Raw genomic sequence first — 55,263 nt, 5'->3', positions numbered from 1 at the left:
CTATACCTGTGCTAGCCAAAGAGGCGCTGGATCGATTGGGTGAGAAAGTCATTCCTACTCGTGCCGAGCTGGATTATGAAGCTGGTCGCTCCACCCAGGTTCCTACGGGGAGGTTGATTGGCGTAACGGGCAGGGTCAGCCGCAAAATTGGTTTCAAAGATGTGTCCATCCGATATGAACGGATTTCCAGATAAGGACATCATCGAAGAGGTCGCCGTCCTCATGGGGATCCGTCCGGCATTTGTCGAGAAAGACTGGTACGTTACGCAGATTATATCCCGGCTAGCATCCGTTGCCCATCGTGATTTCCAATTGATATTTTCTGGAGGTACGGCGCTCTCCAAAGCCCATCGGTTGCTCCAGCGGTTCAGTGAGGACGTTGACTACCGGGTTGTATCGCCAAGCCTTGCGGCAGAAAGCCCTACACGCCAACGCAAGCTACTTTCCGGTTTCAAGGCAACAGTCATCCAATGTGTGGATAAGTTTTTGAAAGTAGATCCGAAAAAAGTGACGGCGCGGAATGGCAATCGGTTTTTTGCTCTTGAGCTAACCTATCCGACACTTTTCAGTAAGCAGGAGGCGTTAAGACCTCACCTAAAGGTTGAGTTTACCGTAGCTGATCTGATTTTGCCAGCCTCGTACCATCCGGTGAGTTCATTGTTCCATGACGTTGCGAAGCGGGAGCCCGAAGTTGGCACCATAGCCTGTCTCGATCCGGTAGAAAACGCCTGCGACAAAATCAGTGCTTTGGTCTGGAGGATACCTGACAGGGTGCGTGGCGAGAACGATGACGATCCCGATATTGTACGCCATATCCATGATTTAGCTATATTGAGCGACCGCACCTTGGCACATCCATCATTCGAATCTTTACTAATCAAGACACTCGATGCGGATGATTATCGATCAGTCACCATCACCGGCCTATCCATCCGGGAAAAGTTCGACATTATGTTGGGCATTTTGGATAGCGATCAGGAATACCGGTCGGAATATAACCGTTTTGTCGGGGGCATGTCTTATGCACCGGACGGAACGACGCTTTCATTTGAGGACGCACTAGGACAAATCCGTAAACTCATCGCCTCTATAAACCGTCTTAGCCACTGATTAAACTTCAACCCCCAAGTTTAATGCTTCTTTCCCAATCTGCGTTCACCGATTGCATGGAAGCGAGGCAAAATAACCTCGCCGCCAAGTTCCTTCACGAACTCGGTAATGCGGGATTTAGCGTTTTGCGGAACTTTGATGGTTAATAAAGCCATGTTACAAAGTAATTGAATGTTGTCGAAATAACCAACGAATTACGCATTAGGATCATAATCCGGACTCCTTTATATATCCATAGGCCGAGTTTTTCCAATCGGTGTGCTGATTTAGGATTATTACGCATTTCCGGTTTCCCGTAATGCCATCACCATTCCCGCGGTTACCTTTGGGTAATCAAAATTTGTAATTCTCAATCCGATGTCTTACCTTGCATGTTATAACGACCATTATAAACCAATAGGCCTAAGTAAATACATTTAATTAATCAATAACATCATATAATCAATAGCCCAATTCACTAACCATTAACCGTCAATAGAGAACAAACACAAAACCATCATGCGTAAGCGTATCGTCTACCTTTTCCTCGTTTTGGGGTTCCTGCTGCCTGCGGCTTCGAATGTGCAGGGTAGGGAAGTGGCCTATACCACCGCCGAGCAAAAGGACGCCACGGTGTATATCACCAAAACAGGGGAGAAGTACCACAAGGCAGGATGCCAATACCTTAAGAAGAGCCAGATCAAGACCACGAAGAAAAAGAGGCCGTCAAGAATGGGTATGGGCGTGTAAGGTGTGTAAGCCCTAGCAATAGGATTTAAGAGGCGTTGTTTGTAATTACGAAAAATACTTGTAAGTTTACATCTGCAAAAAGGGACGAACTTTATCCCTTTTTGCAGATGTAAACTTAACATGAAGAATAGTTACGCATATTTAGAAGACTATCTCGTGGAGCTTCGTTCCCGTGGAAGGTATGCCTTTTCATTGCAAGAAGTGCGTAACAAGTTTGAGCAATCAGACGAAGCCATCAAGAAGGCATTGTACCGATTGAAAGAAAAACATGAAATCGCATTAGTTCGAAATGAGTTTTACGTCATCGTAACGCCCGAATATAGAAGTAAGGGGATACCGCCCCCTTCTTTTTTTGTTGCTGATTTAATGGCATTCCTTGACAGAGACTATTATGTAAGCCTTTTGAATGCAGCGGCGTATCATGGCGCAGCCCACCAACAGCCACAATCATTTGCCGTTATTACTGCCAAACCCAGTATCCGTGATATCAAAAAGGATAACCTAAATATCCGATTTTTCATCAAAAAAGAATGGGAGGCACAAGATATCGTACAGAAAAAGGTGGAGACCGGGTACATGAATATTTCATCGCCTGAGTTAACCGCCCTTGACTTGGTATATTACCACGACCGTGTAGGTGGATTGGGGCGGGTTGCTACCGTGATGGAAGAGCTATCAGAAATCATGAGTGCCGATAAGTTGCTCGAAACCGCCGAGCGTTATTCTCCTGTCACAGCTATACAGCGACTGGGTTTTTTGCTCGAAGAAGTACTTGGCTTGAGCGAATTGAGCGCCCCTTTAAAATCCTATTTGAAAACCGTTAGCCATTTTCCAGTACTGCTGAGGCCACAAATGGATACAACAGACATGGGTACTGGCAACGATTGGAAAGTAGTTCCTAATACAACAGTAGAGACAGATTAATGGTACCAAAGGCATACATCACCGCATGGCGTAAAAAGGTCCCTTGGCAAGAGGACAGAGGAAGGAGTACCACTGCGTCTGAAAATCGAGGTCAATTGCAGAGAGCACCACACCATTTATGGCATTCAGGAGACAGCTTATACAATGGAATCTCCATGGTATACCGGGCAAGTTTCCATTCCAACGTATGAGTTGACGGAACTGTTAGGCACTAAATTAAGAGCTCTCTATCAGCGACGCAAAGGACGGGACTTGTTTGATATGTGGCATGCGATGATCAAGACTGATGTTGATCCGGCCCGGATTATACGGGCCTGGCAGTTTTACATGGAGCGGGAGGGCAATACCATTTCCCGACAGGAGTTTCTTGACAATATGGAGAAGAAATTAATAGATACAGATTTCCGAAGTGACATGGAAGGCCTTCTCAGGCCAGGGGTATCTTATCCTATAGCTGATGCGTATGAATTTGTAAAGGGTGTGTTGCTAGAAAAAATATAGTTCTTTTTTGAAAATAGCTTATCATTTTCTCCCCAGACGATCAATGTTCAAGAAAATAATGGTTCCTAATATTTTGGATACGATTCCTGCAAACGGACAATTCTGTTATGAACTATTATACTCAATCTTGGTAAATATCTAATCTGGGCTTCCAAATTGCATGAAGGCCCGATTAGATACGATACGTAAACGCTTAAGATTTAATACTTCTTTGCCGTGGCTCCTGAGCTTCCAGCTATAGCTAACATTTCGATAGTAGGCTCAACTTCCAGATTTTGATCGCGTTGCTGTTGAAAGGACAGAAAGGAAGGAATATTGAGCAACTCTTTTTGAATAATCTCATCTTTATACTCAGAGATATGCACAAAGGTGTTTTTATTTTCCTTTTGGTAGATGGTATACCCGAAGCGCTCTGCGTCCAACCTGTTAAAATCTTCAAGGAACGCTGCTATGTTTTCTTTATTTTTTGAGACATAGCTTTCTTTTACTGTGTAAGTTACAATTACTGTGATCATGATTTTATTTTTTTTAAAAGTGTATATTTAATTTGCTTTATGCTTTATTAATAACATGGTTTGCCATTAAGACAAAAAGGCGCTATAAAACGTGACAAATACTTGATTTATTTAAACCAGTTGGCAAAGAGCTTATAATAAAATGGCGTAATTACATAGGCCATAACCGGAACAATAACTACTGTGAGCATTAAAGTTCGAACCGGTAATACAAACCGCATCAGATGTTCGTCGAACAGAAACAGGATCAATGTAATTAATGGATAAATAGCAAGCCATAGTATAAAAACCTGTTTATGCTTGGCCGTAGTCTTAGATTTGCTCATTTCGGACATTTATTTTGTTTTATAAAAATGATCGCTAATTGAGTATGCCATACCTTGCAGCTCTGAAAAAAATTCGGATTTATCGATGTCTCCGTTAAACTGCGATGGGTTGAAGTTGCCAATGGTCTGCTCTCCCAAAATTTCCGCACCCAACCTTCGTAATATATCCCCTGCATGTTTTAATGCGAAACTGCCCCCACCTACAGGAGAAACGGCTATTAAGAATATCTTTTTGTTTTGAAATACACGGTAATTCTTCCGCGCCCGTGAAATCCAGTCGAGTGTGTTTTTAAAGAAACCTGGTACCGAGCCGTTGTATTCGGGCACGGCAACAACAAACTTGTCGAATTGGTCAAGAAGATCTACTAATTCAGTTATCTTATCCGGAATACCGGTAGTTTGTTCATCTTCCAATGAGTAAACCGGTGATGGAAAACTTTTAAGATGAATCGTATTCGCCTGGTCTTGACCTATTGTTTTGGCCAGATGCGATACGACCAGTTGGTTTATCGATGCGCTGTGGTTGCTGCCGGAAAAGAACAGTATTCTGTCGTTTCCATTTTTGATGTCTTCGTACATAATTTCTTAATTTTTATATACACAAGACAATCAACGGTAGTCAAACGTGACGGGTATTTTAAGACGATTTTATATTTTTTAATTTATCCGTGTCAACTACTGAGTATATGCGTCTTATCTTCATGTTAGCTGCAGCAAATTCAAATACCTGGCAATTGATGAGGATTCCTTTATCGAAAAAGAGCAGTGCCGGTTGATGGTTGAAAAAAACCTGTTCAATAGAAAAATGTTGCTGATATTTTTCATAGACATATAGCATCAATTTTGAAGCATCCGCAATGCCCCAGGTCATCTCGCTGACCACATTAAATTTGCTTCCACCATCTGCAGTCACCAAAATGTCAGCTGAAAGCATATTTTCTAAAGAAGCGATGTCCCCACTTTTAATTACAGATATGTAATCATTCAAAACATTTGGGTCAAAAAATGCACTTCGCTTTTCATCGTGACGTATCCCGCCAAGCTTGCTGTTCGCTCTGCTGAACAATTTTCTTGAATTACCAACTGTAAAAGAAAAAACACCGGCTATTTCATCATGGGAGTAATCAAAAGCTTGCTTTAATATATAGACGGCACGCTCCTTCGGCGTTAAACGTTCCATGAGAACGAGAAGGGAATACGACAGAATTTCACGACTGTTTATGGAATGATCTGCTCCCCGGGTTTCGAGAGGTTCAGGAAGCCAATTTGCACCAACAGTTTTTGAGTTCCTTTTCTTTTTGTTAATGGAATGGTTGATCACACTCCTTATCAAATAAGCCTTTTCGTTCCTCAAATCAGTTGCGGTTCCTGTTAAGTGCTTAATGATGATGTCCTGTACCGCATCCTCAGCATCTTCGACGATTCCCAGAATATTGTAAGCATAAGGAAAAAGCAAAGGATAGTATGATTCTTTATTTTCAGACAGCATAATAATATATTTTAGTCACTACGAACAATCAACGTATATTAACGTGGCTTATGTAGCTATTAGAAATTAGAAAATTTTTAATATTATTTATTAACATTTAATATTTGATTTACAATAGATTATCAGGCGTCTCATTAGATTCCCAAAAAGTTTTTGCATAATCAACTAGTTTTTTAGCAGATATTATCTTGCCAACTCCGATCCCGATTGGAAATTCACCCATTAATTTTTCTTTTTTCATATGTTTACCTATGGTCAGAAAATGTCTGGAATCTATCAAAGGAAACTCTTCATAAACCTTCCATTTACGCTCATCGGCCTCTATTATTGGGGATGCTTGTTTCCTTTTTAGTCTATTGGGCCATGCCAATTGTTCTGCAAGATGCAGCATGGTACAAACATCAAAACCCACACCAAGCAACAAAACTTGGGCATTTTCTTTATATAATTCCCCTAATGGAGAAGTTTCTCCAAGTGGGTCTTCCAATGAATGGTTGGATAAAATTTTATCCGTAAGCTGGCCAATCGCCGAAAACGAACAAGTGGGGTGAAGACTACGTTTAGCTTCCGGCCAAGTGCGGAACATACAACCGATTGCGTCGAATTGGTAAAAGAAAGCCCTTTGTCAAAAGATGAATTCTATCGTATTTTCGATATGTATATTAAAGATTATAGCAATGAACTGGATAAGCGTTAACGAAAGATTGCCGGAAGAAGGCAAAGAAGTATTGACGTATCATGGCTCAAATCATGAGCTTGCTGAATATCGTCTATCCCCAAATTTAATAAACAATTGCGAGATGGTCAACCGATGGGCATGGTCCATTTCTTTGTTATATCACGGATGACCAAGTACAGCAGTTTCAGTAGCGCCTGCTCGGAGGTAAAGGCTTCCATGGGATTAGGTTTTACATTATTTGCCGGATTTCAACTTCCTCACCTCTTCCATCAAAACCAATGCCGCCTTGTACAACACGCAATGGATTTCGGCCCCGCCTTGGAGTATCCTGTCAATCGTGTCACTCTTTATTATTAGTCTCTGACTCTTCTGATTTTTCGTAATACTTTTGAGCATAAATAGTTCGACTATACCTGCCAATATTATAATTCACGCTTTCAGACACGCCCAGAAGATGTTTGGGATCTATGCCATAAAACTTCCCTAATTTGCCAGCCTGTTCGTAAGAAATCTTGGCCACACCAGATTCTATTAGTTCATACTCAGCAGTAGTTATGTCTAATTCAGCCGCAACTTGGTCAATGTCATAGTTGTTTTCTACACGCAGTCCTTTAAAGATTGTTTCAGCCATTTTATGTTATATAAGTTTGATTGGATAAAAGTAGTCAATTTTGTCCAATTAGATGTTTTGCGCCAATTTTACATTCAATAACTCGGACAGAATTTTCTTTTCTTTCTTACACACATTAAGCTCGTTGGTCAAGAAGTCAATCAATAGATCCTTCTCTTGTAAAAGCTTTTCATATAGCAATTTAATGTCTTTTAAATCGCTATTACTAATTTCAGAACGGTTTATTGTACGACTAAAGTCTCCTATATTGTAATTGGTAAAGGTGCAAGCATTATCAAAGAAAAAGCTAGCAGGGATACCATATATCTCAGCCAATTGAGCCGCTCTCTTTACCGAAAGTTTTGTATTGCCAGCCTCCAAGTTAAAATATGTCGATTGACTAATTCCAAGCTTACTTGCGACAAATTCTTGTGTGTAGGAATGTCGTTCTCTGAGAAGCTTTAATTTTGTGCTAACATCCATCGTAATTAAGGTTTATCTAAAAAACTGATAAGATTATTAGGTTTTTAGATTGGCACGTTATTTAATTGCCATTATCTTTGTAAAGATAAAAAAATTAGTAAACCGAATCAATTTTTTTAAAATTTATAGTAAAAATAACGACAAATAGAGAGTTAAATTAAAATCAGTATTTTTGACACCCATTAAAAGAATGTAAAGTGGGTGCTCACAAAAGCCTCGTTCTACACAAAGCTTAGGAACTTTAAGAACACAGAGGCGTAGGTGAGCACCCGGACACCCCATATCCTGGGGATCCGGGTCAACTTGCGGTTTGTGTTCTGGTGCTGCCCTCGGGTAGTGGCTGCTTCGGCAGCGCCGTCCTAAGCGGTCCGTTGTGTAGACAGCCAAGAGTGGCCCGGCTCCTTCGGGAGTTTTCGCTACAGTTGGTTAACGAGGTTTTGATAAACATCAAAACCTATGGTACCACTTAAACAACATCAACTAACCGGCTACAGGCCTCCAAAAGGAGGAATCGCAATAGCGGTTCGATCCCGGCCCTGGGTACAGCCAACCTCCAATCTTTACAAAAATATAGTCAAGGCGCCGGATTGATGTGAAAGAACACTTGGATTAACCGATTATTCTTTCACTCAATCTGATATTTAATGAAGCAAAATTTACGCTTAAGGGGCTTGTATTGCCTCAAGCAAATACGACCAACTCACCACATACACCTGCAATACGCACCGGATAAGTGGGATACTTATGCAGAAAGCTCGCGAACACGTCCTGCCTTTCTTCGGACTTTCTTCGGACTTTCTCCTGCCATCTCCCGAGAATTTATCGGGGCGTATGCGGGCTGTATGCGGGAAAACCACGGATGCGTGCCGCATACGCCCCGCGCACGGCACGGGAGATGGCAGAACACGGGCAGGAGAAAGTCGGGCGCTGGTGTGCTTGGTCTTCGGAAAGCTAAGCCAATCCCGTGTTTCAGCCCGCCTTCCCTTATCCCTCATTCGGGCCATATCCCTGTGATACCCGTGTATATCTCGGTAAAAAGGCCGAAAAGCGACACTTTACCGAAGGGTACACGGCACACCTACGGGAGAAAGGCACATTCGGATATGCAAGGGATGGGGCATGGATCGGGGTGGAGTGATGTTGGGGGCCGCTTGGGGTCGGCTTCGGAGCTGGATGCCACCTCCAAGCCAACTCGATGCGCACTCAATGCCCCGGAATGCGAACAAGGTGCGTTGAAGGTGGCATCAAGGTGGCTTCAAGTCCAGTCTGAGCTCCCAACCCAACTCGGAGAGAGCCTTGGGATCGTGCATCGCGTGCGTCACGGTGCTGTCCCTCGTTATCGCCGGATAATAGATAGGTTTTGCTCAGGGATTACTCGGGCATCATACACCCACCTCACACGATATAAAAGGTGGCTAATACGTGGCCTATACGTGGCTAATACGTGGCTCAAAGGTAGGGCAAGAATATCGCAATGGAGGATGGGGGCAGCTCGAAGCCCGTGGCAGCTTGGCCCATTTGTACGCACTTGTCGAAAGAACAGTGAAGAATCATGTGTTTGTACCCACGCGAAGGCCCCAGCCCGTAGCGGGCTGGGCCTCGCTTTGGGGGTGATGGTGATTGCTTTTCTGCTTTTCACTTCGGCTACCGGCCTGTATGCACAAACGGACGCGCAGCGGGAGGCAGGGGTGGTCGAACCGCAGACACTCCAAGTGGGCGCGCGGGTACCTGCTGAATTCTGGACAACGAAGCATTTGGTTTACCACAACGGTGACACCTCGTGGATGTCGCTGGAACAATACAAAGGCAAATTCCTCATCCTGGATTTTTGGGCCACATGGTGCGGCTATTGCCGTAATAATCTCCCTAAACTCGAAGCGCTGAAAGCCGAATTTTCGGATGAGCTTGCTGTGATGCTGGTAAATGTAAAGCGTAGGCGGGATACCTACGAAAAAGTAGCGTATACCTATCGAACTACCTTAACCGAACAGGGCGGGGCCTCACTGCCATCGATCGTTTATGATGAATACCTCATCAAGCGATTCCCGCATTCGGCCATACCGCACTACGTTTGGATAAGCCCCAAGGGCAAGATACTGGCCATCACAAACAACGAATTCGTACATAATGATCAATTGATCATTCTCCTGAAATCCAAAAACATCTAAATCTCATGAAAATCTATTTTCTTATAGTTAGCTGTATGCTGCTGGGCATACACAAAGGACGTACCCAGCATAAGATCAAAGGCTCGGTCGTAGATGTGGATGGACGGCCAATCGAAAAGGCCAGCATCAGCATCGGGACGGGAGGCCAGATCGTTTTCTCGGATGCGCGGGGGCTCTTCCAGTTCAATACCCCGCTGTCTGCGGGGGCGATCCATATCTCCCACGTCGGATACCACGGATATACCGCACATTTCAATGATAGCACTTCATTCCTGAAGGTCATACTCACCGGAGAGGCCCGGATATTGGAAGAGGTAGTCGTGAGCACAGGCTACCAACGCATACCGAAGGAGCGGGCAACCGGTTCATTCGTGCAGCTGGATAGTGCATTGCTGAACAACCGGATCACCACCAATATCCTCGAACGGCTGGATGGTATTGCCCCGGGGCTGCAATTCGACAACCGATCCGGGTCGGCTCCGCGGCTCAACATCCGCGGTATCAATACGCTTTCCGATGCGCTTACACAGCCACTCGTCGTCGTGGATAACTTCCCTTTCGAAGGTGACATCGGTAACATCAACCCAAACGATGTGGAATCGGTAACACTGCTCAGGGACGCCGCCGCTACGTCGATATGGGGTGCACGGGCCGGAAACGGTGTCATCGTTATCAATATGAAAAAACCGTTGGCCGACCAGCCAACGCAGATTTCTGCGACCGCTAACGCTACCGTCGGTGAAAAGCCAAACCTCTATTACTATCCGCACATGCGTGCCGCTGACTTCATCGATATGGAGCTGATGTTGTATGAAAATGGATTTTATGATACCCAGCTCAACGGTGTCAACGCCAGGCGGTATGTCTTTTCGCCTGTAGTGGATATCCTCCACAAGCGTGATAACGGGTTGCTAAACGAGGCTGATGCGATGGCGGCTATTGATGGTTACCGCGGCTATGATTACCGCGAGGAGATGATGCGCTATTTCTACCGCCCGTCCGTAAAACAGCAATACAACGTCTCCCTATCAGGAGGTGATTCCCGTAGTGCTTACCGCCTTTCCGTGGGTTATGACGACAATGCAGGCACGACCATAAACAACCACATGGGCAGGTTGACGCTGCGGGCCACCAATACGCTGAAGCCGGTGGAGCGGATGGAACTGCAGACCGTGGTCGCATACACGCAATCGAACACAGCCAACGGCGTGGGTGCGGCGACATCATATCCCATCGTTGTGGGTGGCGGAAAATCTAATTTATACCCTTACGCCAGATTGGTCGGGGATGGCGGCGAGGCACTGGCAATACCGTATCAATACAACTATAATTTCGTTGATACCGCGGGGAACGGCAAGTTGCTGGATTGGAAGATGCGGCCGTATGATGAACGGCACAACGCTGGCATGAACCGCCGGACGCAGCATCTGATAGCGAATCTGAATGTGAACTACGGCATTACGGACTGGCTGAAGATTGAGGGTCTGTACGCTTTTGAAAAACAGATGGGCGAGATGCAAACGGTATATAGCGAGCGTTCGTTCTACGCCCGAAACGAAATTAACCGGTTTACGCAGGTCGCGGGTGAATCCGTGACCCATATCATTCCGCCGGGCGGTATCCTCAACAGCGCTAATTCGGGGATGGAAAGCCACCGAGTTCGCTTACAGCTCAATATGGACCGCACATTCCGCGGGATACAAAATGTGACGGTATTTGTAGGGTCGGAAGTCTCCCACCGACCGGATAAATCCAGTGGGTTCCGTGCTTACGGTTACAACGAGCACCTGCTCACTACACAGCAGGTGGATTATGTGAATACCTACCCGGTATACGGGGGGCTGGCAGGCGATAGCAGGGTCGACTGGTATGGCGGTCTGGATGCCGGCCTGCGTAGATTCGTGTCGTTTTACGGGAATGGCGCATATTCTTACGACAGGAAGTATATCGTATCGCTTTCAGCCCGCCGCGATGCGTCCAACCTGTTTGGCGTGGCCACCAATGACCGGTGGAATCCGCTGTGGTCGGCTGGCGCAGCATGGGTTGCCACAAGAGAGCGATTCCTTACGGGTGTCCAGTGGCTGGACTTATTGAAGGTCCGCGCGACCTACGGGCACAGTGGCAATTCCGGGGGCATGGCGAGCACGTTGCCGGTAATTACCTACCTTTCGCCGTCGAGTTCGTGGCGGACCAACCTTGGCCGGGCTATGATAACCACGTTGCCCAACCCGCAGCTCAAATGGGAAGACGTGCGCATGATCAACTATGCCATCGACTTCTCGGTGTTTGGCGGCAGGGTAAGCGGCACGTTTGAATACTACACCAAGAAATCCACAGACCTCATAACAGACGATGCGCTTGACCCAACGACCGGTTTTTCGAGCATCCGCCGCAACGTGGGCGAGGTAAAGGGACGTGGATTTGATATCCAAGTCACTACCCGCAATTTGAACGGTGCATTCGAGTGGAACTCCACGGTACTGTTATCAAATAATACCAGCCGGGTCACGAAATATTACGGTGCCCAACATGCTTCCCTTACCTATGCTTCCTACGCCGGTACATCTTTGCTTCCCACCTTGGATAAGCCATTGTACCCGATATTCTCCTACCGGTTTGCCGGTCTTGATCCGCAGACCGGCGATCCGCAAGGGTTCCTGGCCGGCGAAGTATCCAAGAACTATTCCGGTTTGCTGGCGGATTCCATGCAGTACCTCCGTTACCACGGTACAGCCCTGCCGCCTTATTATGGCTCGCTGCAGAATAGTTTCCGGTGGAAAGGGGTGGAGCTCTTTATCAACATTACGTATAAATTCGGGCATTATTTCCAGCGCCAAACGATCAATTACGCTGCGCTGTTCAATTCCTGGGCAACACACCGTGATTTTGACCGACGCTGGCAGGCGCCCGGCGATGAGCGGATCACCACGGTGCCTTCATTGGTTTATCCGGCAAATTCCGCCCGCGATAATTTTTATGCCTATTCCGACGCCAATATCGACAAAGGCGACGTAATACGGTTGCAGGATATCCGGCTTGCTTATACGTTTAAACCGAAATGGCTGGGAAAAACCAATCAGTTACAGGTGAATTGCAATGTAAACAATGCAGCGCTGCTTTGGAGCGCCAATCAATCGGGCCTGGACCCTGATTATTACGAATTGCCTCCTGCAAGGGCTTATACGATTGGTCTGTCTGCAACCTTTTAACCCATATACTTAAGAGAATGAAAAACGTGAAGAAATGTTTTTTTGCCGTGCTTGCCGGAGCTGTCCTCGGTAATCTGTTTGCATGCAGTGAATTCCTCGACGCCAAGCCGGACGTATCTGTTTCCACACCGGAAACACTGGCAGATCTGAGGGCATTGCTGGATGACGAAGATAAAATCAATAGACACGCGCCCGGCCTGCTGGAAATGGGAACGGATGATTATTTTCTGGATTATAGCGTCTTTTCCAGCCGGCCAGCGTTCGATCAGGCGATCTATCTGTGGGATGCAGCGCCGTTTTTCCTGCCGACAAATACAGGGCAGCAGTGGACAAACAGTTACAGGGCCATCACGACGGCCAATGTTGTATTGGAAGCATTGGACCGAATCGAGGAAGCCAACCCAGCCCTCAGGGATATATTGAAGGGCGAAGCGCTTTTTATCCGTGGATATGCTTTCTATTTTTTGGCCCAGCTTTACAGCGCTCCGTATGAAGTCAACGGAAGCAACGACGGGTTGGGTATTCCGCTGCGTCTCACGTCCGACTTTAATGTAAAATCCACGAGGGCTACCGTGAAAGAAACATACGACCGGATTATAGATGATCTGCAGCAGGCTGTTGTTCTTCTGCCGGAACATACCGATTACAAAACGAGGCCAAACAAGACGGCGGCTTACGCCGCTTTGGCGCGGATCTACCTTTCCATGGAAGAATACGAACTGGCAGACGAAATGGCGGATGCTGCCCTTACCCGGCAGGCAGCTCTCCTGGATTTCAACCAACTTGATTTCAGCCTCAACTATCCATTCACCCCCTTTCATGAAGAAACCCTTTATTTCGCTTTCTGTACAAACGGAAGCCAGCTGTTGTTGAATACCCGGGCAAATATTCCGGATGAATTATATCATGCCTACGCCGAGGACGATTTGCGGAAATCGGCTTATTACTTCGACAAAGGCAACGGTTATATTGGATTCCGGGGTAGCTATACCGGAAGTAACTCCACATATTTTGCCGGATTGGCAACAGACGAGTTATACCTGATACGGGCGGAATGCAGGGCAAGGGCGGGGCGCATTGCGGAGGCAATTTCGGCCCTGAATCAATTGCTGGAAACGAGGTGGAAAACCGGAACCTATGAACCTTACACCGCTACGACAGAATCTGGGGCATTGGCAATCATTGTAGGTGAACGCCGTAAGGAGTTGGCATTTAGGGGTGTAAGGTGGTCTGATCTGCGGCGGCTGAACAAGGATGAACGTTTTGCGAAAACGTTAATGAGGGAAGTCGATGATGGGTCAACCAAACAGGTTTATACGCTGCCGCCAAACGATCCCAAATATATTTATCTACTGCCTCAGGACGTCATACTGGCTACAGGTATGCCACAAAATAGGTGACTTGATGAAAATCTGAAGGAACCCGGGTTCCTTCAGATTTAATTACCCATGTGACCGGCCGGATTACTGCGACCGGAAGGACTGGACGGTTGCATTGGTGCTCAACCCTCCCGTCAATGCCTCGGTGATCTGGTCGGCCACCGTTACACCCGGAGACACCTCGTGGTTCATATCGGGCTGATTCGCGCTGGTGGCCGGCGCAAGAATTTCGCAGATGATCTCTTCAAAATCATCACAATCGGCGACCTCCTCTTCCGAATAGCTTTGGGCTTGGGTGGGAGTGCCTTTGCTTGGATCATAATACCAAGGTTGGTTCTGCCGGTTATGGCTGGTTGTAAATGCGCTGAACCCGAGCGCAAATGCAGCCACCAACATCCCGAGGGTGGCTTTTTTTGCTTTAGCTGTAATAGCTGACATAGCTTTACGTATTAATTGTTTAAGATTTACCCTGTAATCGTACAGCAGCAACCCTGCGGCCAGGGCAATAAAACCGCAGTTGAATAAGAGGTGTTGCTGCCAGGTAAGCTTTTCGATCGCACCACCGCATTGGCAGGGCAGGGATTCCGCGAAAAGTAACATGGAGCCAATGTATGCCGTGAATACCACCATTAGCGAAAGCGCTCCCCAAAGTCCCAGCCGATTGGTATCGGGCCAGATGATCAGGAGGGATACCAACACTTCGGCGGCCAACACACCCGACGCGACGGCTCCGGCTTGGCTGCCGAAATAAGGAATGCGAGCGATACCCTTCTCGAAGGCTTCCATACCTACCGCCTTGTGGTAAACAGTATAGAGGAAGAGGCAAACGAAAAGCAGTGACAATCCGTATGCGACGGTTGATCCCCATCCGTTAGTCTGACTCTTGTTTTGCACTATCTGCGTACCCATATTGCCTAAATTTAAGTGATGTTACCAAGCTTTATTTTCCCTAGTTCACCGTTACAGTGCCTTGCTGCCTCGGTACCTCGCCCACAGAAGGTAATCGCCCGCTTGGCGATGAAGGGATAGGGGCTAGGTGATTGGTTGTTACGTCACGGCCCCGCGCCGGAACAACGCATGCCTGCGATCATGCACGAATCGGGTTACGGCTACGGAGGGAAAGGTTTTCGCGTGGAACACCTGTGCCCGGCTGATGTTGATCTGCCAAATCACAAACCGCAGGTAGCGGAATATGAAGCAATGCATCAGCGCCAACAATTCCATTTCCAGGTACTTCCTGTAAAGTTGCGCTTGCAATCGCGCCAGCCCGCTGGTGATCCACGAAAACCTGTTGCGACGCATCCTCGATGGCGTCGTTCCCGTGTGGATTAGATTAGCACTTATCGCCGTGCCTGGCGTCCCTTGCGACGGATCCGGATAAAAAGTTACCAGCACCGCCGGTTTGCGCAGGGGCGGGGTGTTATCATTAAGGGGCACCCGGCCCGAGCCTCCATCGCTTGCTGACCGCGGGGGAACCGCGGCATGACATACGGTGCTCCCCATCGAAAATACCGTGTTGGCGGCCGTATTATTCAGGTGCGCTTCCATAGCCCTTGTTTTTTCTTGATTGTACGCATCCGTTCGGCCACGAGCCGTTGCATATCGGCTAGCCTACCGCTATTCTGTTGCGCTTCAGGGGCGGTGTACCACCAGAACAGGCTGTCCAGCCATTCAATCAGTCTCGGATCGGTCACCACCGGACACTGGTTGAAGCCTGCTGCCTTGATGCCGAAGCGCCATTCTACGCATCCATCCGTTACCGACAGGTAGGCCACCCGTTTGTCTTTGGGGTCGTTGTGGTACAGCCGGATGATGAACGGCGAGGCGTAGGTATCCGCATAAACCATATTGCCGAAGCCGTGCAGCCAATCCAGCTCCGCCTGCGTAGTCCGCTCGTGGAAGAGGCGTTGCCAAAAGGCTTGGATCATCGCCGGTGTGGTGGCTGGGGTGGGCGGTGTTGCCCAGGGTTTCGTTGTTATGTATTGTTTTGTTTTCATTCGAAAATAATTTGTTCTTGATGGCCTCATGGAACCTGCATTTTCATCGCCTTTTTCTTTAGGCGATGAAAATGCAGGTTTCATCTTGCTATGCGTTAGTTATGAAAACAAAGGTATATTCAAAATCAGCCTATTAAGTTGTCTGGTATAGACAAACGGTTTAGTATGTGGTGTCGGTTTTGGACAACTTGATCGTTGCCCGGTAGGCTTGGGGCGAAAGGCCGTGATGCTTGGTAAAGGCCTTGCTGAAAGCGGCGGTATGGGTATAGCGAAAGACCTCGGCGATTTCGTAGATGGGCAGATCGGGGTGGTCTGTGAGGTAGGTGCCTGCAGCTTCCATATGCTGTTGTTGGATGTAGGCAGTTGGTGAGAGCTGCATGCTGTTTTGGAAAAGGCGCTCCAGTTTTTTAGGGGTAATATGGAATTCGCCGGCTATCGCTTTCGGTTGGGGCGCGCGATGGGTTTCGGCGACGATTAAGGAAATGCGGGTCAGGATGGCATCGAGCGTGTCACGGTCATAATGCGCTTGCCCCTTGCCGTGGAGCAATCCCTTGAATGCGGAGAAAACATCTGGTAGGTGGATTTGCAAGTGCTGGTTGAAGTCTTTACGCCGCTGGATGCCCAGCGGGCTGATGAGCTTAATGAGGTGGCGGATGAATAGCGCATCGGCTTGGATGGAGGGGCTGTAATGATGATCTGACTTCGGGTCGCCCGTCAAAAGCGTGGCGAGCTCGGCAAAGTCTTCGCCGATAACGGCCAATTGGGCGGTATGGATGCCGATACTGATCAACCGCCCAAGGTGAGCCGGCGCTTGGATGGGGTACTGCTGCCCACCAATACGGGCGAGGTAAGCGGTGCCGGGAGCGGATACTGCGCAAAGGGATTGGGTAGAAGATCCGAAGCGGAAGTGCCCCTCCAATACGATAGAAAGCGCGTATAGGGGTTGTCGCTTGGGAAGGGCAGCTAGTAGGAGCGGTTTTGCACTTTGGGTTTCCATAAGATCGATGGTAAGCAGGCTATTTGCATAATATTGCCGGATGCCAGTGAATGCCGCTGGCCGCGGGTGGTGGTAAACCACCGTGTTGGCAAAAGGTATGGGATGGGCGCATAGCGGGGCGTGCTCGCCGGCCCGGTAATGGGTTTCGGCGACTTGGAAGGGAAAGTCGATATGGAATAAAACAGACACGCCTCGTAGCTTACCTTACAAAGGTAGCCGCAAGAGCAACAGGCCGTATTAACCCGGGTTAGGCGATTCGCCTAACCTGGTTAACTAAATACCGCTTTTCTTTTTTAAAAGGCAAACAGCATACTCAACGGATGACGCGGCGGTGTCGAATTGTTTCGGTTCAATTCGCGGAGAATGCGGCTGAGCGATTCAGGAGCGATACCCACGTGTGCGGCCTGGTATTTCTTGAGGATGCTATCAAGCAAATCGCCAAAGTCTTCGACCATATGCGCGTATCGTTCCTTGGCGTCATATTGATGCAGGTTGTGGTCGTAACTATTCAGGTATGTATTTTGATCTTTCATGAGCGTTCTTAGGGCTGTTTTTATCTCCGGGACGCGGTCGATGAGCAATTTGATATCGGCCAGGCTTAACGAGTATACATCGGTATGTTGTTCAACGGAGATGTCAAACCTTGCGGGTTTTTTCTTAAGCAATGCCCGCCAATCGGTCATCAACGCAGGATCCAGCCATAGGTAAGGGGCTACCGGAAACAGGTTTCGGAAGCTCTCACGCGAGCCCAAGGCAAAACCCGATAGCTTGATGTATAATTTGCGCGGAATATGATCCTTGAGCATCAATTGGCGCGCGGCCGTGCTGTGTTCTTTGCGCACCAGCGGGGTGAGCAGCACGACGAGTTCGGAATTGAATGACTTGAGTGTGTCGCAGTTGGTTATCAGTTGCTCAATAAAAAAGTCAAGTACTTGTGTAGTCATCTGATGGAATTTTTGTGTGTTTGTAAAATGGGATTTGTTCGTTCAAGATGCTCCTTCAATTGGAGCCATTGCGCAGCGCATAGTATGACGGTGCCGCGCGTTTCGAGGAAGGCTTCGTAATCGGTTTCCCGTTGGTGCTGCAGGGCGGCTACCCATTCGGGATCGAGCTGCTCCTCGCAGGTGCAGGGTTCGCCTTTGGGCAGGATAAACGCCATCACCACGGCCAACAGGAAGACAAAGACCCCCACGGGGCTGACCCCAAGGTCGCGTAACCAACAGTATAGCCAGATGGTGATGTTCTTTAAGCCTTGTGCCAAGCGTCTCATACCTATTACGGATTGCTATTCAAGCTTAAAATTAGGTAGTGTAAGGCAGAAAAAAGAAGCTTTTTGCTTTGGGTTTCCGCGGATGGTACAGCTTTGTGATCGAATGGTAGCGGATGGTACACGGTAGGTAGCGTTTGGTACGGACGGGTGTTGGGTCACCCGGGCTTGGTGAAAAAAAGAATACAACGTTTTACCACCTGGTAACTGGCGTTTCACACGTGCTAACGGCCGCTTCGTCAGCGGTATGGCCGAACTACCTAAATTGGGGGTTGCAAGCATAAACCAAGATGCTTAACTTTGGGTTAAGAAGTATGACTAACATGAGTATATGGATTGATGACGGCCCGGTGACGGGTGCCTAAGCCTTCTATGGTGTTGCACGCGTATCCGGCATTTAATGAAACGGATATGCAGAAACACAGTACCTATTTTTCGTTCTTTTCGCTGAAACATGCTTGGGTGATGCTGGCGCTGGCTTCCGTGGGTGCCTTGCTGCTATATGGCAACGGCATGGGCCTCCGTTGGGCATTGATCTTTACTAACCGCCACTACCTTATCGTCTTTTCGGTGGTTTTTGCCGTTTCACTCACCGCGGTAACGCTGGTTGACTTCGTGACTTCTGCGCTGAATGGATTTGGATGGGCTAACCGGCGGGTGGCCCGCCGCGGCTGGATGCAGGTTGCCGTTGGTGTAGTAGGAGTAGGGGTATTGACCTACGGGCTGCAGTGGTTGCTGTTTGAGTGGTTGCTGGATGGTGTTTTCAGGTTTTCGCCGAACGCCTTTTTCTTAATGGTGTATTTGCTGCACATGGCGTTGGTCAACCTCGTGGTGCTATTCATCCATGGTATACTGCGGCTCAAACCTACTGGGGCCACACCGAAAAGCAGTTATTTGACCCACCTGCTTACGCTCGAAGGCAACATCCCGGCAACGGCCATCCAGTTTTGCTATCACCACAGGCACAAAATGAATCGCGTATGCCTGCGTGGCTCGGCGAAACGGTCTGATCCGGTATTGGAAAACACGCTCGACGAGCTGGAGAAGGGATTGGATGCCCGTGAATTCATGCGCATCGCGCCCGACATGATCATCCATCAATCCGCTATCACGGATGACGGCGTGCGACTTCCCAATCGCAACCGCCAAGTACGGCTGGTGGTGCCGTATACGAAAGTAGGCAGCGATGGGGTAGAACGCGAAATCGCGGAGGTATCCATCAGCCGGCGGCGGGTAAGCCGGTTCGACCAGTGGCGTAAGGCTTATCGCTTGCAAGATTAGAAATTGGAAGGCTGTAAATGAAGCGTATGTATAGGGTAAAGCGTAGCGAAACAGCGCTACGTCTCGTCTTACACGGAAACTGACCAACGATGAAAAGAATAAACATCTTATGCGCGCTGCTGATTGCCGTCACGCTATCCTGCAGCAAAAGGGAACTGGGAAGTGAAGAAGTACAGGATTGCAGCACGGTTTATTGCACTGAGGAGCTGCGGTGGATTGCCGTGAAGCTTGTAGACCAATCGGGTGAACCGGTAATACTCGACCGAATAAAAGTGACCCGCGTGGCAGACGGTAAGGACTTGACAAAGACGTATCACAGCGACGAATGGTATACCCACAGAAGACTGGGTAGCTATCCGATAGCCAGCGACATCGACCACGAGCATATCCCACAATTCAAACATACTAAACTGCGTTTCCAGGGGTATATCGGCAACCGTGAGGTGGTCAAGGCAGACTATGTGGTTACCTTTGATTGTTGCCACATCGCCTTGGTATCCGGCGAGCTGGAACTGGTGGTGAGCCGTTGATAGTCATTCCGGCCGCATTGGGCAACAAGGAAATAACTTTTTCCGCAGACTTGCTAAAGAAATCCGGCTCCATCTCTTCCATGCCGTCTCCCAGATTGGCGCCCTCTCCGGTCAGCACCAGGACGTGCTGCATGATTTTCGAAAGGTCGCCCGGCTGTAATGCATCCAAGCATGCTGCATCGTACGCTAATGTATGTGCAAGGCGGGTGAGCGGCTGCCAGAATTCGGATTGCCTGGCTTCTTGAATGGTTTCATCCCCCGACCCGCAGAAAACCATCAGCGAAGTTGCTTATAATCTCGGATTCAAGTACCCCCAGCATTTCACGCGGCTTTTCAAGCAGCGGGTGGGATGTACGCCCAACGACTATAGGCTCAATTAAAAACGGTAAAAAGAGAAAGGAAAGTATACACGTTCAGTAGTCCCAGACTAGCCTGCTCCATGCTTTCAGCTACCGGCTGAAGCTGCTCCACAAGCACCTGTATTTTTACGGCTGCGCCATTGGTTGACATTCGCTTACTTATTTCCTTGCTCACGCTAATATCCAGATATTTACGTATATTCGAATAAAATAACCCATTACCAAATAAATACTTAAGCAATGAAAGCTTTATATTTCGTTTTCTTCATGCTCCCGATTACCGTCTTAGGGCAGCAATTGGATTCAGTGGGTGCAAAGCGGCAGCCCGATACCACATTCAAAGTCATCCACGTTCCACAGAGCCAGAAGAAAGATGGTCCGGCATTTTTCATCAATGGCATACATGTAAGCGCATCAGTTTTCAAAACGCTAGACCGGCACATGATTGAGCATCTGGAAATAATCAAGGATACGATCGAGATCGCTAATTTGTCTTACCACGGTCAAATCTATATAACCACCAAAGAGCAATATTTCCCAAAACTTATTTCCTTATCGGATCTGAAATCGAAATACGCACCCGAAGCCAATGGGTTTGTCATTTTCATGATCGATGGTCAGGTCATTAAAGAAGATTACGATTTATATAGTGTGGATGAATCCAACCTGCTGACCATTTTCATCGACAAGATTTCAAACCCATCCGAAGGCATCGATATCCCATTGATCAAGGTACTCACCAAGTCCAAGAAAAACATCGATGACCGCAATACAATCCGAATCCGGGGTACGGCCTATCATAGACCGTCGAACATGCCGGAGGTTTCGGATTATGAATAATGAAGCATAGCTGGAAATACCCATCTCCATAGTTCGTGCAGTCGATTTTTGCTCGACATCGAATCCTTATGCGTACTAAAATAGCGCTGCCACCTTAGTTATCCAAATTCTTGAATAGATGTAATTTGATTCTTATAAAAGTCGATTTTTTGATAAGCCCTATTAAAAAACATTTTTTTGTCACGTGTACCTGCTGTATTTAGTAGTTTGGAGTTTTTTAGTTGATGTTGAAAGAAATCCGCAGCATTTTTGCACGTATCCATGTCTTTTGTAATGAAATAACCTAACATGGTGTAAGGCACGAACAGCGATTTCTGATGGGCATCCGATACGAGTACATTGTTATTTAAAATAAGTAAATCATGATAATAGAGTTGATACTGGTCATTATTCGGAACACATTTTTCGGCTAACGAGTATATCAGCTCTTTCAAGCTATCACATAATAATTTTCCGTTTTCGATGGTCAATAGCCCTGATTGAAAGAAGTACATAATCTGTTGTAATGTGCTATTGATAGTGGTATCATTCCATATTTCACGTGTATTTACAGCATTATAAAAATCTTTTAATTTTTTGCTGTTTTCTACCGTTGGAGCTTGTAATTGAAAGGATTCAAAAGACATATCTCCATGATCAAAATCCAATAAATTTAACCAAACATATAATTTGAATTTAGACAATAGATTGGTCTCTATGGTATAAAACAGTGGAATATCCTTTGCTGAATAATATAGGGTTGTCTGATTATTGGCTTGGTATTCTGTCAAGGATTTGAGTGAATTTTCTAAATAAAGAGCCAGATCGTGGAAACTTCGTATCTCTTTGGTCTTTTTAACCAATACGTTTTCTCCCCCCTGAAATGTTCTGTCCATAGAAATACCAAAATGTTGTGCTAGCAACACGGCTTCTTCAATGGAAAACTTGCTTTTCATGGAAATCCGACGATGAGCAGCATCATAGCTGATGTCTAACACATGCGATACCTCATCGATAACAGATTGATGTTTTCCTATTTTTTTCGTAATCGCGCTAATCAGTCGCTCTTGATACATATCCTGTTGATTTGTGATTATCGCAAATATACAGCATATTATTATTGTTTTACACAAATTTATAAGTGAAAATCACAATATGTTTGTGCTGTAAAATCAAAAAATATAGGATATGAAACCGAGATGTAAATAATAATATTGACGCACAGGGCAACAATTATTTACATCGAGCTCTCATCAACCGATAAAAGAAAAATAATTAGATGAAATCAATTATTATCGGTATCTGCTTTCTGCTAAATGCAGGGACAATACAAGCACAACGCACCAAAATGTTCAGCCTCTCACCGATGACAAAAGAGACTGTAAAAGTTAATGGAATGGTACTGGGAGTGGGACATTTCCAAGAGAGTCCATATACCCAGGTAGTGAACGGATTGAATGTAGACCTGTTCATATTATCACCTTTCGCCGTTCTTCATGGTCTTAATGGTGATGGGCCTCGGGAAACGCAAATGTTGGACAATTATAGTCGTGAAGAGCCGACGAAGTTAGTTTCCAATGGTGTAAACCTAGCTTTAGGCGGATATTATGGCGGCACCGTTCATAATGGCCTTAGCATCGCCATGTACAATCTCGGTAAATCTGTAAACGGGGTTAGTATCAACGTGGCCTATAATTCGGTCAAACAGTTGAATGGTCTGCACATTTCCGGCATAGGAAATTTCTCCTACCAATCGCAAGGGGCAAACATTGGGCTGTATAATAATAATATCGCGATGAGCGGACTCCAACTAGGAATAGTCAACAAATCAGAGAAATTCACAGGGGTTCAACTAGGAATCTACAACAAAACTAATGCGTTGAGCGGATTACAGCTTGGTTTTTTTAATAAGAATGCCAAAAGAACATTACCCTTTATTAATTTTTAAGAAAAATGAGAACTTTACTATTCATACTAACTTGTTGTTTTACATCTGTATCACTTCAAGCACAAGAGATTGACTCCGCATATCAAAAAGGAGGATATTCAAACGTTTTTGAACCATTGGTTATAGAAGCGGGTATCACTATTCCTATTGGGAACCTTAAACGTATGATGAATGCGGCACCTAATCTCGGATTCTGGTATAGAACCCAACAAGAACATCATAGCATATTGAGTTATGGATTTAGTGTAAATTTTCCGAATCGCAAAGACTTTGCCTATACGAATGAAGAGTATCAAAGCCATACCAAATCATTTTCAGGGATGGTAGGGCTCAAATTAGACAAAGTATATCCCATCAGTCAAAAACGATATATGGATCTGGAGTGGACATCAGTGTTGGGATATGGATTTTACCTATATGATGATGTAAGAGAAAGAGAGCAATACAATCAATGGCCACAATGGAAAAAGGATAAAGAAGAGGAGCCGGCTTTTGTCAAGCCGTTCAGCACGTTTCACATCAGCCAAGGCGCCAAACTACGAATGCGGGATTTTGGAATACTGGCACGCTATAATTATGCACCTTATGCTATTTTTAGTGATATCATTGATGAAAAATTTGGTGCTCATAGTATTACCGTGGGGATATTTTATAGACAGTAGAAGTATTTGGCGAACAACACCGGCGAGGCATGGGGATAATATCCAATTCGGTTGCTTCTTCTAAACTTAAAATACACCAAATCAGGTATTGTCGGAAATCATTGGGCTTCAGATATTTGATATAAATCAGATTAAATAATCCTAATTGAATTCGTCATGAGAATTTGTACAGAAATCCAAACTTGGATAACGGAGACCATCTCTCGGCCCATTGAGAGTTGGGTAAACCGAGAAGAGCGGCGTTGCCGCGAGCAACCCTGCAACTGGTGGTGCTTGTGCTGCAACAAATGGTTTTGTTGGATAGTCGTCATTGTGGTAAAGGTAGTCACTTGGGTAATCGAAACGGTAACGCGGCTGGTGACCGAAGTCGTTTGCACTGTCGTAGGGTTCGTATTGGACCTTGTTAGTTTTTTGGTCAACATTATTTTGAGCATACCGATTCTGGGTGGAATCATAAGGACCATATTAAACTGGGTTACGGAAATTATATGGCGAATCATCAGTCTGCCAGATTTTATCCTATCACTTGCGGGGGTTCGGATACGTAAGAAAATGTATGTCAAACTCATCATCCTTAATAACAATGGCGTGCCCCATACCACCGAAGCCGTAGCGATTAGAGGCATTCAAACCGCACAGGAGGTATTCAATACCCAATGCAATGTTGAATTAATCTATACTGGGGTCTGCGTACCCCAATTGGTGACCAATGATATGGCGAATAACGTGGAGTGCGGCGCAGGCGGATTTTTCAGCGACTGGTGGATAGGAGGCTCCTATTATGAATTGGTTTCGGCGGATTGCGCTTTTGAGGATGGTTGGAAACGAGTGGTAGGTTATGGAGCGGAATTGATCGTATTCGTCATTAATGACATTACTCCCCGCACAACTGTCGGATGCAGTTTTTCCGCCACACACAACTATGTCGTTGTTGAACCCATTATCCAGGGAATCCAATCAATCGCCCACGAGATCGGGCACGCCTGCCTCCTGCCACATCTGGAGGATGCGGCCGATGTCGATAACCTTATGTTTCCAAGGATTCGGGTAGATGGGGCAGGGGAGCTCATAAACCGGGGCATGAACAATTTCCAGATTGCATCCCTCCGGGGGAGCAGACATTGTACATTTATTTAAAATACAGCTTATTATGAAAACACCTACAGATAACGAAAAACCGAAGTATCAGAATGATGCTAACTGTAATGCCAAGATTTCCACTGGTTTATATGTGTTTCTTGTAGTAGCCGCAATTCTTGCGGCCATTGCTTGGTTGATTTTTTAGTTAACGCTATGAGAGCGAAAAAGCATGTCATGACCATTACCGATCAGAAGCAATTGGAATCACTACTGAACGCCGGTATATTTGACCGGCCCATGCTTACAGTCGATGTGCAGTTGCCCGGCCGGAATGAAATCGAAAACCAACTACTGGCGTCAAAATTGAACCGTTACTATAACGCTTGCGGTTGCGGGGACGGGAAATTTTTCATTGTTCTTGCACTCATCGTATTTTTCGCGCAAGGGTTGGGCCGAGGAGATTTAACATGGAGTTGGTATTACGCCGGTGTTGCTTTTCTCTATTGCCTTGCCGGCGCATTTATCGGGAAAACATGGGGCCAATTGCGCGCCTATCACAAGCTCCGCAAAACCATCAGGGAAGAACTGGCGAAAACGCCCTCAGACGAAGTAGTCGGCTCGCTTAGTCCAGATCCCTCGGGATAAAAAAGTCTTTGATACAGTGTTGATTTCGGGTGGCTCGCCACTTGCGGCAAACGACTGTTAGCGGTTCGCTGTTATCTTTCAGTCGTTATCACTTTCTCTATTTCAGCCATTTTTTCGTTCCAATACAATTTCATTTCTTCTCTTTGGTTATTGTCTAAAAGTTCTTCCTGGTGAAAGCTAATCGTTGCTTTTTCTTGATTGCCAATAACACGAACCTGAACTGTTGATATGTTCTCCCAATTTTTCTTTTTCCAATTCATTCGGATATGGGAATAGGGTGTGAAAACGTTGACAAGCCCTTCTATTCCTTCTTTGGTTTTATAAGCTCTTTTGATTGCTAATTCTTCATTGAGCTCTCCAAGCCAAACCTTTAATCCTTTATCTGAAAACATAAAGTCCCATAAGTATTCCTTTGAGTAAGGAAACGTTTTTCTCAGCCCAAACTGCCAACCAACGTCTTTGGTCAGTCCAACAGATTTTTCTTGCGTTTTCATACGTTATTCTTTTTATGCTTCTGGAACAAATGCAATTGCGTCTACGGATTGGGGTATCCTTCAAAGACTGTTAACTCACAAATATACGCAATAATCTTATGGATGCGCGGTAGGCTTTCTTATTACTTGTTTTGGAGTCTTCGCTCAACGCTGATAAATATGGCTGAAAGTCCAACAAATAAAGATATCAATAAAACACTGTTTATTAGGACTTTTGATAAACCAAGATTTCCTACGTCAACAAAAGGGTAGGGATAAAAATCAGAAAACTTTCCCCTTATTAAAATATATAGCAGGTAAATTGCTGGATATATTAACCATTTTGGTATTTGCTTGTATGTCGCCAATGAGTTGTTTTTATACAAATACCAGTAAATGATTACCATAATTGGTATTAACGTGTGAAGCAACTCATCTACAACCATTTGAAGTCCTGTCGGCTGCCATATATGTCGTAAAATAATTTGGTAAACAAGTGCAACAATAGTAATGTAAACTGTAATAGCTGTTAACGTCCCTGGTTTATTGATGATTGCGAGAAAGCCACTTTTGATTTTAAATAGGATTAACGTAAAGTAAATCGCAACAAGCGAATTTGTCAAAATTGTAAAAAAACTAAAGAAGCGGATTGTCGTTTCACCGATTGAAACAACCCGATTTTCTATCATCAAGTAATATTGTGTCAAGACAGCAAACCAGGCAATTATTGCGAATAGTATTGATAAGTTTCTTCTCATATCGAAACGTCATTTAAGCTTACTGCCAACGGTTTTCGGCTTGGCGTAGTAGGCTGTTAATCCGTGTCAGATTCGGAACTGTTTTCCAATTCCACCACCCGTTTTTCTACCGACTCCATGATCTCCGTCAAACTGGCGATAGCATCCTTTGTTTCGTTATCCGCTATTCGCTGTTCCAAGCGTTTCATCCGTACGGCTAATTCATCCAGCTGTTCCTGTAATCCTTGGAAATCAGTGGGCAGTTGCTGCTCCCTTTTTTTAAAAATGGGCAGGGCGGCAATGATTAATGCAATGATGCCAATGGCGATGGCGAGGTAAGCTATCATAGTATCGTCTTTTTCTGGGTTGTCGTTAGTAAGTTGTTCAGGATTGGTTGGATGTAATTCGGCAGGGTTAATGGGTGGCGCCGGGGCAGTATCCACAGCGGCTTCCTCCATCGGCATTCCATCCGCGTATTGATGAATCAGGTATTCGATACGGGAGCTGTACCCGTCGTAACCAGCAAGTTTCTTTCGATAGCCCTTCCCCGGCCGTTCTAAGATATCCGCGAATAGTTGGTCCCGCAAGGCAACCAACCCTGCTTCGTCAGTAGCCGTCATGGACCGCCAACTGTTGTACCACCGCTCGATTCCCGCTATGGGCTTATTGGACAACTGTTGTTTGAAGCAGTCATAATCCAGCGTTTCACAGGATATCCTAAAATTGGTGTCCTTCGAAACAGCTTTATCTGTTGCTAGGAAATTAATAGTTTCCCGGATTAGCTCATATTTAGCCTGGTCCGCTTGATCCTGCGCGAAGGCGCCCCAAACCAACACAACCATACATACAATAGTCAACAAACCTCTCCGCATATCCTTAATTTTAGTTACTAAGCTTAATCGACAACTATTCTTAACGGCTAAAATAAGAAGAAAATAGGGAGCAATTGTTCTTTTTTTAAAATGATGCCATACACGTAGCAATCCTCACAGATGATCGGGTTTTTCTCCACTAAGATTTTGTTACCTACCTTTGCGATGGTCGGCGTTCAGGGAACACAAAAAAGTCATACCCTGACGGATATGGCTGTGTTGGATGCTGTCGATTCACTACCTGACAAAACTCCCCGCAAACAGTGCGCTTTTCAAAGCAATTGCCGCATCGGCAACCGCTTCCCGGACTGCGGGAATATGTGCCAAGGGATTCAGCATGCCGTAGTCGTGGATAAGCCCTTTGTACTCCGTAATCGTTGTGGGAACGCCCGCTTCATCCAGTTTTCTGCCGTATGCCAAACCTTCATCATGCAAGATGTCGTTTTCAGCGATCTGAACTAATGCAGGTGGCAGGCCCTTCAATTCTTCCAAAGATGCTTGGTAAGGCGAAGCGTATTTATTTTTGCGGGTGGCCACGTCTGGAAGATAGTTGTCCCACATCCACTTCATCGCAGGAGTTGTAAGGAAACGTTCTTGCGCGTATTTTGCGTAAGAAGGTCTGCTGAAATCGGCATCTGTGACCGGCCACAATAAAACCTGCTTTGAAATTTCGGGGCCTCCTTTATCCTTCGCCATCAGCGAAACCACCGCCGCCATGTTGCCACCCGCGCTGTTTCCGGCAACCGCCAATTTACTGCCGTCTACCCCGATTTCAGCTCCATGTGCTGCCACCCATTTCGTTGCTGCATATGCTTCATTGATGGCCACCGGAAACCGCGCTTCAGGGGAAGGGGTGTAGTCAGGAAACACAGCTACGGCGCCGCTGTTTACCACTAAATCCCTGACTAACCTTTTGTGCGTGGGATAGTCGCCCAAAATCCATCCACCGCCATGAAAGAACATAAAGACCGGCAATCCCTCTTTTACACCCTTCGGTTTTACGATGTGGAGCTTTACGGTGAGTCCGTCCTCGGTAATCGTTTTTTCCGATTCTTCGATGTCGGAATAGTCAAAGGTTACCGATTCTTGTGCACCCACCAAGACCGACCTTGCTTCAACGGGTGACAATGTTTCCAACGGCTTTCCGCCGCCGCTGTTCAATGCTTGTAAAAATGCCCTTGTCTCTTTTGAAATATTGAGATCCTGAGCGGCTGGTTGATACGTTTGTTGTGCCATGATTGTTGTGTTTAAAGTGAATGATATGATTATTATTTTAACACTACAAAGATATTGCTGATAACAAACCGAATATAGACAAAAAAATATATAGAAATTGTACTTTTTTCCCGCTAATGGAATTTTATGCTGACTAAGGGATTTTTCTGCTAACTCCGGATCCCTTTCCTGAACGCTGCCGGTGAGTGTCCGGCTTTCTGTTTAAACATCCGATTGAAATAGGTAGGATCATCGTACCCTAGGGTTGCCCGGATGATGATCTGTTTCAAATGGATCCGGATCATCTCCTCAGACGAACTGTCCTTATAGGTCAACTCGTCTTCGATTTGGATAAACAATTGGCTGATAATCTTCAATTCATCGTTGTTGGGTGCTACTTTCGGGGACCTCTTCTACAATGAGTCAGCAGGCCGCTTCGTCCATTCCCAGTTGCATTAATTCAATTCCTTGTATTTGTTGGAGACTTTCCGTCTGCCGTCCTTTTTGCAATAAAGGCCAGTGGCAAGCTGATCATAAAAATTAAAATCAAAACAGCCTTAACTGCCTTCCAAAACACAAAGGGTAGCGGTGGTGTGCTACTCAATGGAACGATTATCAGGGCCGTTATGATCCACATCGAAATACCATACAAGACCGCCGTAGCGACCGGGTTGGTGGCCATGAATTTTATTCGTGGATACAACCAAAAGAAGAGTATTGTAAAAGAATAAGCAATCACATAATGAAAAGACAATCCCCACACGATCATAGCGCTACTTCCTGTAAATGCTTGATCCCCGAAAACACCACTGGCAATATACCGAAGTACCCCTGCCGGCCCATTGCCAGTAGCAATATAATAATCTACACAGGCAGCAATAATGTCCAAACTACCCACCAAAAGACCTGCCAAAAGAATTATTTTGATTTTCATGTTTTAGCGACTTACGGTTTTATTTTATAGTATTTCCACATACCCATCCGTTCCATTCATCCGGATTCGCTGTCCATCTTTTATCAGTTTAGTAGCATTTTCTACTCCAACAACTGCCGGTAAGCCATATTCACGTGCGATAACCGCTCCATGGGTCATCAGCCCACCAACTTCGGTGATCAGGCCTTTTATGGATACAAACAATGGTGTCCAACTAGGGTCGGTAAATGAGGTGACTAATATATCTCCATCTTCAAGATCAGCATCTTCCATATTTAAGATGACACGTGCTCGCCCCGCTATAACTCCGGGAGAAACAGCCAGACCTACAATAGCTCCGGCCGGGAGATTCTCCCGCTTGTACGCGCCCGCAATGATTTCACCATCAGATGTGATAACCCGTGGCGGAGTTAATTTTTCATAGATTTTGTACTCGTCTTTTCGTTTGCGGATGATCTGGTAATCCAGTTTATGTGTGCGTACGACTTCGCGAAGTTCTTCAAAAGTGAGATAGTATATATCCTCCTTTTGATGAATAACCTTGGCTTGTACGAGTTGTTCGGCTTCTTGAAGGATAGCCTGCTTATAAGCGAAGTAGCGATTAACCATGCCGTATTTTGGATATTCACGATATCCGATGAAATTCCGGATTAGGTCGATCACTCGTTTTGTTTCTTCGGCTTTTTGTTCACCATCCGGTAATGGCGCCAGTCGATCTAATAACGTTTGTTCTTTTTTCAACGCTTCCTTTCGCCCTTGCTCAAATTTCCGAGTACTGGCATTAGGCTCAAAGTTTTTGATGTTACTGAGAATCAAGGGAACAAGTGTAGCTGGTTTTTCGCTCCAACGGGCTTTCGTAATATCGATCTCCCCGGCACATCGCATTCCGTATTTGTTGAGATAAGCATAGATAGCTTCCTGGGTTTCCTCTCCACCACTAACCTTAGCCAGTTCATCCAAAAAGTTATCATCTTTTACCTGTTGTAAATAATCAATTATTGCTGGATAAGGACGAATCGCATCTGCGACATCTAATAACGCCAGACCCATTTCTGAAGTAATATTGTTTGGCACAGATTGAGAAAGTGTGTCTGCTGCGTTTTTTTCACCTAACCACTCCTTCATTTTCTCATTGAGCCATAATGAAGCATTCATAGCAGCCATAATTACACGATGACTTTGCGGGTCAAATAAGATTTTCTTTAATTCCTGGAGATCTTCCAGGATAAAATCAAATAGATCCGGTCCTGATTTGGCTTGGATGTTTTGTTTTAACGCTGCTATCGATGTCTGGCTACGCTTAATCAAATCAGCAATAATTGTCGGATTGTTTTCGAATTCTGTTTGAAAACCCGCAGACGATGTATCTTTATTGCTGTTACCGGGACGCTGCTCTTCTTTATCATCTGGTGATAATTTTATAAAATCTCCTCGCGCTACGATGGTCACGAGGGCGTCTTTCATGAGCGGATCGTGACCTCCCATTACATTTAATAAGTTTCTCCTGCTGTCAGGTAAGGCAAGCATTTGTGTAACATCAACAAACAACCTTCCACCGGCTTTACGCATGGGTGCACGGGTCGTCAACAGGAAAAAAGACAATCCCAATGGCTTCATGGCATTGGTCATCATTTGTTGATGACCCACAGACACATAGACGTGATTTTCCTGATCATTCGCTTCAGGGATGGGGTATAACGTCGTGATTGGTCGACTTTGGACAATAAAAAATGCGTCATCAACCAAACACCATTCGATGTCCTGGGGATGGCCGAAATGTGCTTCAATCTTTCTGCCCATGCGCTCAAGCTGTAAAATCTGCTCATCTGTAAGCGCCTGCCTATGCTGCCGCTCAGTTTCAATCTCTTGTTCTTTCGTGCCGCCGTCTTTCAAGGGATAAATAGCCACTTTCTTGGCGGATATCTTCTTATCGATAACCTTGCCGTTACACACTTTATAGTTATCGGCATTCACCAGGCCAGAGACCATGGCCTCACCAAGTCCGAAGCTGGCATCAATGGATAACACTTTCCCGTTACCGGTGACGGGATCGGCAGTAAATAAAATTCCTGCCGCCTGCGGAAAGACCATCTTCTGGACAACCACGGCCAGGTGGACTTTACGGTGGTTAAAACCGTTTTTAAGGCGGTAAATTACTGCCCGCTCGGTAAATAGCGATGCCCAGCATTTGCTGATATGCTTTAGGATTGCCTCCTTTCCGATAATGTTCAAATAGGTATCCTGCTGTCCTGCAAAGGATGCTGTTGGTAAATCCTCTGCAGTTGCGCTGGATCGTACTGCATAGGCATCCTTTTCTCCGAACTTGGAGAGGAGGTAGGTGATCGCTGAATGAATGTCTTGAGGAATGGTTATCCCTTCGATGACCCTGCGAATCTCACCGCTAAGTTCACCGATTTTACCCCGGTCTGCTACCTTTAGCAGCGATAACTGATCAAGTAATTCCTTAATCGACGACGTTTCCTCAATGATTCTTTTAAAAGCTTCAGTAGAAATACAAAAGCCATCCGGTACTTGGATTCCTTCAATCTTGATAAGTTCCCCCAGATTCGCGCCTTTACCCCCAACAACATCGAGTTTTGTTTTGTCAATATCCTGAAAACCAAGTGTAAGTGAACTCATGCTGATAATATTCGTCATGTTTTTTTGTTTACAATTTCTTTTAGATAACCGAACTTTGCAATAGTTAATATTGTTGAAACGAACAAAACCGGATACCGTAAAAGATAAAGCGAGGCCGTGTTACCATTGTCATAAGCAAAAATTGTAATTATCATTGAGAAAAAACTCAATAGTCCAACAATATTTGCAATAATATTGCCAGTCGTAATTTTTTTAATTTGTCGGTCGTTCTCAACGCTTTGCCGGTAATACGCAAATATGCGCAGCCGTATTTACCATATGTCTAAACCCTTAGCAGCTTTGGCAAGTTGCTTACATTAGAAGCCAAATTGAAAGGCGTTATGATAAATGAAAACGAAAAACCTGAATTTTGGGAATCTGCCTTTACTGAAAAGCAGGAAATGTGGGGTTTTGAACCATCAAAGTCAGCAGTACTAACCAAGGATTTTTTTGTTCAAAATTCGGTAAAAAGTGTCTTCATTCCCGGCATTGGCTACGGACGGAATGCGCAAATTTTCAAAGACAACGGCATAGCGGTAACAGGGATTGAGATATCAAAAACGGCTATTGAAATGGCAAGAAAACATTACGGAAGAGATATGACCATTTATCATGGTTATGCTATCCACCCTACTTTCTTTCTCCATTCATCAGCATCACTTTTTCTTTTATCAAAGTCTTTCGGTGGAATTTGATTCTCGTTTTCTGCTTGTTGTCTTATCACTACAGTCTGTTCTTCAAGTGTATTAAGCCCGATAGATTTTCTTCTTTCATTCACGTTAGCTATGTCGTCATAGCGATTTGGATTTAACTTTCCGTTTTCATCCCAATCAAATTGAGTTCCGTAAAGCTGTGGTTTCCCTTCAAATACAGCTATTCGGTCAGTCAGGTAAGCTAAACTTCTGGAGTTTGCGTTATTTTCACTAATTGCATTTTGCAACAGTTCCCTACACCTTTTCATAAAGTCGGGTTGTCCGATTGAATGTTGTATGACCAACCAAGCCGCTTCGCTGGCTTCTTTACCTACTTTGTCAATTGTCGGGTAACCGATTGTGTCTATGATGTCACTTAATATCTTCGCATTCCTGTTGTGCAATTTTTCCATTTCTTCGTTATATCCTTCTCCAAGTTGTCCGTTTTGAACAAGTCTGTCCCTAAGTTCCAAGTCCGCATTTTTCAGGTCAATTATTCTTTCAGCAATGCTTTTATAGTTCATTCTGTTATCGGTGTTAATACAATTCAACTTCGGACGGCGTACCGTAGGACCATTACGCTATTGCCAAACCGATGCTCCCCGATCAGCTCCAGGCCTAATCGCATGCCGTCCGGGAAAAACCGTTTTCCGCCCCCAACAATTACGGGACAGACAATCAGCTGTAACTCATCGACAAGACCGGCCTTTAATGCCTGCGCGGCAAGTTCTGGACCGGCAACAGCAATATCGTGCTCGGCCTTGGCCTTAAGTAGCCGTACCGCATCGGGATCGAACTCCCGCTCAATTCGCGTATGTGCGCTAATTGGCTCTGAGAGTGTCTTTGAATAAACAATCTTCTCGGTTGCCTGCCACTGACGAGCCCAGTCGAGTATGAACTTCGGTTGGTCAGGTATCGTGTGCGCAGTCTCCCAATAGACCATCGTCTCATAGATTCTCCTCCCGTAGAGGTAGATGCCAATGGAAGAACCGAGCTCATTAATGTAGGAGTGCACTTCCTCGTCTTCGGGAGCGGCCCATCCGAATTTACCATATTCATCCTCCGTGTATCCGTCCAACGATATGAGCATCGAGTAGATTAACTTAGCCGTTCCTTTGTTCATCAGGTGTATTTCAATAAACTATTCAACCTTATTACTGTAAATTTAGATAAATTTGCTTTTGCAAGCAAAATTTGTCTCTTGTTTCCTCACAACAGCTTTTGACTGGTGGTGTAGTTTTAAAATACACGAGATGAACACAAGTAAAATAAATATTATCTTCGTTTTTGTTTCCTCATTGAAAATAATAGACCAATAGATTATGACAGACTTTCATCCGAACCGTAGAACATTCATTCAAGGTGCTGGCACAGTGCTAACTTTATCTGCCTTGCAAGCTAACGGATTAACGTTTGCTGACACACGTAACAACATGCGGGTTGGTTTAATTGGGGCGGGTTGGTACGGGAAAAGTGATGTTTTCAGACTCATTCAGGTCAGCGATATTCATGTTGTTGCCGTGTGCGATGTAGACAGCAATCGTCTAGCGGAAGCAGGGAGGCTGATTAGTGAGCGACAAGTCTCTAGGAAGGTTCCAGCATTGTACGGAGATTACAGAAAGATGCTGGCAGATCACAAATTGGATCTAGTGCTCATCGGTACTCCAGATCACTGGCATGCGCGACAGGCCATTGATGCCATGACGTCAGGTGCACATCTTTATTTACAAAAACCCGTTAGCATTGATGTACTTGAAGGAGAAGCCATACTCAGCACAGCACGAAAGTACAACAAAAAGGTGCAGGTAGGTACACAAAGGAGAAGCACCCCTCATCTGATTGATGCTAAAGAGCAGGTGATCGATAAAGGGCTGCTCGGTAAAATATCACACGTGGAGATGTGTTGCTACTATCATATGAGGAAGAACGGGAATCCACCATTAGCGCCAGTTCCCGACTTTCTTGATTATGAAATGTGGACCGGCCCTGCTCCTTTACGACCCTACGATGGTTTGCCGCATGGAAGCTGGTGGAGAACGTTTATGGAATATGGAAATGGAATCACGGGAGATATGTGTGTCCATATGTTTGATACGGTGCGTTGGTTGTTGCAACTTAAATGGCCGAGGCGGATTAGTGCAACCGGAGGGATTTACGTTCAAAAAGGAGGAAAGTCCAACATTGCCGACACGCAGACTGCTATTTTTGAATACGATGAACTGAACTGTATATGGCAGCATCGGACATGGGGAACCCCAGCTGATCCCGAATATCCATGGGCATTTATTATTTATGGTGATAAGGGCACCCTAAAGGGAAGTACCATGAAGTATGAGTTTATTCCAACAGGTAAAGGTGATCATATTGTCAAAGATGTAGTTTATGAAAAGGAAGAGTATCCAGCGGATTTGAATGAGCCCAGAATTGAACTGAACGCAGCGCCGGCTACGCGGCGCCATATGTTGAATCTCCTATCGGCTATTGAAAATGACCATTTACCTGTTGCAGATATTGAAGAGGGGCACATATCAACTGCCAGTTGCATACTAGCCAATCTATCCATGCAGTTGAATCGGCCACTTATATACGATCCGCAACAAAAAATATGCGTGAACGATCCGGAAGCGACAAAGCTATTGAGGAGACCCTATCGGAAGTCTTGGCAACATCCTTATATTGGGTAGTAAGATAGGAGTCGGTTGATTAATAAAAAAAACGAAACCATGTCCCGATTGAAAATATACGCTACATCAACCATACTGGGATTGATTATGCTGGGAGCGGTTGCTGCCTTGCCCGAACAGGGCATGGTTTGCGCAGCAGTGACACCATCGCTTAGTGAAGACACGGCGGCTTATCGAGACACGGTACCGATTGTACCACGGAGCAGTTGGCAGGCACAGCCAGCTAGACCGTTTAAGCGACACGTACCTATACAGATTACGGTTCATCATGAAGGGGGCAAACTTTTAACCTCTTCAGATGACGCTAAGCAGCGATTAAAGAACTTGCAACACTGGTGTATGGGGCCAGACCGCAACTGGTCAGACATTCCTTACCATCTTTTGATTTCACCAGACGGAACCGTATACGAGGGGAGAAATCCGTTGACCGTGGGAGAAACAAATACAGAATATGATCCTACAGGACACCTGCTGATCTGCTTTTTAGGTAATTACAACGAGCAAAAACTCGACGATAAGCTCTTGCAGGTATTGATAGACTTACTGGTCGATTCGTGCATTAAGTACGATATATCGCCCACAGATATCTCCACTCATCGAGACCATAGCCAGCAAACCAGCTGTCCGGGAGAGGACATATATGCTTATTTCAAAAGTGGCTATATCGTTGGTCAGGTCAAGGAATTGGTTAAAGATTAAAACGGGGAAACTACCCTTTGTATTTAAAACAAGGTATTTGATAGCCTATCACTTCTTATGCCTCAAGTACTACCTTGTGAATGACTTCTCGAATGGACTGCATTCTATCCTGCAGTTCAGCTGGATAAGCATTAATCAATGGAACATATCCATCCCGATTGCGTGTTTAACGGCTTAGGGCCCGCTTCTATGGAAGTGGGTTCCTTTAGTCATCAGTCTTCCGGCCATTGGTACAGGAATATACAAAAATGAAGATTTTAGGAATTATCCCCTCAAAGCGTTGGGCAATGTCCATTATATTTCCGATATTTGTGCTAGGTTTAGGTTGATAGCCCCTAATCCCATTGGGGCGGATCCCCGTTCCATGCAAATGGAACGGGGATCTTTTTTCATGTACCACCCACATCTTGGGTGGTTTCTTGTTTTTAGCAGCTCAAGGCAGCGGGCATGCCATGCTGGTATCTGGCCGCCTGTGTTTCATGGCTATCATCACTTATCAATTCGAGGAAACGGAAGGCACATTTATTGCGACGGTTTATTCTTCATGAATTCTTCAAAAAAGGCCTCCCGATATGAATTTCCGATGGCTATTTCATGATCTTTGATAAAGACATCATTATTGTCAAAAGAATCAATGTGGTTTTTGTTGACGACATATGACCTGTTTATCCTCAGAAATGTGCTTTTGGGGAGCAAGTCATGCATATTTTTCACATTCATGCGCGTGATGATACGTTGCCCGTCCATTTGAATGATTACATAGTCTTTCAGCCCCTCAATAAAAAGAATATCTTTCAGGGTTACTTTGAAAAAACGTCTGTCCGATTTGACAAAAATGTATTCATCCTCAATGTTTTCAATATTTTTCTTGTCTTCTTCCAGTAATAAAGAATGGTAAGTAATAGCCTTGTCTACCGCCTTTCTGAATTTGGCAGGATCAATAGGTTTAACCAGATAATCGATGGCATCGACCTCGTAACTGTCGAGCGCATATCCTGAATATGCCGTAGTAAAAATAATCAGTGTATGTTTGGGTATGCTTCGTGCAAACTCAATACCATTTATACCAGGCATTTGGATATCAAGGAATACTAAATCCACGAATGTTGTTTGTATAAATCCGGATACCGCTTCCGCGCTATTGAAGCTGCCAAGTAATTCCAGTTGAGAAATCTGAACAACTAATTTCTTTATTCCTTTACGGGCGATGGGCTCATCATCAACGATAACACACTTCATAGTTCAATTGTAAATTTACGGTATAAGTGGTTCTTGTTTCCGCGATGTCTAAGGCATAGTTATTTTCAAACAATAAGTCTAAACGGCGTTTGATATTTGCCAATCCCAGTCCGCCGACATCTCGCTTTATGAGCTTCATCGGTTTTGAGTTCTCACATTCAAAAAACAGACGGCGGTTTTCCGCCCTGAATCTGATATGCACATAAGATCTATTGGTGTCGAGATTATGCTTTACTGCATTTTCCACAAAGGGGATAAAAAGCAATGGTGGAACCTCAATATCTTCAACACCTCCTTCTACTGTAACGAGATATTCAAAATAATCACGGCGGACTTTTTCCAAATCCAGAAAATCATTAAGAAAAGCAATGTCGGCTTTCAAGGAAACTACATCTTGTGTGCTGTCGTTGAACTGGTAATGTAACATGTCGTCAAGTTTTACCAATATCCGGGAAGCCATCTTTGGATCTTCGTCCACCATGATAGTTGCATTATTAATCATATTGAACAGAAAGTGCGGATTAATCTGGCTTTTAAGGAAGTTGAGCTCCGACTGGAAGGTTGCGAGACGAAGGTCATTAATCCGTCGGTTGCTTATCATCCATTGTTTAACTAATAAAAGAGCTGATACTCCTCCGAGGAAAAGTAACATTGCCAGCATAGAAGATGCAATATTCAGGAACATGGCAATACTCGAAGGTTGTTGATGGGTCACGGCTATATCATAAAAAAGTTCTTGTAATAGCACCATCACAAACAATGCAAAGACAATAAATAGAATAACTGAAATGATATAAGCAACCAGTTTGTTTTTTGCCAAAAAGCGAGGGAACAACCCATATGCATTAACATACACGAGCATGTTGATAAAGAGGTAATAGGTGATCCAACCGTAAAAGCGGTTTAATGATGTATTGAGTTTGTCCGGAGCATCGAAAAACATGCTGAGTGATATGATCAGCATAACGAGCTGCAACGTAAGATGCCTGTATATACGGTATTCATCGTCAGTCAGGAAGGAAGTTATACCGTCTCTACTTATCAATGTCGCTGTCATTCCGAAATCGCTATTTTAAGTCCTGTCATTCCCGGGCTCACCATCAATGCATGTTTCCCCGGATACTGTAATTCCAGCCGCTTTTTTATCAAAGAAAGCGCGTCGTCACCCAATTCCTTTTTACCATCCGATTTGCATATAAAAGATAATGATCTATTTTCAAGGCTAAAAAGCAAATCCAGTGAAACATTATCCACAATCGCATATTGAACAAGAGGGAAAAAAAGCATAGGTGAAACAAATACCTTACTTATATCTCCCTCGATATGAATATCATATTGAATGTCGAACCTGTTTAGTTGTTCCAGTTCGAGAAATTTAGTCAGAAAGTTCAGCTCTGATTTGAGTAATATCTTATCCCTGTTGCAATCGTATAGTTGATATCTCAATAGTTGTCCCAATTGCATCAACATACCGGTCGTTTTTTCCGGATCCATTTCTACTGAATCCGATGCATTTCTAAGGGTCTCGGATAAAAATGCAGGAGCTATTAGCTGTCCTTTCAGTTTATTCAGTTCCGATTTAAGATGTTCCCTTTCCAACTGACTGACATGTTCATTCCCAGTTATCCAGTTACGGAACACGATCACTACGGAAACTCCGCAAAAACAGATCGCTGTAATCATGCAAGCGGCCAAATTATCAACCAGAATAAGCGGGCTGGTATAAGAAGATATCCGATGTGGTAAGCCTAATGCATTGCGCACCCAATATTCCTCCAATATGGATAGTGTTGGCAATGAAAACACAAGCACACACAGCATGATTGAATAAACGATGTACTTGCCTTTTAAAAGAAACTTAGGTGTCAGATAAAAGTAATTAAAGTACATGGCCATCACATACAACACAAATTGGGAAAAACAAATAAGATAGATGCGGTTTCCCAAAATGCCCTGACTGTCTTGATAAGCTATGAATACCTGATTAAAGGTAATGACAGCTCCAACTACGATAAAAAGCAGGTGTCGCCAGATACGATATTTAGTATCGAACAGGAAGAGCGGCAAAAAGTTGCTTTCTTTAATCATCTGTAGGAAAATGGCTAAGATACATTAAAAATCAAGCCTGTATACGATGTTGAGAATGGAATTCTTTAACCGCCTTGGTTCTATCACTCCGGTTTTGAGGTTATATTCGTGCCCGAAATATTCCTTGTATCCTGTGGCATTCATTCCTTTGATTGCAAACTCATGCGAAACGTTATTACGGTTCATCCGGTAACTAAACGTGTAATTGGCAAGAAACATCGGGGATAATTGTTTCGAATAGGCTTTTGTCTCGTTATATTGCGTTTCTTTGTCAGGATGAGCTAATGTAGCCTCCTCATCTACTGGCGAATACCTGTTGCCTCCCTGTAATGTCAGTTTCAGGTTTACACCCAGCACATCTTGCTTATTGCGTCCCACCATCCATTCTTTACCGACCAACCCATTTAGGATATAGTTACGGTTAAATTTGGTATGATGCCATACGCCATCGCCGCCATAATATTTTGAATCGAATACAGATGCCGTCACCATATAGTATAGGCCTTTAGTCATATATTTTTCAAACGTAACATCTACCCCATAGTTACGTCCCTCGCCTTTGTTAACCAACGCATCTTCAACATAAAATGTACTGCGGTTGAGTACCGAGTACGGACTGTCGGCAATGACAGGCACATCGTACAAGTATTGGAAATAGGGTTCTACTTTGAGGTTCATGTTATCAGACATTTTATAATTGTATGATAAAGAAACATGATGTGCTTTCGTAAAATCCAGGTCGTTATTTATCAGTTCATCTCCTGTTGCTTTTGTTTTCACGAAATAGACATCCATTTTTTCCATACGGCTGTGTAAACCATACGCGAAGCCAAATGAATTTTTCGATGATACCTGCCATTTAATAGCAGCGCGGGGTTCTATTGTCCAGCTATTATTTAATGTAAGAAACTGGCCGTTTGCACCTAATGTTGCAGAAATTCGGTCATTGAGGCTGAATAAGGAACTGGTATAAGCCGATACCAGGTTCGTATTTCCTTTTCCTTCAGCGATCCGTTCCATCGGTATGGTAGAATAGGGGGCCAGGTCGAAATCCATATCATAGTTCATATTTGTTATCGTAAACCCTGTTTTATTCGTATGCTTCGAACTGTATTTCCTGTTGAAAGAAGATGTCAGTACAAGATTGGTGTATCGGCTTTTGAAATCAAGGGATGGCGATGAAACCAGATCAAAATCAAATACATCCTCCCATGCATCCGTTTTTGAATAGGTTGTGGCCAGTGTTGTTTTCAGTAGACCATCGTTGCCGAATAAATAGCGATGGCTAAGCCCTGTAGCGGCAGCTATCTGCTTCATTCTCGAATCGCTCGCATCATCCCTGTAATCCCATTCTTCGGGCGATTCAATTTCGGGTTTGATTTTGTCTATTAGCGCTGTTCCCCACCAGGAGAAGACTCCGGCTTTTTCCGTTGGGAAATTAAACTTGAAATTCAGATCCTGATAGTCCATCGCTTGTTCCAAATCTCCGGCAGGACTTACTTTGTTCATTAATCCGGTTGTCGAATATCGGTAATTGAATAGATATGAAGCGTTATGTTTTCTGCTGATAGGTCCTTCCGAAGCGACATCCAATCCAAGTATTCCTGCTTGCAGGGTGTGCTGGAATTGCTGGTTGTTTCCATTTCTTAACTTCATATCGAACACGCCGGAGACCGCATTGTTGTATTCGGCAGGGAAAGCACTTGTATAGAAATCGGAATTGCCTAGCACATTGCTGCTCAACGACGATAATACACCTCCACCCAATGAAGCCACATCCGCAAAATGGTTCGGGTTTGGTATTTCCACATCTTCCAATCGCCATTGGAGCAGGCTAGGAGCATTTCCATGTATGGATATACCGTTGGTACTCACGCTTGGCGATACGCCGGCAAATGAGCTAACCAAACGTGCCGGATCGTCCATGCCACCTGCAAAGCGGCTGGCTTCTTCCACACTAAGCATACGCGCACCGGATAGGGCCATTTTATTCAAGGGTTCCTCTTTATTGATTCGCGACCTGATTACCACTTCATCAAGCTGTTGAACGTTTTCTTTCAGTTGGATTTCAAGGTATCCTTCTCTTGCCGATGTCAGCATGATCTCGTGAAAGATAGCCGGTTCATACCCTACAAATGATGCTTGTAAATCATGACGTCCGACAGGAACATTGTTTATCGTGAATTTTCCGTCATTGTCAGTCATTGTTGCTGTTTGCGGTAAGTCTAAAAGCCCGACCGAAACGGAAGGAAGGGGAGTTCCTGATGCATAGTCAATGACTATACCCCGGATAGTCTGTACAGGTCTGTTATCCTGGGCAGAAGTATGTATCGAAAACAAGAGGCAACTGATTAGTAATATTGAAGTTGATAATTGCGATACTTTTGCTACTACTTCCGTTCTGTTCATTGTATCCATTCTTTTGCTTTATTGATGCTGAACCAAAAGTAATTTCTAAAAGCAGGCGTTTATGGATTATGAGACAAATCCGAGGTGTTTATATACGAATCCGGCGTTTTTGTATACGCTTGGATAAAAAAATGAGGGGGAAGCAATGAAGACGGCTTTATCAATTCGAGGAAACGGAAGGCGCTACTTTTTGATGGGTATGGAAGAATTAACGGAGTCCTTGGATAAGGGAAATTTTGATAACGCTGTTGTTTGCTTACAGCGCAAATTTGTTGAATTGACAAATGCGGAAATTGTAAAAATGCTACACGTTAATCGTCCGAGTAGAAAAGGGAAGAAAGAGCCGTTGTAAGAGCATTCGTCAACTCCTGTTAGACCAAAATCCTCTTGTTGTACTTACTTCTGTATTCCAATGGCGACATTCCCGTAATTTTTCTAAATACTTCACGAAACGCTTTAACATCCGAATAACCCACTTCATACATTACTTCATTAATTGTTTTGCGACTGATTTCAAATGCTTTTTTTGCCGATTCAATTTTTACCCGTTGCACATATTCAAGTGGCGTATTTCCGGTTGCTTTAATAAACCTTCTGTCAAAGTTTCGTCTTCCGATAGAGAACATGGAACATAAATCTTCAACAGATATTTTTTCATGCAATTTACTTTCAATATAGGCTTGTGCTTCTCTTACCATTTCATCCCCATGCAACTTCTGGCCGGTAAATATGGTAAAGGCTGACTGGCTTTGCCTGTCGATCTCAATCTGGAATACTTTGGCACAATAGATGGCTGTTTGCCTGTCATAATATTTCTCCACGAGATAGATCATCAGGTTCAGGAACGAGTAACCGCCACCATTCGTATAAATTCTCTTTTCATCAGTAATCAATTTCTCCGTTTGTAAATTCACTTTTGGAAACATAGTTCTGAAATTGTCCTCGGCAACCCAATGTGTAGAGCAAATTTTTCCATCCAGTAAACCTGCTGCCGCAAGCATAAATGCGCCGGTGCAGATACTTGCTACTTCAGCACCCTTACTATATTGTTTCTCAATCCAGTCAATCAGCAATTTGTTTTCCTTCACAACTTTTTTATCATAATAATTAAATGATGGAATAATGATGAGATTGGTTTTAGTTATCGCTGAAATGTTGATATGGGGATTCACTGTAAGCAAGCCGTTATGGAAACCCACTTTTTCTGAAACGCCCGCCAATTCAATTTTAAATAATTTTTCTTTGCCGGTTTTTTCCAGATACTCATTAGCTGTAGCAAATATTTCGTAAGCACCTGTTATACAGGAGATAGTTGTTAAGTTGTTCTGTCCGTCAGGGACTATTATAGAAAGATGTTTCATTTAACTTTTTTGGTAAGGATAGAAACTTGTGATGTCTGAATTAACCTATTATAATGTCTAATTTCCCCCCTCTTAATATCAATTTAAAGATACTATTTTTACTGCTCAATAATTTCATTCACAATATAGTAAATTAAATCATGGTAGAAATCAGAATTAACGTAACTATAAAAGCTATTCCCGAAAAAATATACAATGCTCTTACCACACAGGAGGGACTTGCGAGCTGGTGGGCTAAGCAAACCACAGCCAAACCGGAAGTGGGATTTGTGAACGTATTTATTTTTGGGAAATTTCGAAACGAAATGAAAGTAACCAAGCTTACCCCTAATAAAAAGGTAGAATGGAAATGCATCAATTCGATTGAAGAATGGGTTGGTACCGACATTTCTTTCGATATGGAAGAAAAAGAAGGAAGTACGATTTTACGATTTACTCATGCCGGCTGGAGAGCAGTCACTGATACTTTTGCAGGCTGCACTTATGACTGGGCTTTGTTTATGAAGAGCCTGAAATCCCTTTGTGAAACCGGAACGGGGACACCTCATTAGGAAATGTAAAAGAAGTTATTTTATCATGATATAATTAAATATAAAAAAGGAAGACTATGGTAGATATTTTGCACAGAATCGGAATCAAATCGTCATCTATGGATGACGTCTATAAGGCATTGACCACACGCGAAGGTCTTTCCGCCTGGTGGACGAACGACACGCAGGGAGAAGGCAACAAAGTCGGCGGAGTGCTCCAATTCCGCTTTGGGGCCGGTGGCTTCGACATGAAGGTTATTGAGCTTCATCCTGCTACGCGGGTGTTATGGGAAGTGGTTGACGGGCCTGAAGAATGGGTCGGCACAAAGGTAAGTTGGGAATTGAAACAAGAAGATGACTACATCATCATCCTTTTCAAACATCAAGGTTGGAGGGAGCCTGTGGAGTTCATGTACCATTGCAGCACCAAGTGGGCGATCTTTCTGATGAGCCTGAAGTCGCTTCTCGAAACCGGGAAAGGTGCGCCAGACCCCAGCGATGTCAAGATCAGCAATTGGCACTGAAGCTGCAACGACCACAATCGGTGTTATGCTCTTGGCGCTATCCCGTTCATCCGTCTCCAGTGGTGAAATAACAAACAATCAGACAAAATGAAAATCGGAATTATTGGAGTGGGGCAAATTGGTGCTACATTGATACGGCAGTATTCAAAGGCAGGTCACGATATAAAAATGGCTAATGCCGGCAGCTTAGAAAAGCTCAAAGAGTTAGCGGAAGAAACAGGAGCAAAAGCCGTAACATTAACAGAGGCTGTCATGGATATTGATGTTCTAATAGTTTCCATACCGCTAATAGAAATACCAAAGTTATCAAAATCTTTAGGTCAAAATATTTCTGCGAAGACAATTGTTATTGACACCTGCAACTACTATCCTATTAGAGATGGTCGGATTGATGAAATTGAGAATGGAATGCCCGAGAGCGTGTGGGTATCAAACCAACTTCAACAACCCGTTGTGAAAGTTTACAATAACATTATTGCAGGTTCACTTGTGCAATCAGGACTTCCCAAAGGTTCTGCTACACGTATAGCACTTCCGATTTCGGGCGACGATCAACAATCAAAAAGTTTGGTTGCTGATCTTGTAAATGACAGTGGCTTTGATGCGTTGGATATTGGCAATCTTCAAGAATCCTGGAGGCAACAACCTGGAAGCCCAATTTATTGCACCGATTTGAATTTGCCACAACTGAAGGAAAACATTACAAAAGCAAAAGGAGAATTGTTAGCCGAAAGACGGGAACTTGCTTTACAATTCATTTTAAAACAAAACCCTGAACAATGGATGGATTGGTGGAAGGATTGTATAATAAATAATCGAAATATTTACGAAAGTGATTTAAGTGTATAATCTGGTTTTCATTTCTTGTAATAACCGAACTTTTTGAGTCGTCGCTCGTATTCCAAATTTTTTAACATTTTAAGGAACATGGACCATGGTAGTTGCTATTCTCAAAATAAAGATGCAACTGCGTTCTTTCTTGTTGATATTAAAACAGTTTTTCCTGCGGAGGCTTAATTCCTGCCAGTCGAAGATATACTGTTGTTTGACCCCTGTGATGTGCCTGATGTTCAAAAACCTTAGCCAAAGCCATTCTTTTAGACATTTCGAAGTTTCCAAACAATTTGATGGCTTCATCCAATTGCGCGTCAGACATCTTTTTTATATTATCGATCACAAAATCATAGCTGGTCAGCACCAATTTGCTCACATTAGATTTGGATTTATCGCCGGTTTTTTCCAATTCGCCCTGACCAAACGGACTTTTCGTGCCTGTAGCTGCCGAAGCGAAACCATAGTTAGCATCTGCCAGGTGTAACAATTGCTCCGCAAAAGAGCGCATTTCTGGAGTAGGCTTTAAAGCATAGCCACTTTCTGGCATTGCATCCAGGTATTCCTTCGTATAAGCCTTTGACCTTTCCCAATCCTTTACCAGATCAGCTACTTTTACTTGCGCCCTTGCCAATTGACTGCCTATGATTAAACATAGTGCGACTGCTAAACTTTTAAGTTTCATATTTTTTAGATTTTAAAGTGGCCTGCTCACGATGATGCAGGCCATAAATGTTTGGTAATGATTCGTATTGTTCTTGATCTTACATAAGAAATTTAATGCCCGATGTAAGCCCTATGGTCCACATTCTGCAGAAATAGTTCTGCTACTTTATCCTTTAATTTATTCATTGCATTATTTTGTGTTTAAATTATTGACAAATTTAGAGGTAAATAGTATACCTTAGGATAGGTCAAAATAGACATTATGGTGGGTTGATTTGGACATAAAAATTTTATTATCTTTGCAAGAAAAACAATGAAGCATATTACCATAATCGCCCCAGATGGCCAGACAAACCTCGGTACTGTCGCTTGCATTGCAGGCGCTTATGAAATATTTACCAGAGCCAATGAATATTACCAGGAGAGTGGCGGCAAGGAGTTGTTTAAAATTGAGATAGCGGGCATAACACAACATACAGATTTAGCCGGCGGGCTTTTTTCGGTGAAGACCCATGTCCACATTTCAGAAATTGGCAAAACAAACCTGATCATTATCCCATCTTTGGGCAGCAGCTTCGAGAAAGCCCAGAAGGGAAACATTGCTCTTGTTGATTGGATTGCAAAGCAATATAAAAATGGTGCAGAAATAGCCACGATGTGCAGTGGCGCCTTCATGCTTGCCTCGGCAGGTTTACTTGACGGTAAGAACTGTTCGACCCACTGGAACTTTGCCAATAAATTCAGGGCTTTATTTCCCAATGTAAATCTGCAAACCGATGAACTGATAACGGATGAAAATGGCATCTATACCAATGGTGGTGCCTATTCGTTTTTAAACCTGATACTTTACCTTGTTGAGAAGTATTATGACCGGCAGACGGCAATTTTTTGTTCCAAAGTTTTCCAGATCGAAATGGACAGGCAAAGCCAATCGCCATTTATCATATTCAACGGACAGAAGCAGCACGGCGATGAGATGGTCCGGCAGGCTCAGGCATATATTGAAAGTAGATTAACTGAAAAAATATCCATAGAGACTTTATCTTCCAAATTTTCTGTAGGCCGGAGAAACTTTGACAGGAGATTCATAAAAGCCACAGGAAATACACCGATTGAATATGCGCAGCGGGTAAAAATTGAATCAGCAAAAAAATCGCTCGAAACTACCCGAAAATCGATTAATGAAGTGATGTACGACGTAGGCTATTCGGATTTGAAAGCGTTCCGCGAAGTGTTCAGAAGATTTACAGGAGTTTCGCCGCTTGTGTATAGAAGCAAATACAATAAGGAAACCCTCAATAATAGAATCCATTGAACGATTTTCATTAATTTGTGTTAAAAATTAATAAAGAGTTCGGCTATGCCATCAGCACTGCGGATGCAGGAAATGGTAGAGCGGATTTGCGGGGAGAAGCGCATGGGCGCTTTGCCAGAGATGATGTCATCTCTGACCGATTCTTCACAGCCATGAAAGCCAATAATTAAACCAGGTTTAGAGGAATACATGTGTCTTCGATAGGATATGAATTTTACTTAGCCAGTTTAGCCAAGTTGTCGGGATGGTTTTTGTTTTCTTCCATTCCCAAAAGCAAATCATAAACCCCTGTTTTAATCAAAAAGGCCTTAGCAGCCTCTTTTGAAGCGGTTGCTTCTTTACGCTCCTTTTTAAGGCAGCCATCATAATCCTGTTTTCTTCTTTCCTTGTCATAATGGTACAAATATAACGAATCTGAAAGCAGGTTCCAAAAGAGATTGGGATGCGTCCTTGACTAACTCGCTTCCAGAAAAGGCTTCATTAAAGGCGCAAAAATGCCGTTCTCACCGTTGATAGGCTTGCCTGAAGAAAGCCCTTTAATAGCTTCCACTTTGAAGCGCCCGAAGTCAAATTTATTGTTATCCATTTATTTTGACAAGTACATTATTTAATGCATCTTTGTGGCCTTTATAGTTGCAACTAAGATGCTTTTATTTTTATTAAAGCGACACTATTTGACCATACTGTTCCTGTTCGTCGCTAGGGTTGTCCATGCGCAGAATGGGATAAGGCTTCGAGGCGCTGTCTTTGATGTAGCTTGAATTTCACAATCTTTAGACAAAGGCGGACGGCTGCCGATGTAAATAAATGACCAGCCGAAATTTTAAAAATAAACAAAAAGTGTATGAAGAATATCAATTTAATCAAAGCGGTCTCCGGGATTTCAATATTGATTGGAGCGGGAATATTTTCCGCTTGTAACAAGGATGAGGAAAAACTACCTGAATTTATGTTGGAAGGCCACTACATCGTCGGGATTACGGCACCCGTGAATTCAGACAGAAACAGTCCCTATATACTTACGTTTAAGGGCGATGGTACAGGGATACTGACGACAATCACCAGTTCGTTTCCGGGAACCTACGAAGTCACGGACGACTCCCTAATTTTCCAGACGGCCGATCGGGAAAAATGGGTGTCATTCGGATTCAGGAACAATGAATTGGGGGACAGTAAATACGAGGTAAGGTTTTATAGAGACGATGACACCTATGAACCGGCGCCTGTCAAATACAAGGCAACGGGTGCGCTTGGTAAGACTCCGGACACAAACCAATTGGCCGGTAAAACCTTTGTAGGGAACCAATACAGATTTGGTACCGAAGACGTTTATATCGAGGATCATACCTATGTGTTCCGTGCTGACGGAACTGCGTATGGCAGTGGAATAGGCGACATCAACGAAAATGGCAATACCTACCAATTGTATAAGAATGTAGCATTCCGCTATGCCAAGGATAATGTAAAGGAATTCGGTGCCCTCATTGACGGCAAGCTCGTTGTTTTTAGGGAAAGCGGTTTGTTTTATTGGGGTACCTATGAACCAAGATAACAACTTAAAGCTATATATACCTTGATGATTTATGCCGCACCCGAGACCCGTACGCTGGGTGGTGTGAGAGGTGTACTCCGTCAGTCTCTGGCGGAGCCGTCTACTCGATTGGCAACTGGCTTTTTTGTTTTATTGATTTAGTCTTTCGATAATCATTGATGAAAAACACAGTACTCCAGTTTTTATACAATTGACTGACCTCTCAAGAAACCAAATGGGATACACAGAATGCGTTTGATTCGATCAAGAAGGAAGGCATTAATGAAGGCAAGTCTGAGGTGGTAAAAAACTTATTACTGGATTTTGGCTTCACTGACGACCAATCAGCGAAAGCAGCAGAAGTATCAATTGATTTCGTTCAGAAAGTCCGCTTAGCCTTGCAGAAAAAATAATCAGTTTTTCTATAGAATAGCAAAACTATCCGCCGACATCTGCCTTTTCCATTAGGTTGTTGGCTTTATGGTTATATTGTTCACTAACAAATGTAGCAAATATAAATTTATCAAACAACCCTTTTAGTCAAATCCGCATATTTTCAGATTATGAAAGAGCATCCTGATTGGAAACTGCTTTATTTTGACGGCTTTGGAGGTTCGGGAGAGATAAGGATAGATGGCCCCCTTGATTCCAAAGTAATAGAAGGAGTCGCAAAAAGGAATATAGCGACTTGAAGCCTCAATTAGCGGAAAGCGGAAATCCAGATTAGCCTAACTGATAAAGACGCACGGGCGCTGTGCTGCATCTTTCAGTAAAGACAGGATTTGTCTCTCCTAGGCGTCTTCAAAACCGGGATATCAAAATACTGTAATTCATGCTGATATAAAGATATTTTCAAGTGTGTAATAATGACACTAAGCATACAAATGATAGCGTAATAAAACGTACATTTGCACTAATTATTAGATACTATACATTAACTTAATTTTAATTTTAATTTAACATGATCGAAGAGATTTTAGACCAAAGGGCACAGAAAAAACAACCTACCATCCTAAAAACAATCTTACCAACCGCAAAAAAACCTGCTTTTACCCCATCTCGTTTCTCAGTCAGAGGACTTAGAAAGCATTCTGGAATACAAACTAGCCGAAATCCCATTGTCATTGGTTGATGCAAAACCCAATTTTGATATGGGGGCTGGCACAGCGGCAATCCAATGTGACAGCCCCTATTAAATCCGCTATTCCAATCTAGACCTTCACCAATAGGTTACTCTTAACCTCCGGCATCTGTCTTTTCCACTAGACCAAACAACCCTTTAATCAAATCCAATACTTTCCGGTTTCCCGTAATGCCCATCCATTTCCTTCGCGTATCTTCGTATGATAGGAGGGAGCGTTGGCGAGCCAACTTCCGTTAAACCAATGGCGTTTCATCACTAAAAAATGGAACAATCAAAACACAGTAGAAAATTTCTTCTATGACGATGAAAATCAGGGAAAGGACAAGTTCACCGCATACTTTTTTGACTTGTTTTGTCACAAAACTTCCACTTCCCGGTCTATGATAATAAAACAAAAGCATAACGTTAATTGAATATGATGGATACTCCCTTTCTTACGCCAATCGAAACTCCCAAAGGTTTGCTTTGGAAACTTGTTTATTATTTCACCCGTAAACGGTTCGGGAAAGTGTTGACCCCCCTAAAAGTCATGGCCGCCCGGCTACCGCTCAGCTTTGGTAAATTCTCCGGTAAAATCGGCCAACTCGACAAGAAACTGCAATTGCCTGATGAAACGGTCATGCTTATCCGCGAGCATGTAGCACGAATTAACGTTTGCTATTTTTGCATGGATATTGGACGTTCACAAACAATTATGGCTTCCATGGATCAGGCAAAATTCGACGCATTGAACGACTATCAAACCAGCGAACTTTTCAATGCCAAGGAAAGGGTGCTACTTGATTTTGTTACCCGGTTGGCCAGGGACCGGAAGATGGAACGCGAGTTATTCGATAAGCTTGCCTCACATTACGGCGAACGTGCCATCTGTGAGATCGTTTGGATCGTCGCTACGGAGTTTTATTACAATATCGGCAATATCGGCCTTAATATCCATTCGGATATGCTTTGCGATATCGCAAAAAGAAAAACCAACTGATTACCTTTGTGGAAACGCCATGGAACTAACAGCAGAAATTATCGCACTTCGGCCATACCTTTTCCATATCGCCTACAACATGTTGGGGGTTGTGGCGGACGCGGAAGACATCGTTCATGATACTTTTGAAAAATGGGCTTCCATAGAAGGGGTAAAGCAGCCAAAAGCTTACCTCGGGCGTATGGCCGTTAACCAGAGCATTAACCATCTGCGTGAGCTGAAGAAGCAGCAGGAAAGCTATATTGGGTACTGGCTCCCCGAGCCGTATATCACCGACGATTCCGGGGAATTCCCAACCATCGAATACGGACTGCTTTTTCTGCTCGAGCGGCTTAATCCGATTGAGCGGGCCGTATTTATCCTGCGGGAAAGCTTTTCCGAAGAATATCACTACATCGCGGATCTGGTAGACACTTCGGTAGAAAACTGCCGGCAATTGTTGCACCGCGCGCATAAGAAACTCAGCCGAAAGCGATTCAAGCCCATTGACCCGACCCAACACCGCTCGCTCATCGATGCCTTCCTTTTCTCATTGCAGTCTGAAGATCGTACAAGGCTGGAAGCATTGCTCCGCAGCGACGTCGAACTTTTCAGCGATGGCGGCGGCAAACGCACCGCGGCTCGCAAACCGCTTTTCGGACAGCAAAAGGTGCTGAAATTCCTTGTCGGGGTTATGCAGCTTCCGGAAAACCAACGCAACGAATTTGCGTACCGGGCCGCATTGGTAAACGGCGCGCCGGCGGTGCTTTTCTTCCGCCATTCAACGGGCGAACTGGATTCGATGCTATGCATTGAAGCAGACCAAGCGGAAATCACGCGTTTATTATACGTTCGCAACCCGGACAAGCTGAGGGTCAGGCAATTTTTTATTCCGGGATAGCATGAAGGTTGCCTTGCCGCAGCGGCCATATTTTTAGCTATTCTTTAGATCGGATTATCTTCTTGGCCAGGGATTTCGATTTTCGTAAGCATATAAGCTTTCGTAAACACCAACGGTTTTGTCCAGGGCAGCAATTCGTGCGATTGATCTTCAAGCACACGAAACTCATACTGATCCGCGTTGCGGCTGCTGATGCCGTTCATCGTTATGATAATACCCGTCGAATCTAAAACCGGGATGGCATATTTGCCCGGGTAACTATTCACGTCGGAGCTGTAGTAATTTGACGAATCAGCTTCATAAACTTTTAATTCCGGTATTTTTTTCCAAGCGTGAGACGGGTTTACTGCGAGCGATTTGGCATAGAATGCACCTATTTGCAGGTAGGGTTCTTTCAACCGTGTTGTATGGTTGTCGCTATCTTTATAGAAACGTTGGAGCGGAAAGCTGTACTACCTGTACCTGAAATATTTGCGTATGGTATCGCCATTCCGGTCTGTTTCAAGCAGGGGGAGCACACTGTCCAAGCGCATTTCCAACTGTTGACTTCGTACGGAACCAGTCATAGAAAGGAGAAAACAAATTAAGGCGATACGTTTCATTGCGTTGTAATCTTTCACAAAGCAACGGTATTTGCGCTTAAAATAAAATGTTGGATTTGAATCGGGTTGTCCTGCTTTTGAAATCACACACCATGTTCGGTATACGCATGAGGATTTACAAAAGCCACCAAGTCATTTTTCCTGTGATGTAATACATTAACCATTAGGCCTGTTGGCAAATACCGTCTCGTAGTGCTCTACCGTTGGGAACGGGTCGTAATAATGGTGCAACAGGTTTTTCCATTGCAGGTATTCGGGTGATGTACGGAAACGGCTATGCACTAGGCCAAAAATACTCACTCTCATTATCCCATTTGCAACTTATAGTCTATTTGACTAAATTTGTAATTATTATCAATAATTTTCAAGGCATGAAGACGACGATAAATGCACCTTCTGTAAATGCAGTAATCCGGCTATTTAACCAGCTTGGCAAGACCGATCGGATAAAAGTTGCCGAGCGTATCGGAAAGCAGACATTCGTCGACCGGTGGGATGCTATGGACGCCATCCTACCTGATGAGCCACTTTCTGAAGCGGATATTATGAAAGAAGTGAGCGCTGTCCGATATGGCAAGAAGTCATAGGAAAACGCTTGTCATTGATACCAATTGGTACATCAGCGCCACGATCAGCCGAGCCTCTCGACGTACACTTTATAACCTTCTTTCCAATCCCATTTACACCATCCTTTGTTGCGATGAATTGATAGAAGAGTATAAGGCTGTTATACTGAGGGATAAATTTAAAAAATACATTAGACTACAGCAAGCAAAGCGCTTTGTCGAATTGATTGTTCCTATCCTTTCCTTCGTAAAGATAAAAAGCGATGTGAGAGCAAGTAGAGATAGCAATGATAACTATTTGCTCTCGTTAGGTAAAGACGGTGCTGCGGACTACCTTATTACTGGCGATCCAGACTTACTCGTATTAAAACAGTACGGTCAAACTACGATAACTTACCATGAAAGAGTTTTTGGAAATCTCCCAGATAGGTTGATGGCCTAGCCTAATAAGCTTCCTAAATCCAAGTTACATTTCATCTTTCCGGTTTCCCGTAATGCCCTTCTATTTCCTGCAGCTACCTTTGTGTAACAATAGGAGGGAGTATTGGGGTTTTTGCTGCCTGCGGCTTCGCGTGTGCTGGGTAGGGCAGCGCTTCGTATATCCTGCTAGTCATACAGCTCGTTTGTACAGAGAGTCATCCCAACGATGAATCCGAGGCGGCAAATGTATTGAAAAGATTGAATCAGCACACACCGTACTTTAGGCTACCCGCTGTTATATTAGCCGGTGTGGCAAATCTGTATATGCTTGGGAATACAGTACGCAAGGCATCAATATAGTTTACGGTATCCGCAAGGCCTTCGTTGATTGCAATAATTACGGCATCTTGGTGTCCAGCAGTAGGTTCATTTAGATCGGATTAAGGCAGCATACATCGATCCGCCGAAGGATGAAGGCCTTTCGTTAATCTTTGTTATCGCGTAATATCCCAAGCTGTCAAAGAGGGTGCTTAACTTGCTGAATGTAATCGGAAACGGTACCCACGGATTTGAGATATTCGCTTCGTATTCAATGATGAGGAATTGTTTCTCTTTGTTGAAGTATCGCTCCAGACGTTTTATAAGCGATTCTTTCTCTTGGATGTAATGAAGGGAATTGGCCATTAATATACCCTCCAACTTAGGCAAGTGAAAACTTTCCAGATTGATATCCGATTGCTGGAATTGAATGGAAACTCTGTTCCCCATGATCTTATTCAGCCTTTGCGGTAAACTATCCACAGCTGTTATGCTGCTTCCCGGAGACAGCAGATGCGCAAGGGCATAGGTAAATGTTCCATTTCCGCAACCCAGATCAGTCCAATGCTGCGCGGTGGCTCCCCTTAATACTCCCGGTTCAATTAACGCTATAGCTTCCTGTATTTCCAATCCTTATCTTACTATTACACAGTGTTAAAGCTAGCAAAACTTTCCCATTTATGGCCCACTCGTCCACAGTTTACTATTTCTTCATTTCCGGTTTCCCGTAGTGCCATCACCGTTCCTACGGTTACCTTTCGTAACTTCTAGCAATATAAACCAAATCATCGTACACCTGTTACTAACAGTGACGAAAATACAGTGACCCCGCCATGGCCAAACAAAAAGTAGCCGTCAAGACCCGGATGGAAGAAGCGCGGCGGCCACCATCACGTCCAGCCAACAGGCCTTCGACGTCAAAGACCCGGAGTCGGCTGCTCTGGGCCGGAAGCTAGCGAAGTCGCTGGGGCTGCTGAACGACGAAGGGCTCCCGGTCTATGAGGAACCCCAGCTAGCTGCCTGGCGCAAACGGGAAGCCGTGGCGGAGAAGCGGCTGGCGAGTCTTAAAACGGACAGGAAGAGGTGATCCCTTCCGATTCCATCACGGCTTCATCCGCCGGAATAATGACCCCTTTGGTGTTTTCGACCCGGCAGAATGATTTTATATCCTTTGCCGCGTATAACAACAATTTTGATATTCGGATCA

Annotated in this window: 67 protein-coding genes and 3 pseudogenes (1 of these 70 only partly in view); 32 read left to right on the top strand and 38 right to left on the bottom strand. The window is 44.4% G+C overall.

What is annotated here, in order from left to right:
- On the top strand, positions 1-194 hold the 3' end of the coding sequence (locus tag NF543_RS05220; protein WP_257667055.1) for a DUF6088 family protein. 223 nt of this gene lie to the left of the window's left edge; the window shows 194 of its 417 coding nt (coding positions 224-417); its start codon lies beyond the left edge, outside the window; its stop codon occupies positions 192-194.
- Entirely contained in the window at positions 175-1,110 is a 936-nt protein-coding gene (locus tag NF543_RS05215) for a nucleotidyl transferase AbiEii/AbiGii toxin family protein (RefSeq protein ID WP_257667054.1), read from the top strand. Before NF543_RS05220 ends, NF543_RS05215 begins: the two co-directional genes overlap by 20 nt.
- A gap of 20 nt (positions 1,111-1,130) precedes the next feature.
- Here the strand turns inward: NF543_RS05215 and NF543_RS05210 are convergent, their stop codons facing one another.
- Complete coding sequence (locus NF543_RS05210) at positions 1,131-1,265, bottom strand: hypothetical protein (protein ID WP_257667053.1); 135 nt, start codon at positions 1,263-1,265, stop codon at positions 1,131-1,133.
- Positions 1,266-1,608: 343 nt separating this feature from the next.
- On the opposite strand from NF543_RS05210, the gene NF543_RS05205 reads away from it, so the two are divergent.
- The 3 genes and pseudogenes from NF543_RS05205 to NF543_RS05195 form a co-directional block, all read left to right on the top strand.
- The gene (locus tag NF543_RS05205; RefSeq protein ID WP_257667052.1) at positions 1,609-1,839 is read left to right on the top strand and encodes a hypothetical protein; all 231 of its coding nucleotides are present in this window, start codon (positions 1,609-1,611) and stop codon (positions 1,837-1,839) included.
- Positions 1,840-1,959: 120 nt separating this feature from the next.
- The gene (locus NF543_RS05200; RefSeq protein ID WP_257667051.1) at positions 1,960-2,763 is read left to right on the top strand and encodes a type IV toxin-antitoxin system AbiEi family antitoxin domain-containing protein; all 804 of its coding nucleotides are present in this window, start codon (positions 1,960-1,962) and stop codon (positions 2,761-2,763) included.
- Between the two features lie 36 nt (positions 2,764-2,799).
- A pseudogene (locus tag NF543_RS05195) lies at positions 2,800-3,264 on the top strand (nucleotidyl transferase AbiEii/AbiGii toxin family protein); the annotation flags it as partial.
- A 200-nt stretch (positions 3,265-3,464) separates the two neighbouring features.
- Here NF543_RS05195 and NF543_RS05190 read toward each other — a convergent pair.
- From NF543_RS05190 to NF543_RS05175, 5 genes are all read right to left on the bottom strand, one after another.
- On the bottom strand, positions 3,465-3,779 hold the full coding sequence (locus NF543_RS05190; protein WP_257667050.1) for a hypothetical protein: 315 nt from the start codon (positions 3,777-3,779) through the stop codon (positions 3,465-3,467).
- A gap of 107 nt (positions 3,780-3,886) precedes the next feature.
- Entirely contained in the window at positions 3,887-4,105 is a 219-nt protein-coding gene (locus NF543_RS25640; RefSeq protein ID WP_505560196.1) for a putative antibiotic biosynthesis monooxygenase, read from the bottom strand.
- A 9-nt stretch (positions 4,106-4,114) separates the two neighbouring features.
- Positions 4,115-4,684, bottom strand: a complete 570-nt coding sequence (locus tag NF543_RS05185) for an NADPH-dependent FMN reductase (RefSeq protein ID WP_257667049.1) — start codon at positions 4,682-4,684, stop codon at positions 4,115-4,117.
- Positions 4,685-4,742: 58 nt separating this feature from the next.
- On the bottom strand, positions 4,743-5,594 hold the full coding sequence (locus NF543_RS05180) for a sigma factor-like helix-turn-helix DNA-binding protein (RefSeq protein ID WP_257667048.1): 852 nt from the start codon (positions 5,592-5,594) through the stop codon (positions 4,743-4,745).
- A gap of 109 nt (positions 5,595-5,703) precedes the next feature.
- Complete coding sequence (locus tag NF543_RS05175; RefSeq protein WP_257667047.1) at positions 5,704-6,180, bottom strand: AAC(3) family N-acetyltransferase; 477 nt, start codon at positions 6,178-6,180, stop codon at positions 5,704-5,706.
- Positions 6,181-6,226: 46 nt separating this feature from the next.
- On the opposite strand from NF543_RS05175, the pseudogene NF543_RS25620 reads away from it, so the two are divergent.
- Positions 6,227-6,349 (top strand): annotated as a pseudogene (locus NF543_RS25620) (DUF551 domain-containing protein); the annotation flags it as partial.
- A 264-nt stretch (positions 6,350-6,613) separates the two neighbouring features.
- Here NF543_RS25620 and NF543_RS05170 read toward each other — a convergent pair.
- Both NF543_RS05170 and NF543_RS05165 read right to left on the bottom strand, forming a co-directional pair.
- Positions 6,614-6,904, bottom strand: a complete 291-nt coding sequence (locus tag NF543_RS05170; protein ID WP_257667046.1) for a helix-turn-helix domain-containing protein — start codon at positions 6,902-6,904, stop codon at positions 6,614-6,616.
- A 48-nt stretch (positions 6,905-6,952) separates the two neighbouring features.
- The gene (locus NF543_RS05165) at positions 6,953-7,366 is read right to left on the bottom strand and encodes a helix-turn-helix domain-containing protein (RefSeq protein ID WP_257667045.1); all 414 of its coding nucleotides are present in this window, start codon (positions 7,364-7,366) and stop codon (positions 6,953-6,955) included.
- Positions 7,367-8,010: 644 nt separating this feature from the next.
- On the opposite strand from NF543_RS05165, the gene NF543_RS05160 reads away from it, so the two are divergent.
- From NF543_RS05160 to NF543_RS05150, 3 genes are read left to right on the top strand one after another with little or no spacing between them, the layout of a single operon-like run.
- Positions 8,011-9,534: a TlpA disulfide reductase family protein gene (locus tag NF543_RS05160; protein WP_257667044.1), complete on the top strand. Its 1,524-nt coding sequence runs from the start codon at positions 8,011-8,013 to the stop codon at positions 9,532-9,534.
- 5 nt (positions 9,535-9,539) lie between these two features.
- On the top strand, positions 9,540-12,743 hold the full coding sequence (locus tag NF543_RS05155; protein ID WP_257667043.1) for a SusC/RagA family TonB-linked outer membrane protein: 3,204 nt from the start codon (positions 9,540-9,542) through the stop codon (positions 12,741-12,743).
- 26 nt (positions 12,744-12,769) lie between these two features.
- Positions 12,770-14,143 carry a RagB/SusD family nutrient uptake outer membrane protein gene (locus NF543_RS05150; RefSeq protein WP_257667042.1) on the top strand — a complete coding sequence of 458 codons (1,374 nt, stop codon included), beginning with the start codon at positions 12,770-12,772 and terminating at the stop codon, positions 14,141-14,143.
- Between the two features lie 63 nt (positions 14,144-14,206).
- On the opposite strand, the gene NF543_RS05145 is transcribed toward NF543_RS05150, so the two are convergent.
- The 6 genes from NF543_RS05145 to NF543_RS05120 all read right to left on the bottom strand — a co-directional run bounded on the left by NF543_RS05145 (position 14,207) and on the right by NF543_RS05120 (position 18,386).
- Positions 14,207-15,031, bottom strand: coding sequence for a MauE/DoxX family redox-associated membrane protein (locus NF543_RS05145; RefSeq protein ID WP_257667041.1), 825 nt, complete (start codon positions 15,029-15,031; stop codon positions 14,207-14,209).
- Positions 15,032-15,169: 138 nt separating this feature from the next.
- Complete coding sequence (locus NF543_RS05140; protein WP_257667040.1) at positions 15,170-15,424, bottom strand: hypothetical protein; 255 nt, start codon at positions 15,422-15,424, stop codon at positions 15,170-15,172.
- A 230-nt stretch (positions 15,425-15,654) separates the two neighbouring features.
- Positions 15,655-16,203, bottom strand: a complete 549-nt coding sequence (locus tag NF543_RS05135; RefSeq protein ID WP_257667039.1) for a hypothetical protein — start codon at positions 16,201-16,203, stop codon at positions 15,655-15,657.
- A gap of 76 nt (positions 16,204-16,279) precedes the next feature.
- The gene (locus NF543_RS05130; RefSeq protein WP_257667038.1) at positions 16,280-17,305 is read right to left on the bottom strand and encodes an AraC family transcriptional regulator; all 1,026 of its coding nucleotides are present in this window, start codon (positions 17,303-17,305) and stop codon (positions 16,280-16,282) included.
- A gap of 104 nt (positions 17,306-17,409) precedes the next feature.
- Positions 17,410-18,060: a Crp/Fnr family transcriptional regulator gene (locus NF543_RS05125; protein WP_257667037.1), complete on the bottom strand. Its 651-nt coding sequence runs from the start codon at positions 18,058-18,060 to the stop codon at positions 17,410-17,412.
- Positions 18,057-18,386, bottom strand: a complete 330-nt coding sequence (locus NF543_RS05120; RefSeq protein ID WP_257667036.1) for a hypothetical protein — start codon at positions 18,384-18,386, stop codon at positions 18,057-18,059. The genes NF543_RS05125 and NF543_RS05120 overlap by 4 nt, the downstream gene beginning before the upstream one ends.
- 408 nt (positions 18,387-18,794) lie before the next feature.
- On the opposite strand from NF543_RS05120, the gene NF543_RS05115 reads away from it, so the two are divergent.
- Positions 18,795-19,664 carry a hypothetical protein gene (locus NF543_RS05115; RefSeq protein ID WP_257667035.1) on the top strand — a complete coding sequence of 290 codons (870 nt, stop codon included), beginning with the start codon at positions 18,795-18,797 and terminating at the stop codon, positions 19,662-19,664.
- A gap of 89 nt (positions 19,665-19,753) precedes the next feature.
- On the top strand, positions 19,754-20,194 hold the full coding sequence (locus NF543_RS05110; RefSeq protein WP_257667034.1) for a hypothetical protein: 441 nt from the start codon (positions 19,754-19,756) through the stop codon (positions 20,192-20,194).
- Here the strand turns inward: NF543_RS05110 and NF543_RS05105 are convergent.
- The gene (locus NF543_RS05105; protein ID WP_257667467.1) at positions 20,130-20,471 is read right to left on the bottom strand and encodes a hypothetical protein; all 342 of its coding nucleotides are present in this window, start codon (positions 20,469-20,471) and stop codon (positions 20,130-20,132) included. The two genes, NF543_RS05110 and NF543_RS05105, sit on opposite strands and share 65 nt — an antisense overlap.
- Between NF543_RS05105 and NF543_RS05100 the strand changes: the two genes are divergently transcribed.
- On the top strand, positions 20,440-20,574 hold the full coding sequence (locus NF543_RS05100) for a helix-turn-helix domain-containing protein (RefSeq protein WP_373274990.1): 135 nt from the start codon (positions 20,440-20,442) through the stop codon (positions 20,572-20,574). The two genes, NF543_RS05105 and NF543_RS05100, sit on opposite strands and share 32 nt — an antisense overlap.
- Here the strand turns inward: NF543_RS05100 and NF543_RS05095 are convergent.
- Positions 20,567-20,704 carry a hypothetical protein gene (locus NF543_RS05095; protein WP_257667033.1) on the bottom strand — a complete coding sequence of 46 codons (138 nt, stop codon included), beginning with the start codon at positions 20,702-20,704 and terminating at the stop codon, positions 20,567-20,569. The two genes, NF543_RS05100 and NF543_RS05095, sit on opposite strands and share 8 nt — an antisense overlap.
- Before the next feature lie 89 nt (positions 20,705-20,793).
- On the opposite strand from NF543_RS05095, the gene NF543_RS05090 reads away from it, so the two are divergent.
- Positions 20,794-21,393, top strand: coding sequence for a hypothetical protein (locus NF543_RS05090; protein ID WP_257667032.1), 600 nt, complete (start codon positions 20,794-20,796; stop codon positions 21,391-21,393).
- Between the two features lie 98 nt (positions 21,394-21,491).
- Here the strand turns inward: NF543_RS05090 and NF543_RS05085 are convergent, their stop codons facing one another.
- Entirely contained in the window at positions 21,492-22,448 is a 957-nt protein-coding gene (locus NF543_RS05085) for a hypothetical protein (RefSeq protein ID WP_257667031.1), read from the bottom strand.
- Positions 22,449-22,651: 203 nt separating this feature from the next.
- Between NF543_RS05085 and NF543_RS05080 the strand changes: the two genes are divergently transcribed.
- The 5 genes from NF543_RS05080 (at position 22,652) to NF543_RS05060 (ending at position 25,707) form a co-directional block, all read left to right on the top strand.
- Positions 22,652-23,320, top strand: a complete 669-nt coding sequence (locus tag NF543_RS05080; RefSeq protein ID WP_257667030.1) for an LA_2272 family surface repeat-containing protein — start codon at positions 22,652-22,654, stop codon at positions 23,318-23,320.
- Positions 23,321-23,325: 5 nt separating this feature from the next.
- A complete protein-coding gene (locus tag NF543_RS05075; RefSeq protein WP_257667029.1) occupies positions 23,326-23,982 on the top strand; it encodes a hypothetical protein in 657 nt (218 codons plus the stop codon).
- 156 nt (positions 23,983-24,138) lie between these two features.
- Positions 24,139-25,119, top strand: a complete 981-nt coding sequence (locus NF543_RS05070; RefSeq protein ID WP_257667028.1) for a hypothetical protein — start codon at positions 24,139-24,141, stop codon at positions 25,117-25,119.
- A gap of 13 nt (positions 25,120-25,132) precedes the next feature.
- Positions 25,133-25,267, top strand: a complete 135-nt coding sequence (locus tag NF543_RS05065; RefSeq protein WP_257667027.1) for a hypothetical protein — start codon at positions 25,133-25,135, stop codon at positions 25,265-25,267.
- 8 nt (positions 25,268-25,275) lie between these two features.
- Positions 25,276-25,707 (top strand): hypothetical protein, encoded by a 432-nt coding sequence (locus NF543_RS05060; protein ID WP_257667026.1) that lies wholly within the window; start codon positions 25,276-25,278, stop codon positions 25,705-25,707.
- 71 nt (positions 25,708-25,778) lie between these two features.
- Here NF543_RS05060 and NF543_RS05055 read toward each other — a convergent pair whose 3' ends face one another.
- From NF543_RS05055 to ppsA, 7 genes are all read right to left on the bottom strand, one after another.
- The gene (locus tag NF543_RS05055; protein ID WP_257667025.1) at positions 25,779-26,201 is read right to left on the bottom strand and encodes a hypothetical protein; all 423 of its coding nucleotides are present in this window, start codon (positions 26,199-26,201) and stop codon (positions 25,779-25,781) included.
- Positions 26,202-26,323: 122 nt separating this feature from the next.
- Positions 26,324-26,938, bottom strand: a complete 615-nt coding sequence (locus NF543_RS05050; RefSeq protein WP_257667024.1) for a Pr6Pr family membrane protein — start codon at positions 26,936-26,938, stop codon at positions 26,324-26,326.
- 56 nt (positions 26,939-26,994) lie between these two features.
- Complete coding sequence (locus tag NF543_RS05045) at positions 26,995-27,789, bottom strand: hypothetical protein (protein WP_257667023.1); 795 nt, start codon at positions 27,787-27,789, stop codon at positions 26,995-26,997.
- A 237-nt stretch (positions 27,790-28,026) separates the two neighbouring features.
- A complete protein-coding gene (locus NF543_RS05040; RefSeq protein ID WP_257667022.1) occupies positions 28,027-29,025 on the bottom strand; it encodes an alpha/beta hydrolase in 999 nt (332 codons plus the stop codon).
- 149 nt (positions 29,026-29,174) lie between these two features.
- Positions 29,175-29,381, bottom strand: coding sequence for a hypothetical protein (locus tag NF543_RS05035; protein ID WP_257667021.1), 207 nt, complete (start codon positions 29,379-29,381; stop codon positions 29,175-29,177).
- Between the two features lie 83 nt (positions 29,382-29,464).
- Positions 29,465-29,938, bottom strand: a complete 474-nt coding sequence (locus NF543_RS05030; protein ID WP_257667020.1) for a hypothetical protein — start codon at positions 29,936-29,938, stop codon at positions 29,465-29,467.
- A 24-nt stretch (positions 29,939-29,962) separates the two neighbouring features.
- Entirely contained in the window at positions 29,963-32,596 is a 2,634-nt protein-coding gene (gene ppsA / locus NF543_RS05025) for a phosphoenolpyruvate synthase (protein ID WP_257667019.1), read from the bottom strand.
- 290 nt (positions 32,597-32,886) lie between these two features.
- Here ppsA and NF543_RS05020 point away from each other — a divergent pair, with 290 nt between their 5' ends.
- Entirely contained in the window at positions 32,887-33,273 is a 387-nt protein-coding gene (locus tag NF543_RS05020; RefSeq protein ID WP_257667018.1) for a methyltransferase domain-containing protein, read from the top strand.
- On the opposite strand, the gene NF543_RS05015 is transcribed toward NF543_RS05020, so the two are convergent.
- On the bottom strand, positions 33,195-33,794 hold the full coding sequence (locus tag NF543_RS05015) for a DUF6624 domain-containing protein (protein ID WP_257667017.1): 600 nt from the start codon (positions 33,792-33,794) through the stop codon (positions 33,195-33,197). The two genes, NF543_RS05020 and NF543_RS05015, sit on opposite strands and share 79 nt — an antisense overlap.
- Before the next feature lie 23 nt (positions 33,795-33,817).
- Positions 33,818-34,393, bottom strand: a complete 576-nt coding sequence (locus NF543_RS05010; RefSeq protein ID WP_257667016.1) for a dihydrofolate reductase family protein — start codon at positions 34,391-34,393, stop codon at positions 33,818-33,820.
- A gap of 199 nt (positions 34,394-34,592) precedes the next feature.
- Between NF543_RS05010 and NF543_RS05005 the strand changes: the two genes are divergently transcribed.
- Both NF543_RS05005 and NF543_RS05000 read left to right on the top strand, forming a co-directional pair.
- Positions 34,593-35,954: a Gfo/Idh/MocA family protein gene (locus NF543_RS05005; protein ID WP_257667015.1), complete on the top strand. Its 1,362-nt coding sequence runs from the start codon at positions 34,593-34,595 to the stop codon at positions 35,952-35,954.
- A 39-nt stretch (positions 35,955-35,993) separates the two neighbouring features.
- A complete protein-coding gene (locus NF543_RS05000; RefSeq protein WP_257667014.1) occupies positions 35,994-36,653 on the top strand; it encodes an N-acetylmuramoyl-L-alanine amidase in 660 nt (219 codons plus the stop codon).
- Positions 36,654-37,175: 522 nt separating this feature from the next.
- On the opposite strand, the gene NF543_RS04995 is transcribed toward NF543_RS05000, so the two are convergent.
- From NF543_RS04995 to NF543_RS04980, 4 genes are all read right to left on the bottom strand, one after another.
- A complete protein-coding gene (locus tag NF543_RS04995; RefSeq protein WP_257667013.1) occupies positions 37,176-37,892 on the bottom strand; it encodes a LytR/AlgR family response regulator transcription factor in 717 nt (238 codons plus the stop codon).
- On the bottom strand, positions 37,873-38,835 hold the full coding sequence (locus NF543_RS04990) for a sensor histidine kinase (RefSeq protein ID WP_257667012.1): 963 nt from the start codon (positions 38,833-38,835) through the stop codon (positions 37,873-37,875). Before NF543_RS04990 ends, NF543_RS04995 begins: the two co-directional genes overlap by 20 nt.
- Before the next feature lie 110 nt (positions 38,836-38,945).
- Positions 38,946-39,980 carry a sensor histidine kinase gene (locus NF543_RS04985; protein WP_257667011.1) on the bottom strand — a complete coding sequence of 345 codons (1,035 nt, stop codon included), beginning with the start codon at positions 39,978-39,980 and terminating at the stop codon, positions 38,946-38,948.
- A gap of 24 nt (positions 39,981-40,004) precedes the next feature.
- Positions 40,005-42,398 carry a TonB-dependent receptor gene (locus NF543_RS04980; RefSeq protein ID WP_257957436.1) on the bottom strand — a complete coding sequence of 798 codons (2,394 nt, stop codon included), beginning with the start codon at positions 42,396-42,398 and terminating at the stop codon, positions 40,005-40,007.
- 136 nt (positions 42,399-42,534) lie between these two features.
- Between NF543_RS04980 and NF543_RS04975 the strand changes: the two genes are divergently transcribed.
- Positions 42,535-42,741: a hypothetical protein gene (locus NF543_RS04975; RefSeq protein WP_257667009.1), complete on the top strand. Its 207-nt coding sequence runs from the start codon at positions 42,535-42,537 to the stop codon at positions 42,739-42,741.
- Between the two features lie 19 nt (positions 42,742-42,760).
- Here NF543_RS04975 and NF543_RS04970 read toward each other — a convergent pair whose 3' ends face one another.
- Complete coding sequence (locus NF543_RS04970) at positions 42,761-43,750, bottom strand: GlxA family transcriptional regulator (protein ID WP_257667008.1); 990 nt, start codon at positions 43,748-43,750, stop codon at positions 42,761-42,763.
- A 140-nt stretch (positions 43,751-43,890) separates the two neighbouring features.
- Between NF543_RS04970 and NF543_RS04965 the strand changes: the two genes are divergently transcribed.
- The 3 genes from NF543_RS04965 to NF543_RS04955 all read left to right on the top strand — a co-directional run bounded on the left by NF543_RS04965 (position 43,891) and on the right by NF543_RS04955 (position 45,653).
- Entirely contained in the window at positions 43,891-44,301 is a 411-nt protein-coding gene (locus NF543_RS04965; RefSeq protein ID WP_257667007.1) for an SRPBCC family protein, read from the top strand.
- A 56-nt stretch (positions 44,302-44,357) separates the two neighbouring features.
- On the top strand, positions 44,358-44,804 hold the full coding sequence (locus NF543_RS04960) for an SRPBCC family protein (protein ID WP_257667006.1): 447 nt from the start codon (positions 44,358-44,360) through the stop codon (positions 44,802-44,804).
- Positions 44,805-44,891: 87 nt separating this feature from the next.
- Complete coding sequence (locus tag NF543_RS04955) at positions 44,892-45,653, top strand: NADPH-dependent F420 reductase (RefSeq protein WP_373274989.1); 762 nt, start codon at positions 44,892-44,894, stop codon at positions 45,651-45,653.
- Positions 45,654-45,792: 139 nt separating this feature from the next.
- Here the strand turns inward: NF543_RS04955 and NF543_RS04950 are convergent, their stop codons facing one another.
- A complete protein-coding gene (locus NF543_RS04950) occupies positions 45,793-46,320 on the bottom strand; it encodes a DinB family protein (RefSeq protein WP_257667005.1) in 528 nt (175 codons plus the stop codon).
- Between the two features lie 294 nt (positions 46,321-46,614).
- Here NF543_RS04950 and NF543_RS04945 point away from each other — a divergent pair, with 294 nt between their 5' ends.
- Both NF543_RS04945 and NF543_RS04940 read left to right on the top strand, forming a co-directional pair.
- Entirely contained in the window at positions 46,615-47,616 is a 1,002-nt protein-coding gene (locus NF543_RS04945) for a GlxA family transcriptional regulator (RefSeq protein ID WP_257667004.1), read from the top strand.
- A gap of 17 nt (positions 47,617-47,633) precedes the next feature.
- Positions 47,634-47,786, top strand: a complete 153-nt coding sequence (locus NF543_RS04940; protein WP_257667003.1) for a hypothetical protein — start codon at positions 47,634-47,636, stop codon at positions 47,784-47,786.
- Positions 47,787-47,830: 44 nt separating this feature from the next.
- On the opposite strand, the gene NF543_RS04935 is transcribed toward NF543_RS04940, so the two are convergent.
- Together NF543_RS04935 and NF543_RS04930 are read right to left on the bottom strand one after the other, a co-directional pair.
- Complete coding sequence (locus tag NF543_RS04935; protein WP_257667002.1) at positions 47,831-48,019, bottom strand: hypothetical protein; 189 nt, start codon at positions 48,017-48,019, stop codon at positions 47,831-47,833.
- A gap of 54 nt (positions 48,020-48,073) precedes the next feature.
- Positions 48,074-48,202: pseudogene (locus NF543_RS04930) on the bottom strand (IS256 family transposase); the annotation flags it as partial.
- Positions 48,203-48,460: 258 nt separating this feature from the next.
- On the opposite strand from NF543_RS04930, the gene NF543_RS04925 reads away from it, so the two are divergent.
- Complete coding sequence (locus NF543_RS04925) at positions 48,461-49,168, top strand: hypothetical protein (protein ID WP_257667000.1); 708 nt, start codon at positions 48,461-48,463, stop codon at positions 49,166-49,168.
- Between the two features lie 1,215 nt (positions 49,169-50,383).
- On the opposite strand, the gene NF543_RS04920 is transcribed toward NF543_RS04925, so the two are convergent.
- Entirely contained in the window at positions 50,384-50,518 is a 135-nt protein-coding gene (locus NF543_RS04920; RefSeq protein ID WP_257666999.1) for a hypothetical protein, read from the bottom strand.
- 191 nt (positions 50,519-50,709) lie between these two features.
- Between NF543_RS04920 and NF543_RS04915 the strand changes: the two genes are divergently transcribed.
- The gene (locus tag NF543_RS04915) at positions 50,710-51,270 is read left to right on the top strand and encodes a carboxymuconolactone decarboxylase family protein (protein ID WP_257957435.1); all 561 of its coding nucleotides are present in this window, start codon (positions 50,710-50,712) and stop codon (positions 51,268-51,270) included.
- 19 nt (positions 51,271-51,289) lie between these two features.
- Entirely contained in the window at positions 51,290-52,150 is an 861-nt protein-coding gene (locus NF543_RS04910; RefSeq protein WP_257666997.1) for a sigma factor, read from the top strand.
- Between the two features lie 44 nt (positions 52,151-52,194).
- On the opposite strand, the gene NF543_RS04905 is transcribed toward NF543_RS04910, so the two are convergent.
- Both NF543_RS04905 and NF543_RS04900 read right to left on the bottom strand, forming a co-directional pair.
- Positions 52,195-52,548 carry a hypothetical protein gene (locus NF543_RS04905; RefSeq protein WP_257666996.1) on the bottom strand — a complete coding sequence of 118 codons (354 nt, stop codon included), beginning with the start codon at positions 52,546-52,548 and terminating at the stop codon, positions 52,195-52,197.
- Between the two features lie 360 nt (positions 52,549-52,908).
- Positions 52,909-53,058, bottom strand: coding sequence for a hypothetical protein (locus tag NF543_RS04900; RefSeq protein ID WP_257666994.1), 150 nt, complete (start codon positions 53,056-53,058; stop codon positions 52,909-52,911).
- 65 nt (positions 53,059-53,123) lie between these two features.
- Here NF543_RS04900 and NF543_RS04895 point away from each other — a divergent pair, with 65 nt between their 5' ends.
- A complete protein-coding gene (locus NF543_RS04895) occupies positions 53,124-53,339 on the top strand; it encodes a hypothetical protein (protein WP_257666993.1) in 216 nt (71 codons plus the stop codon).
- Entirely contained in the window at positions 53,323-53,760 is a 438-nt protein-coding gene (locus NF543_RS04890; RefSeq protein WP_257666992.1) for a putative toxin-antitoxin system toxin component, PIN family, read from the top strand. The genes NF543_RS04895 and NF543_RS04890 overlap by 17 nt, the downstream gene beginning before the upstream one ends.
- A 404-nt stretch (positions 53,761-54,164) precedes the next feature.
- On the opposite strand, the gene NF543_RS04885 is transcribed toward NF543_RS04890, so the two are convergent.
- Positions 54,165-54,686 (bottom strand): class I SAM-dependent methyltransferase, encoded by a 522-nt coding sequence (locus NF543_RS04885; protein WP_257666991.1) that lies wholly within the window; start codon positions 54,684-54,686, stop codon positions 54,165-54,167.
- Between the last annotated feature and the right edge of the window lie 577 nt (positions 54,687-55,263).

The sequence above is a fragment of the Parapedobacter tibetensis genome, from assembly GCF_024704835.1.
GTDB lineage: Bacteria > Bacteroidota > Bacteroidia > Sphingobacteriales > Sphingobacteriaceae > Parapedobacter > Parapedobacter tibetensis.
The sequence above is the reverse complement of the archived record's forward strand: the minus strand, read 5'-3'. Positions and strand labels throughout refer to the sequence as shown.

Coding starts and splice junctions, on each gene's coding strand:
- NF543_RS25640 (WP_505560196.1), bottom strand. CDS start 4,105: ATGAGCAAATCTAAGACTACGGCCAAGCATAAACAGGTTTTTATACTA.
- NF543_RS05135 (WP_257667039.1), bottom strand. CDS start 16,203: ATGAAACCTGCATTTTCATCGCCTAAAGAAAAAGGCGATGAAAATGCA.
- NF543_RS05185 (WP_257667049.1), bottom strand. CDS start 4,684: ATGTACGAAGACATCAAAAATGGAAACGACAGAATACTGTTCTTTTCC.
- NF543_RS05205 (WP_257667052.1), top strand. CDS start 1,609: ATGCGTAAGCGTATCGTCTACCTTTTCCTCGTTTTGGGGTTCCTGCTG.
- NF543_RS05055 (WP_257667025.1), bottom strand. CDS start 26,201: ATGAAAACGCAAGAAAAATCTGTTGGACTGACCAAAGACGTTGGTTGG.
- NF543_RS05085 (WP_257667031.1), bottom strand. CDS start 22,448: ATGTATCAAGAGCGACTGATTAGCGCGATTACGAAAAAAATAGGAAAA.
- NF543_RS05045 (WP_257667023.1), bottom strand. CDS start 27,789: ATGCGGAGAGGTTTGTTGACTATTGTATGTATGGTTGTGTTGGTTTGG.
- NF543_RS05105 (WP_257667467.1), bottom strand. CDS start 20,471: ATGGTTTTCTGCGGGTCGGGGGATGAAACCATTCAAGAAGCCAGGCAA.
- NF543_RS05100 (WP_373274990.1), top strand. CDS start 20,440: ATGGTTTCATCCCCCGACCCGCAGAAAACCATCAGCGAAGTTGCTTAT.
- NF543_RS04980 (WP_257957436.1), bottom strand. CDS start 42,398: ATGGATACAATGAACAGAACGGAAGTAGTAGCAAAAGTATCGCAATTA.
- NF543_RS05175 (WP_257667047.1), bottom strand. CDS start 6,180: ATGTTCCGCACTTGGCCGGAAGCTAAACGTAGTCTTCACCCCACTTGT.
- NF543_RS05000 (WP_257667014.1), top strand. CDS start 35,994: ATGTCCCGATTGAAAATATACGCTACATCAACCATACTGGGATTGATT.
- NF543_RS04890 (WP_257666992.1), top strand. CDS start 53,323: ATGGCAAGAAGTCATAGGAAAACGCTTGTCATTGATACCAATTGGTAC.
- NF543_RS05155 (WP_257667043.1), top strand. CDS start 9,540: ATGAAAATCTATTTTCTTATAGTTAGCTGTATGCTGCTGGGCATACAC.
- ppsA (WP_257667019.1), bottom strand. CDS start 32,596: ATGACGAATATTATCAGCATGAGTTCACTTACACTTGGTTTTCAGGAT.
- NF543_RS05110 (WP_257667034.1), top strand. CDS start 19,754: ATGAAAAGAATAAACATCTTATGCGCGCTGCTGATTGCCGTCACGCTA.
- NF543_RS04910 (WP_257666997.1), top strand. CDS start 51,290: ATGGAACTAACAGCAGAAATTATCGCACTTCGGCCATACCTTTTCCAT.
- NF543_RS05095 (WP_257667033.1), bottom strand. CDS start 20,704: ATGTCAACCAATGGCGCAGCCGTAAAAATACAGGTGCTTGTGGAGCAG.
- NF543_RS05160 (WP_257667044.1), top strand. CDS start 8,011: ATGAAGCAAAATTTACGCTTAAGGGGCTTGTATTGCCTCAAGCAAATA.
- NF543_RS05125 (WP_257667037.1), bottom strand. CDS start 18,060: ATGACTACACAAGTACTTGACTTTTTTATTGAGCAACTGATAACCAAC.
- NF543_RS05010 (WP_257667016.1), bottom strand. CDS start 34,393: ATGAACAAAGGAACGGCTAAGTTAATCTACTCGATGCTCATATCGTTG.
- NF543_RS05080 (WP_257667030.1), top strand. CDS start 22,652: ATGAAATCAATTATTATCGGTATCTGCTTTCTGCTAAATGCAGGGACA.
- NF543_RS04960 (WP_257667006.1), top strand. CDS start 44,358: ATGGTAGATATTTTGCACAGAATCGGAATCAAATCGTCATCTATGGAT.
- NF543_RS05050 (WP_257667024.1), bottom strand. CDS start 26,938: ATGAGAAGAAACTTATCAATACTATTCGCAATAATTGCCTGGTTTGCT.
- NF543_RS04995 (WP_257667013.1), bottom strand. CDS start 37,892: ATGAAGTGTGTTATCGTTGATGATGAGCCCATCGCCCGTAAAGGAATA.
- NF543_RS04990 (WP_257667012.1), bottom strand. CDS start 38,835: ATGTTTTTCGATGCTCCGGACAAACTCAATACATCATTAAACCGCTTT.
- NF543_RS04900 (WP_257666994.1), bottom strand. CDS start 53,058: ATGAGAGTGAGTATTTTTGGCCTAGTGCATAGCCGTTTCCGTACATCA.
- NF543_RS05190 (WP_257667050.1), bottom strand. CDS start 3,779: ATGATCACAGTAATTGTAACTTACACAGTAAAAGAAAGCTATGTCTCA.
- NF543_RS05060 (WP_257667026.1), top strand. CDS start 25,276: ATGAGAGCGAAAAAGCATGTCATGACCATTACCGATCAGAAGCAATTG.
- NF543_RS05215 (WP_257667054.1), top strand. CDS start 175: ATGAACGGATTTCCAGATAAGGACATCATCGAAGAGGTCGCCGTCCTC.
- NF543_RS05120 (WP_257667036.1), bottom strand. CDS start 18,386: ATGAGACGCTTGGCACAAGGCTTAAAGAACATCACCATCTGGCTATAC.
- NF543_RS04945 (WP_257667004.1), top strand. CDS start 46,615: ATGAAGCATATTACCATAATCGCCCCAGATGGCCAGACAAACCTCGGT.
- NF543_RS05030 (WP_257667020.1), bottom strand. CDS start 29,938: ATGAAAATCAAAATAATTCTTTTGGCAGGTCTTTTGGTGGGTAGTTTG.
- NF543_RS04970 (WP_257667008.1), bottom strand. CDS start 43,750: ATGAAACATCTTTCTATAATAGTCCCTGACGGACAGAACAACTTAACA.
- NF543_RS05115 (WP_257667035.1), top strand. CDS start 18,795: ATGCAGAAACACAGTACCTATTTTTCGTTCTTTTCGCTGAAACATGCT.
- NF543_RS05090 (WP_257667032.1), top strand. CDS start 20,794: ATGAAAGCTTTATATTTCGTTTTCTTCATGCTCCCGATTACCGTCTTA.
- NF543_RS05210 (WP_257667053.1), bottom strand. CDS start 1,265: ATGGCTTTATTAACCATCAAAGTTCCGCAAAACGCTAAATCCCGCATT.
- NF543_RS04925 (WP_257667000.1), top strand. CDS start 48,461: ATGAAGAATATCAATTTAATCAAAGCGGTCTCCGGGATTTCAATATTG.
- NF543_RS05200 (WP_257667051.1), top strand. CDS start 1,960: ATGAAGAATAGTTACGCATATTTAGAAGACTATCTCGTGGAGCTTCGT.
- NF543_RS05180 (WP_257667048.1), bottom strand. CDS start 5,594: ATGCTGTCTGAAAATAAAGAATCATACTATCCTTTGCTTTTTCCTTAT.
- NF543_RS04895 (WP_257666993.1), top strand. CDS start 53,124: ATGAAGACGACGATAAATGCACCTTCTGTAAATGCAGTAATCCGGCTA.
- NF543_RS05070 (WP_257667028.1), top strand. CDS start 24,139: ATGAGAATTTGTACAGAAATCCAAACTTGGATAACGGAGACCATCTCT.
- NF543_RS04975 (WP_257667009.1), top strand. CDS start 42,535: ATGAAGACGGCTTTATCAATTCGAGGAAACGGAAGGCGCTACTTTTTG.
- NF543_RS04985 (WP_257667011.1), bottom strand. CDS start 39,980: ATGATTAAAGAAAGCAACTTTTTGCCGCTCTTCCTGTTCGATACTAAA.
- NF543_RS05165 (WP_257667045.1), bottom strand. CDS start 7,366: ATGGATGTTAGCACAAAATTAAAGCTTCTCAGAGAACGACATTCCTAC.
- NF543_RS05065 (WP_257667027.1), top strand. CDS start 25,133: ATGAAAACACCTACAGATAACGAAAAACCGAAGTATCAGAATGATGCT.
- NF543_RS04965 (WP_257667007.1), top strand. CDS start 43,891: ATGGTAGAAATCAGAATTAACGTAACTATAAAAGCTATTCCCGAAAAA.
- NF543_RS04955 (WP_373274989.1), top strand. CDS start 44,892: ATGAAAATCGGAATTATTGGAGTGGGGCAAATTGGTGCTACATTGATA.
- NF543_RS05005 (WP_257667015.1), top strand. CDS start 34,593: ATGACAGACTTTCATCCGAACCGTAGAACATTCATTCAAGGTGCTGGC.
- NF543_RS04950 (WP_257667005.1), bottom strand. CDS start 46,320: ATGAAACTTAAAAGTTTAGCAGTCGCACTATGTTTAATCATAGGCAGT.
- NF543_RS05075 (WP_257667029.1), top strand. CDS start 23,326: ATGAGAACTTTACTATTCATACTAACTTGTTGTTTTACATCTGTATCA.
- NF543_RS05145 (WP_257667041.1), bottom strand. CDS start 15,031: ATGGGTACGCAGATAGTGCAAAACAAGAGTCAGACTAACGGATGGGGA.
- NF543_RS04915 (WP_257957435.1), top strand. CDS start 50,710: ATGGATACTCCCTTTCTTACGCCAATCGAAACTCCCAAAGGTTTGCTT.
- NF543_RS05015 (WP_257667017.1), bottom strand. CDS start 33,794: ATGAACTATAAAAGCATTGCTGAAAGAATAATTGACCTGAAAAATGCG.
- NF543_RS05140 (WP_257667040.1), bottom strand. CDS start 15,424: ATGCGTCGCAACAGGTTTTCGTGGATCACCAGCGGGCTGGCGCGATTG.
- NF543_RS05040 (WP_257667022.1), bottom strand. CDS start 29,025: ATGGCACAACAAACGTATCAACCAGCCGCTCAGGATCTCAATATTTCA.
- NF543_RS05170 (WP_257667046.1), bottom strand. CDS start 6,904: ATGGCTGAAACAATCTTTAAAGGACTGCGTGTAGAAAACAACTATGAC.